This window comes from Paenibacillus arenosi (assembly GCF_014841135.1).
GTDB lineage: Bacteria > Bacillota > Bacilli > Paenibacillales > Paenibacillaceae > Paenibacillus_B > Paenibacillus_B arenosi.
The window spans coordinates 1-57671 of sequence record NZ_JACYTN010000007.1; the positions used below are offsets into that span (position 1 = coordinate 1).

General features: G+C 44.2%; 48 protein-coding genes (1 of these 48 running past the window's edge). 44 read left to right on the top strand and 4 right to left on the bottom strand.

Annotated elements, in window-relative coordinates:
- Positions 1 to 204: 204 nt before the first annotated feature.
- The 9 genes from IFO66_RS11415 to IFO66_RS11455 all read left to right on the top strand — a co-directional run bounded on the left by IFO66_RS11415 (position 205) and on the right by IFO66_RS11455 (position 11124).
- Positions 205 to 1785: a coproporphyrinogen III oxidase gene (locus IFO66_RS11415; RefSeq protein WP_192025277.1), complete on the top strand. Its 1581-nt coding sequence runs from the start codon at positions 205 to 207 to the stop codon at positions 1783 to 1785.
- Positions 1786 to 2386: 601 nt separating this feature from the next.
- Positions 2387 to 3640, top strand: coding sequence for a histidine--tRNA ligase (gene hisS, locus IFO66_RS11420; protein WP_192025278.1), 1254 nt, complete (start codon positions 2387 to 2389; stop codon positions 3638 to 3640).
- 116 nt (positions 3641 to 3756) lie between these two features.
- Positions 3757 to 5571, top strand: a complete 1815-nt coding sequence (aspS, locus tag IFO66_RS11425) for an aspartate--tRNA ligase (RefSeq protein ID WP_192025279.1) — start codon at positions 3757 to 3759, stop codon at positions 5569 to 5571.
- A 208-nt stretch (positions 5572 to 5779) separates the two neighbouring features.
- Positions 5780 to 6535: a tRNA threonylcarbamoyladenosine dehydratase gene (locus tag IFO66_RS11430; protein WP_028596055.1), complete on the top strand. Its 756-nt coding sequence runs from the start codon at positions 5780 to 5782 to the stop codon at positions 6533 to 6535.
- A gap of 176 nt (positions 6536 to 6711) precedes the next feature.
- Positions 6712 to 8019, top strand: coding sequence for a replication-associated recombination protein A (locus tag IFO66_RS11435; RefSeq protein WP_337912920.1), 1308 nt, complete (start codon positions 6712 to 6714; stop codon positions 8017 to 8019).
- Between the two features lie 130 nt (positions 8020 to 8149).
- Complete coding sequence (gene crcB / locus IFO66_RS11440) at positions 8150 to 8551, top strand: fluoride efflux transporter CrcB (protein WP_192025280.1); 402 nt, start codon at positions 8150 to 8152, stop codon at positions 8549 to 8551.
- Positions 8548 to 8913, top strand: a complete 366-nt coding sequence (locus tag IFO66_RS11445) for a fluoride efflux transporter FluC (RefSeq protein WP_192025281.1) — start codon at positions 8548 to 8550, stop codon at positions 8911 to 8913. Before crcB ends, IFO66_RS11445 begins: the two co-directional genes overlap by 4 nt.
- Positions 8914 to 9245: 332 nt before the next feature.
- The gene (locus tag IFO66_RS11450) at positions 9246 to 9554 is read left to right on the top strand and encodes an ArsR/SmtB family transcription factor (protein WP_028596051.1); all 309 of its coding nucleotides are present in this window, start codon (positions 9246 to 9248) and stop codon (positions 9552 to 9554) included.
- Positions 9555 to 9834: 280 nt separating this feature from the next.
- Positions 9835 to 11124 (top strand): hemolysin family protein, encoded by a 1290-nt coding sequence (locus IFO66_RS11455; RefSeq protein ID WP_192025282.1) that lies wholly within the window; start codon positions 9835 to 9837, stop codon positions 11122 to 11124.
- 223 nt (positions 11125 to 11347) lie between these two features.
- Here the strand turns inward: IFO66_RS11455 and mnmA are convergent, their stop codons facing one another.
- The gene (mnmA, locus tag IFO66_RS11460) at positions 11348 to 12463 is read right to left on the bottom strand and encodes a tRNA 2-thiouridine(34) synthase MnmA (protein ID WP_192025283.1); all 1116 of its coding nucleotides are present in this window, start codon (positions 12461 to 12463) and stop codon (positions 11348 to 11350) included.
- 305 nt (positions 12464 to 12768) lie between these two features.
- Between mnmA and cymR the strand changes: the two genes are divergently transcribed.
- The 18 genes from cymR (at position 12769) to IFO66_RS11550 (ending at position 34215) form a co-directional block, all read left to right on the top strand.
- On the top strand, positions 12769 to 13188 hold the full coding sequence (gene cymR / locus IFO66_RS11465) for a cysteine metabolism transcriptional regulator CymR (RefSeq protein WP_192025284.1): 420 nt from the start codon (positions 12769 to 12771) through the stop codon (positions 13186 to 13188).
- 12 nt (positions 13189 to 13200) lie between these two features.
- Positions 13201 to 14388: a cysteine desulfurase family protein gene (locus IFO66_RS11470; protein ID WP_337912921.1), complete on the top strand. Its 1188-nt coding sequence runs from the start codon at positions 13201 to 13203 to the stop codon at positions 14386 to 14388.
- A gap of 78 nt (positions 14389 to 14466) precedes the next feature.
- Positions 14467 to 14967: a PRC-barrel domain-containing protein gene (locus IFO66_RS11475; protein WP_192025285.1), complete on the top strand. Its 501-nt coding sequence runs from the start codon at positions 14467 to 14469 to the stop codon at positions 14965 to 14967.
- A gap of 51 nt (positions 14968 to 15018) precedes the next feature.
- Positions 15019 to 15234: a hypothetical protein gene (locus IFO66_RS11480; RefSeq protein ID WP_028596045.1), complete on the top strand. Its 216-nt coding sequence runs from the start codon at positions 15019 to 15021 to the stop codon at positions 15232 to 15234.
- Between the two features lie 273 nt (positions 15235 to 15507).
- Positions 15508 to 17331 (top strand): anaerobic ribonucleoside triphosphate reductase, encoded by a 1824-nt coding sequence (locus IFO66_RS11485; RefSeq protein ID WP_237684616.1) that lies wholly within the window; start codon positions 15508 to 15510, stop codon positions 17329 to 17331.
- Positions 17332 to 17333: 2 nt separating this feature from the next.
- Positions 17334 to 17813 (top strand): anaerobic ribonucleoside-triphosphate reductase activating protein, encoded by a 480-nt coding sequence (gene nrdG, locus IFO66_RS11490; RefSeq protein ID WP_192025411.1) that lies wholly within the window; start codon positions 17334 to 17336, stop codon positions 17811 to 17813.
- A 50-nt stretch (positions 17814 to 17863) separates the two neighbouring features.
- Positions 17864 to 18934, top strand: a complete 1071-nt coding sequence (locus IFO66_RS11495) for an AI-2E family transporter (RefSeq protein WP_192025286.1) — start codon at positions 17864 to 17866, stop codon at positions 18932 to 18934.
- Positions 18935 to 19198: 264 nt separating this feature from the next.
- The gene (locus IFO66_RS11500; protein WP_192025287.1) at positions 19199 to 21592 is read left to right on the top strand and encodes an S-layer homology domain-containing protein; all 2394 of its coding nucleotides are present in this window, start codon (positions 19199 to 19201) and stop codon (positions 21590 to 21592) included.
- A gap of 431 nt (positions 21593 to 22023) precedes the next feature.
- Complete coding sequence (gene alaS, locus IFO66_RS11505; protein ID WP_192025288.1) at positions 22024 to 24654, top strand: alanine--tRNA ligase; 2631 nt, start codon at positions 22024 to 22026, stop codon at positions 24652 to 24654.
- A gap of 84 nt (positions 24655 to 24738) precedes the next feature.
- On the top strand, positions 24739 to 24999 hold the full coding sequence (locus tag IFO66_RS11510; RefSeq protein ID WP_192025289.1) for an IreB family regulatory phosphoprotein: 261 nt from the start codon (positions 24739 to 24741) through the stop codon (positions 24997 to 24999).
- Positions 25000 to 25059: 60 nt separating this feature from the next.
- Positions 25060 to 25476 (top strand): Holliday junction resolvase RuvX, encoded by a 417-nt coding sequence (gene ruvX, locus IFO66_RS11515; protein WP_192025290.1) that lies wholly within the window; start codon positions 25060 to 25062, stop codon positions 25474 to 25476.
- 11 nt (positions 25477 to 25487) lie between these two features.
- Positions 25488 to 25781 carry a DUF1292 domain-containing protein gene (locus IFO66_RS11520; protein WP_144991563.1) on the top strand — a complete coding sequence of 98 codons (294 nt, stop codon included), beginning with the start codon at positions 25488 to 25490 and terminating at the stop codon, positions 25779 to 25781.
- A 3-nt stretch (positions 25782 to 25784) separates the two neighbouring features.
- Positions 25785 to 26087 carry a DUF1292 domain-containing protein gene (locus IFO66_RS11525; protein WP_192025291.1) on the top strand — a complete coding sequence of 101 codons (303 nt, stop codon included), beginning with the start codon at positions 25785 to 25787 and terminating at the stop codon, positions 26085 to 26087.
- 88 nt (positions 26088 to 26175) lie between these two features.
- Positions 26176 to 27228 carry an endolytic transglycosylase MltG gene (gene mltG / locus IFO66_RS11530; protein WP_192025292.1) on the top strand — a complete coding sequence of 351 codons (1053 nt, stop codon included), beginning with the start codon at positions 26176 to 26178 and terminating at the stop codon, positions 27226 to 27228.
- A 157-nt stretch (positions 27229 to 27385) separates the two neighbouring features.
- Positions 27386 to 28321, top strand: coding sequence for a peptidase U32 family protein (locus IFO66_RS11535; RefSeq protein WP_192025293.1), 936 nt, complete (start codon positions 27386 to 27388; stop codon positions 28319 to 28321).
- 20 nt (positions 28322 to 28341) lie between these two features.
- Positions 28342 to 29664: a peptidase U32 family protein gene (locus tag IFO66_RS11540; protein ID WP_192025294.1), complete on the top strand. Its 1323-nt coding sequence runs from the start codon at positions 28342 to 28344 to the stop codon at positions 29662 to 29664.
- Between the two features lie 296 nt (positions 29665 to 29960).
- Complete coding sequence (locus tag IFO66_RS11545; RefSeq protein ID WP_192025295.1) at positions 29961 to 32075, top strand: methyl-accepting chemotaxis protein; 2115 nt, start codon at positions 29961 to 29963, stop codon at positions 32073 to 32075.
- A 277-nt stretch (positions 32076 to 32352) separates the two neighbouring features.
- Positions 32353 to 34215: a peptidoglycan D,D-transpeptidase FtsI family protein gene (locus tag IFO66_RS11550; protein WP_225445688.1), complete on the top strand. Its 1863-nt coding sequence runs from the start codon at positions 32353 to 32355 to the stop codon at positions 34213 to 34215.
- Between the two features lie 360 nt (positions 34216 to 34575).
- Here IFO66_RS11550 and IFO66_RS11555 read toward each other — a convergent pair whose 3' ends face one another.
- Complete coding sequence (locus IFO66_RS11555) at positions 34576 to 35751, bottom strand: AI-2E family transporter (protein WP_192025296.1); 1176 nt, start codon at positions 35749 to 35751, stop codon at positions 34576 to 34578.
- 190 nt (positions 35752 to 35941) lie between these two features.
- Here IFO66_RS11555 and IFO66_RS11560 point away from each other — a divergent pair, with 190 nt between their 5' ends.
- The 7 genes from IFO66_RS11560 to IFO66_RS11590 all read left to right on the top strand — a co-directional run bounded on the left by IFO66_RS11560 (position 35942) and on the right by IFO66_RS11590 (position 44598).
- The gene (locus IFO66_RS11560) at positions 35942 to 37312 is read left to right on the top strand and encodes a polysaccharide deacetylase family protein (protein ID WP_192025414.1); all 1371 of its coding nucleotides are present in this window, start codon (positions 35942 to 35944) and stop codon (positions 37310 to 37312) included.
- Between the two features lie 491 nt (positions 37313 to 37803).
- Positions 37804 to 39558 (top strand): ABC transporter substrate-binding protein, encoded by a 1755-nt coding sequence (locus IFO66_RS11565; protein ID WP_192025297.1) that lies wholly within the window; start codon positions 37804 to 37806, stop codon positions 39556 to 39558.
- 83 nt (positions 39559 to 39641) lie between these two features.
- Positions 39642 to 40598 carry an ABC transporter permease gene (locus tag IFO66_RS11570; RefSeq protein ID WP_192025298.1) on the top strand — a complete coding sequence of 319 codons (957 nt, stop codon included), beginning with the start codon at positions 39642 to 39644 and terminating at the stop codon, positions 40596 to 40598.
- Between the two features lie 15 nt (positions 40599 to 40613).
- Complete coding sequence (gene opp4C, locus IFO66_RS11575) at positions 40614 to 41543, top strand: oligopeptide ABC transporter permease (RefSeq protein ID WP_028596027.1); 930 nt, start codon at positions 40614 to 40616, stop codon at positions 41541 to 41543.
- Positions 41544 to 41552: 9 nt separating this feature from the next.
- A complete protein-coding gene (locus tag IFO66_RS11580) occupies positions 41553 to 42536 on the top strand; it encodes an ABC transporter ATP-binding protein (RefSeq protein WP_192025299.1) in 984 nt (327 codons plus the stop codon).
- The gene (locus IFO66_RS11585) at positions 42533 to 43504 is read left to right on the top strand and encodes an ABC transporter ATP-binding protein (RefSeq protein WP_192025300.1); all 972 of its coding nucleotides are present in this window, start codon (positions 42533 to 42535) and stop codon (positions 43502 to 43504) included. The genes IFO66_RS11580 and IFO66_RS11585 overlap by 4 nt, the downstream gene beginning before the upstream one ends.
- Before the next feature lie 116 nt (positions 43505 to 43620).
- Entirely contained in the window at positions 43621 to 44598 is a 978-nt protein-coding gene (locus IFO66_RS11590; RefSeq protein ID WP_192025301.1) for a Gfo/Idh/MocA family protein, read from the top strand.
- 513 nt (positions 44599 to 45111) lie between these two features.
- On the opposite strand, the gene ilvD is transcribed toward IFO66_RS11590, so the two are convergent.
- Positions 45112 to 46797 (bottom strand): dihydroxy-acid dehydratase, encoded by a 1686-nt coding sequence (ilvD, locus tag IFO66_RS11595; RefSeq protein WP_192025302.1) that lies wholly within the window; start codon positions 46795 to 46797, stop codon positions 45112 to 45114.
- Positions 46798 to 47088: 291 nt separating this feature from the next.
- On the opposite strand from ilvD, the gene lepB reads away from it, so the two are divergent.
- Positions 47089 to 47649: a signal peptidase I gene (gene lepB, locus IFO66_RS11600; protein ID WP_192025303.1), complete on the top strand. Its 561-nt coding sequence runs from the start codon at positions 47089 to 47091 to the stop codon at positions 47647 to 47649.
- Positions 47650 to 47800: 151 nt separating this feature from the next.
- Here lepB and IFO66_RS11605 read toward each other — a convergent pair whose 3' ends face one another.
- Positions 47801 to 48889: an acyltransferase family protein gene (locus IFO66_RS11605; RefSeq protein ID WP_192025304.1), complete on the bottom strand. Its 1089-nt coding sequence runs from the start codon at positions 48887 to 48889 to the stop codon at positions 47801 to 47803.
- A gap of 314 nt (positions 48890 to 49203) precedes the next feature.
- Between IFO66_RS11605 and IFO66_RS11610 the strand changes: the two genes are divergently transcribed.
- From IFO66_RS11610 to IFO66_RS11650, 9 genes are all read left to right on the top strand, one after another.
- A complete protein-coding gene (locus tag IFO66_RS11610) occupies positions 49204 to 50187 on the top strand; it encodes a sugar kinase (protein WP_192025305.1) in 984 nt (327 codons plus the stop codon).
- A gap of 25 nt (positions 50188 to 50212) precedes the next feature.
- On the top strand, positions 50213 to 50911 hold the full coding sequence (locus IFO66_RS11615; RefSeq protein ID WP_192025306.1) for a bifunctional 2-keto-4-hydroxyglutarate aldolase/2-keto-3-deoxy-6-phosphogluconate aldolase: 699 nt from the start codon (positions 50213 to 50215) through the stop codon (positions 50909 to 50911).
- Positions 50912 to 51067: 156 nt separating this feature from the next.
- Positions 51068 to 51829: an NAD-dependent protein deacylase gene (locus IFO66_RS11620; RefSeq protein ID WP_192025307.1), complete on the top strand. Its 762-nt coding sequence runs from the start codon at positions 51068 to 51070 to the stop codon at positions 51827 to 51829.
- Between the two features lie 67 nt (positions 51830 to 51896).
- On the top strand, positions 51897 to 53393 hold the full coding sequence (locus tag IFO66_RS11625) for an FGGY-family carbohydrate kinase (RefSeq protein ID WP_192025308.1): 1497 nt from the start codon (positions 51897 to 51899) through the stop codon (positions 53391 to 53393).
- Positions 53394 to 53523: 130 nt separating this feature from the next.
- Positions 53524 to 54354, top strand: coding sequence for a MerR family transcriptional regulator (locus IFO66_RS11630; protein ID WP_192025309.1), 831 nt, complete (start codon positions 53524 to 53526; stop codon positions 54352 to 54354).
- Between the two features lie 88 nt (positions 54355 to 54442).
- A complete protein-coding gene (locus IFO66_RS11635) occupies positions 54443 to 55798 on the top strand; it encodes an MATE family efflux transporter (RefSeq protein WP_192025310.1) in 1356 nt (451 codons plus the stop codon).
- A gap of 36 nt (positions 55799 to 55834) precedes the next feature.
- Positions 55835 to 56428, top strand: coding sequence for a pentapeptide repeat-containing protein (locus IFO66_RS11640; protein ID WP_192025311.1), 594 nt, complete (start codon positions 55835 to 55837; stop codon positions 56426 to 56428).
- Positions 56429 to 56464: 36 nt separating this feature from the next.
- Positions 56465 to 57007, top strand: a complete 543-nt coding sequence (locus IFO66_RS11645) for a class I SAM-dependent methyltransferase (RefSeq protein WP_192025312.1) — start codon at positions 56465 to 56467, stop codon at positions 57005 to 57007.
- A 226-nt stretch (positions 57008 to 57233) separates the two neighbouring features.
- A protein-coding gene (locus IFO66_RS11650) for a copper amine oxidase N-terminal domain-containing protein (protein ID WP_192025313.1) crosses the window boundary here: on the top strand, positions 57234 to 57671 show its start. The gene runs 1095 nt beyond the window's last position; only the first 438 of its 1533 coding nucleotides appear in the window; its start codon is at positions 57234 to 57236; its stop codon lies off the right edge, out of view.

Here is a 57671-nt window from a genome sequence, read left to right on the forward strand (position 1 = left end):
CAAAAAGTAGAAATGACGGTGCAGGGATAACCTCCTAGCACCGTCATTTTTTTTATTTTTGCCGATTTACTTATTAAGTGAGTGGTCTCGTTAAGGTGAACGACCTACTTTTGGGACAGCCCCATTTTATTGTGCGTTACTGTTATAAATAGTAGTCTGTTGAGCTTTTTCTCTGCAGACTGTAACAACAATCAGGAGGAATACATGCGCGTATGGTTAAGTGCGAACGAGTCTGCTTTTGAGCGCTCGCTCGTCCATCTAATACAGTTATATGTGGAACAGCCGCAGGTTGAATATTCAATATCAGTGGATGAAGAACAGCTTGTCAGCAATGTAGATAAGGAAGGCTATGAAATGGGCATTGTGTTGTCCATTCATGATGATGCTGGGGAATTGGCAGCTGGCGAGTCAATTAAAGAACTTCGCTCTTTGCACTTGAAGGGAAAAATGTTGACGCGAAATACCGAAGGGCAGCTTCTAACGTATACGACGATTCATGAACGATCTGTCGAAGCAGGCTCAAGCTATGAGCAGTACCGCAAGCAAGTGAAAAACGGACTCTGTCATGCCATGCTTGCATTGATGACAGAGTGGAGCGGGTTGGAGCAGCCATGGGGAATACTGACTGGCGTTCGTCCAACTAAGCTAAGACACGATGCTCGTCGCCGTGGGCTTTCCAGTGAGGAAGCACGTCAGATGCTTAAGGAAGATTATTTGATTACAGCTGAAAAAATCGCATTGATGGAGCGAATCGTTGATCGTCAACTAACCGCATTACCTGATCTAGATCAACTACAAAAAGAATTGAGTATTTACATTGGCATTCCTTTCTGCCCAACGAAATGTGCTTACTGTACATTCCCTGCGTATGATATTAATGGACGCCAAGGCTCTGTTGATTCATTTCTTGGTGGTTTGCACTATGAGATTCGAGAGGTTGGCCGTTTCCTAAAAGAGCGAGGCGTTCGCATTACAACGATCTACTTTGGCGGGGGTACACCTACGAGTATTACTGCTGAAGAAATGGATATGCTCTACGAAGAGGTATATGAATCGTTCCCTAATGTGGAGCAAGTTCGTGAAATTACGGTGGAGGCAGGCCGTCCAGATACGATTACACCAGAGAAACTTGCTGTACTGGATAAATGGGGCATTGATCGAATCAGCATCAATCCACAGTCCTACACACAGGAAACGCTCGATATTATCGGTCGCCATCACAGTGTAGAAGAGACGATTGATAAGTATCAGCTAGCTAGAGAAATGGGCATGAACAACATTAACATGGATCTCATCATCGGATTGCCTGGTGAAGGGCTACCTGAATTCCAGCATACTTTGAATGAAACGCAAAAGTTGATGCCAGAATCACTTACTGTTCATACGCTGTCGTTCAAGCGTGCGTCTGAGATGACCAAACATCGCGGTGAGGAGAAATTCAAAGTAGCTGGACGTGAAGAAATCGGTGCTATGATGCAGGCGGCAAGTGATTGGACAGATGATCACGGATATGAGCCTTATTATTTGTATCGACAAAAAAACATTTTAGGAAATCTCGAAAACGTGGGATATGCTTTACCTGGAATGGAGAGTTTGTATAACATTTTGATTATTGAAGAAATACAATCCATTGTAGGACTAGGCTGCGGCGCAACGACGAAGTGGGTACACCCTGTTACTGGGGAGATTACACGTTATGCGAACCCCAAAGAGCCGAAAGTGTACAATGATAATTATAAAGAAGTTACACAAAAGAAGATCGACATGATGAAAGATATGTTCTAAAAGCGCTTTCTAAATTGTAATATGTTTGTAATCATTGCTTCATGTTCCTTTAATGTAGCAGGCCTATACTAAACACATGACCCCCTTTTAAGAATATATCTTATTGATAACCTGCACAGTGGTGCAGGTTTTTTTCTTGTTCGCTTATTTCCACGCTCATAAGCTTGACTTTCGTCGTATCGGTTATTACAATGTTCTTTATATATCGAAGTGTAGTGCATCTGTGCAACACACTTATAGTTGAGATTCAATGACGGGAACAAGTAATTCGATACCCTCGTTATCAGAGAGAGACCTCTAGGCTGGAAGGGTCTTGGCGTAGGACGAATGAATGACACCCCCGAGAACCGACGGCGAAACGCATTGCTGCATGAGTGATAACTTTTGTAGGTGATGTCAGCGGTAGCCGTTAGGCGTGGAGCGGACGTTATACGCGAATGAAGCGGAATTGCTGATAGGATCAGGATGAAATACACGATCCAGCTTTCCGGAATGTGGGTGGCACCACGGGTGAATGGACACAACCAATCTCTCGTCCCTATGCGTTGTTTGATGCAGCGCGGGACGGGAGTTTTTTTATGCATATAGGAGGGTGAGCGTTATGGCATTCCAGAAGCCAACAGGTACGCAAGATTTGCTTCCTGGTACAGTAGAAATTTGGCAGAGTGTCGAAGAGACGGCTCGTGACTTGTGCCGTCGATTCAATTACAAAGAAATTCGTACACCGATTTTTGAGCAGACAGAATTGTTCCAACGCGGTGTGGGCGACACAACGGACATCGTGGAGAAAGAGATGTACACATTTGTAGACAAAGGCAAGCGTAGCATGACGCTTCGCCCTGAAAATACAGCAGGTGTTGTCCGTGCTTATGTTGAGAACAAATTGTATGGTGAGCCTGATCTAACGAAGCTGTATTATATTGCACCGATGTTCCGTTATGAGCGTCCGCAAGCAGGTCGTTACCGTCAATTCCATCAGTTTGGTGTGGAGGCGTTCGGTGCTGTAGATCCAAGTTTAGATGCAGAGATTATTGCACTTGGCTACCAGTTCATGAAAGAAGTCGGTTTGAGCGGTGTAAAAGTAGAAATCAACTCCGTTGGTAATGCAGCAAGCCGTGCTGCTTATCGCCAAAGCTTGCTTGATTTCTTATCCCCAATGAAAGAAACATTGTGCAAAGACTGCCAATCCCGTATGGAGCGCAATCCGCTGCGTGTGTTGGATTGTAAAGTGGATCAAGAGAAGTTTACAGCTGCTCCATCTATTCTTGAAAGTTTGGATGAAGAGTGCGCGACACACTTTACAAAAGTGAAAGGCCACTTGGATGCAATGGGTGTCGAGTATGAAGTAAACCATCGTATGGTGCGCGGACTCGACTACTATACACATACTGCATTTGAATATAAGGCACAAGGAATTGGAGCGATTGATACGGTTGGTGGCGGTGGGCGCTATAACGGTCTAGTTTCCGATATTGGCGGTCCTGAACAGCCTGGAATTGGCTTCGGTATCGGTATGGAGCGTATTGTGCTGCTGCTGGAAAAGCAAGAAGTAGCAATTAAGCAAGCTCCTCCGCTAGATGTATACTTGGTTGCTCTAGGTGAGAAAGCAGAGCAGGAGACGACGAAGATTCTTCATCATTTGCGTGTAAATGGATTGTCTGGTGAAAAAGACTATCAAGGCCGTAAAATGAAGGCGATGATGAAGTCTGCTGACCGAATGAAAGCACGGTATGCAGCTATCTTGGGTGATGACGAGCTTGAGCGCGGTGAGATTGCTTTGAAAGATTTACAAGCTGGCGAGCAGCAGTTCGTGAAGATTGAACAGCTCGTAGAAGCGCTGAAATCATCAAAGTAATAGAAAAGGGCGAGAAATAGACGGAAGTGAAGCGCACTTTCGTACACAAAGTGCCAGAGTGCTTGAAAATAAAGGTTTTTCAACAGCTTTACATTTTATAAATTGAGGTGGCTATTATGTTAGTTAAAACACATCAATGCGGTGCGTTAACGACTGCAAACATTGGTGAAACAGTTACATTGAACGGCTGGGTTCAACGTCGTCGTGACTTGGGTGGAGTATTGTTCGTAGATTTGCGTGACCGCAGCGGTCTTGTACAAATCGTATTTAACCCAGATTTCTCGAAGGAAGCACTTGAGATCGGTGATAAAGTTCGTAACGAGTATGTACTTGCTGTTCGCGGTGAAGTGGTTCAACGTGATGCAGAAACGGTAAACGCAAACTTGCCTACAGGACAAGTTGAAGTTCGTGTTACTGAGATTGAAGTATTAAATGCAGCGAAAAATCCTCCGTTCTTCATTGAAGACGGAATTGAAATTGATGAGTCTTTGCGTTTGAAATATCGTTATTTGGATCTTCGTCGTCCGGAAATGCAGAAGACGCTTATAATGCGTTCTAAAGCAGCTAAAATTTTCCGTGACTTCCTTGATGAGCAAGAGTTCATCGAAGTAGAGACACCAATCTTGACGAAGAGCACACCAGAAGGTGCACGTGACTACTTGGTACCAAGCCGTGTGCATCCAGGTGAGTTCTATGCATTGCCGCAATCTCCACAAATTTTTAAGCAGCTTCTAATGGTATCTGGCCTTGAGCGCTACTATCAAATTGCTCGTTGCTTCCGTGACGAAGACTTGCGTGCTGACCGTCAGCCAGAGTTTACACAAGTCGATATCGAGACTTCTTTCTTGACGCAAGATCAGCTTCTTGAAATGATGGAGAACCTTATGGTTCGCTTGTTCAAAGAAACAGTTGGCGCGGATATCCCAACACCATTCCAGCGTATCACGTACAAGGATGCTATGGACAAATACGGTTCTGACAAGCCAGACCTTCGTTTTGGTCTAGAGCTAGTTGATGTAGCGGATATCGTTGCTGAATCTGGTGTTAAAGTGTTTGCTTCTGTCATCGAAAAAGGTGGCGCAGTGAAATGTTTGAACGCGAAAGGCTGTGGCACATGGAGCCGTAAAGAGATCGATGATCTTGGACCATTTGCAGCACGCTACGGAGCGAAAGGATTGGCTTGGATTCAAGTAAAAGACGGCGAATTCAAAGGTCCAATCGTGAAATTCTTCAACGAGCAGGAGATCGAAGCGCTTCGTGAGCGTCTTGGCGCAGAAGAAGGCGACTTGTTGCTCTTCTCCGCAGATACGAAGAAAGTGGTAGCTGACGTGCTTGGCAACTTGCGTCTGCATATCGGTCGTCGTCTTGGTCTTATCGACGACAGCAAATATAAGTTTGCTTGGGTTGTGGACTTCCCATTGCTTGGCTATGATGAAGAAGCTAAACGTTATGTAGCAGAGCATCATCCATTCACACGTCCAATCGAAGAAGACGTTCCATTCTTCGATACAGACCCAGGTCAAATTCGTGCACAAGCATATGACCTTGTATTGAACGGTTACGAAGTGGGTGGCGGTTCCATGCGTATTTACAAGCGCGAAGTACAAGAGAAGATGTTCCAAGCGCTTGGTTTCTCTCCAGAAGAGGCACAAGAGCAATTCGGTTTCTTGTTGAATGCATTCGAATACGGTACACCTCCACACGGCGGTGTTGCATTCGGCTTTGACCGTCTTGTGATGCTATTGGCTGGCGCAACAAACTTGCGTGAGACGATCGCATTCCCTAAAACGGCAAGTGCAACAGACTTAATGGTGAATGCGCCGAGCGAGGTAGATTTCGCACAGCTGCACCAGCTCAGCATCAAGACAACAGTGAAGAAGAAGGAAAAGGCAGCAGAAGAGCAAGCTGCAGCTGCTTCTGAAACAGAGTAATCGTAAGAGCATTATGCTACTGCAATGAATTGCATCGGCGCGAACTAGTGAGAAGCTAGGAAACTAACACATGCTTGCGCGATGTATACAGATATATCTCAATCTCCCTCTATGCGGCCTCATGTTCTGGCTGCTTGAGGGAGATTGTTATGTGTTTAAAGCGAATGAAAACATGTGAATGATGAGTAAATAGAGGAGGTATTTTTTTATGCTGAATGCTTTTTCACGTACGGAGTTGGCTATTGGCCCTGAAGGGATCGAAAAGATGAAGAACAGCACAGTAGCTGTTCTAGGTATTGGTGGCGTAGGCTCTATTGCTGCGGAAGCGCTAGCGCGTACAGGTGTAGGCCGCATTATTATGATCGATAAAGATGTTGTAGATATTACGAATTTGAATCGTCAAATTCATGCTTTGACGACAACAGTAGGTCAGAAAAAAGCAGAACTTATGCGTGATCGCATTAAATTGATTAACCCGGATTGTGATGCTATTGCCTTGAATATGTTTTATACGGAAGAAACGTATGAGGAATTGTTTAAATACGAGTTGGATTATGTGGTTGACGCATCGGATACGATTGTATACAAAATTCACTTGATTAAAGAATGCTTGCAGCGTAAAATTCCGCTTATTTCAAGCATGGGTGCTGCGAATAAGATGGATCCGTCACGCTTCCAAGTTACGGACATTTCGAAGACGACAGTTGACCCAATTGCACGTGTTATCCGTCAAAAACTTCGCAAAGAAGGAATCAAAAAAGGGGTGAAGGTTGTCTTCTCTACGGAAGAACCAATGAAACCTCGTGTTGATGTTACAGAGAAGATTGTTCCTGAAAATGCACCTGACCGTCGCAAAGTAAAACAGCCGCCGGCAAGTAATGCATTTGTTCCACCTGTAGCAGGACTAATTATGGTAAGTGAAGTTGTTAAGGATATGTTGAAGACAGTAGAGTACCCTTCATAAAGGTAAGTATGTTATAAAGTTCGTAGACTCCCTTTCTGGTAATCGGTGTTGCCCATTGTGGCCGATGCTGATCAGAAAGGGTTTTTATTTGAGAACACGCGTTCTTATTGTGTGGAGTGCATGGTGTATCTATGATAAAATCAAATTAAGAAATTGAAACGGAGAAGAGGGACAACGTGGATTTATTCAGCATGCAAGAAGAACAACAACCGACTATGCGCCTGTTAGCGGATAGGATGCGGCCGCGGACGCTGGATGAATACGTAGGGCAAGAGCATATCATTGGCCCTAATCGCTTGCTGCGGCGTGCGATTGAAGCGGATCGAGTGTCGTCCATCCTATTGTATGGGCCGCCAGGATGTGGTAAGACGACGCTTGCCAACATTATAGCAGAGAGAACGCAAGGTGAATTTGTGCGTTTGAATGCGGTAGATGCCTCAGTTAAAGATGTCCGCGCAGTGATTGAGAAGGCAGAGAGTAACAAAACGCTATATGGAACAAAGACGACCTTATTCTTAGATGAAGTGCACCGCTTTAATCGCTCACAGCAGGATGCATTGCTACCTGCCGTGGAGAAGGGGACGATTATTTTTATCGGGGCGACCACAGAAAATCCGTTCCATCATGTGAACGGAGCTTTAATTAGCAGATCTACTCTGTTTCAGCTACAACCGCTTCAAGCGGAGCACTGTATCATCGCTATGAAGCATGCGATGCAGGATCGTGAACGAGGCCTAGGCTTTATGCCCTTGAAAGTTGATCCAGATGCGCTTCAGCATATTGCTTCCATGGCAAATGGTGATATACGCCGAGCATTGAATGCTTTGGAATTGGCAGCGATGACGACAACGCCTCAGTCAGATGGGACTGTTCATGTTGATTTACAAGTAGCAGAGGAATCAGTGCGCCAACCTATCGTTCAAGCAGATGAATCCACGCAATATGATGTGTTGTCCGCTTTTCATAAAAGTATACGTGGTTCAAGTGATGCTGCGTTGTTTTGGTTCATGTACGCGGTAGACAAGCTTGGCATGGACCCAATGACATTCATAAGAAGATTAACAGTGGCGTGTAGTGAGGATATTGGCTTGGCCAATCCGCAAGCGATGGTTCAGGCCGTAAGTGCGTTGGAAGCTTATCATCGTATCGGTTGGCCGGAATCTAAGTATATTATTGCCCAGGCAATATTATTTGCTGTCGAAAGTCCGAAGTCGAACTCGATACCTGTTGCTTTACAGCGAATTAGCATGGCTATGGATGAGGTTAAATCAGCAGACGTGCCTCTTCATTTGCGGGATACTCATTACAAAGGTGCAGATAAATTAGGACATAAAGGATATATGTATCCGCATGATTACCCCGGACATTATGTAGAACAGCAGTATTTGCCGGATTCTATTCGTAAACGTATCTTTTTCAGCGCGACTGATCAAGGGACAGAAGCGAAAATGAAAATAAACCAGCAGCTGCGCAGAAATAAGTAATGGGATAATAAGTTTATCGGGATCATCAAAAGTAGAGGCTTGTGTCCTTAAATTGATTGATGATTTATCTAGCGAGGCTACAAAAGATGAATCAATCTGCTGTAGTATTAAACCAAGGGGCGTTGCTCGGATGATGAAGATAGTAGGGATAGCAGTTGCTGTAGGAGGCATGATCGGTGCGTTACTGCGATATGGCATAAGTTTAATCCATCCGTTTGATAGTACGATGAGTTTTCCTTATACCACGTTGTTTATTAATGTCATCGGGGCAGCTTTCCTTGGTTGGTTCACTGCTAGGATAGGCTGCAAGCAAAGCCTATCTCCATATTGGAGGGCTTTTATTGGTACTGGAATTACCGGGGCGTTTACAACATACTCTACATTTGCGCTAGAAACGGTCCAACTTATACAAATGAATCTGCTGCTTACCGCTGTTGTTTATCAAGTATTGACGATTGTGCTAGGAATTGGAGCTGCAGCAGCAGGATATCGTTGTGGAATGCAGAATAGATCATGGGAGGAACAAACATGAGTTGGCTGTGGGTTGCTATTGGCGGGGCAGCAGGCGCATGGATGCGGCATACGTTGGGTGTTATGCTTGTGCAACGCTTCCCCCAAGCAATACCTTGGCCTACATGGCTTATTAATGTGATAGGCTCATTTTTGTTAGGATTCGTGATTGGCTGCGCATCAATGTTACCTGAGTTTCTAGTCCATCTATTGGCGATAGGGTTTTGTGGTGCATTCACTACTTTTTCTACTTTTGGAGTAGAAGCGCTTAAACTATGGCAAACTCGAAATGCCTTTTATTTCGGGGCTTATATACTTAGTACGGCAATAGCAACAACAGTCGTGGCTGCATTGGGGCTTGTTGCTGGGAAAGCCGTATTGTAATGTACTGCATTACAGTATTTCTGTATTTCTGCATGTACACGGAACGTTGTTTTCTTAATTCGCTTATGGAAGCGTTCTAACGTTCTAATCGTTTTATGAACTTGAAAGACGAAGTTGAAACTTTCTCTACTATATTTGAATAAATGAACAAATGAGTGTTTAACTTATATTTATACATGTATAAATTTTCGTTGTCCAAGTATGCGGATATGTTCAGACAACATCGGACACCCTATAAATAACTTGCTGTATCTATAAATCTTTGTCGTAGTTTGCGGTCAGGGATCATTTGATGCACAATACATATATGCTCAGAATAGGAGTCGTGAACGATGGAACTATTGCAGGAGAAGGCCTGGGGGCCAGAAGTGTTGGAACGTGTGTCACAAACGTTTAAGGCGTTGGGTGATCCAACTAGAATTCGTATTCTTACGTTGCTTGCTAACGAAGAATGTGCGGTCAATCAAATTGCAGATGCTCTGCAATTATCTCAATCAGCGGTGTCTCACCAACTTAAAACGCTGCGTGCTTACCGTTTCGTAAGATATCGGAGAGAAGGACAAAACATGCTTTATTCTTGTGATGATGAGCATATTATCGGGTTATTGCAGGAGGCAATTCGTTACGCTTCAGAGGAATAGTAATATCTAAGTACGAGTCATCGCATTTTATTGGGATAGGACGCGACTTACAGTGAATATAAATGTGTTAATTCACTTGTAGGAGGTGCTGCTAGCTTATTCTTTAAGTTATAAAGCTTGTGTTCGATTTGACGCTTGTGCCAGATGATTTATAATGTTAGGTACAATGCAGTATTCATTTCATTTAAGAGGAGGTGCACCTGTCCACGTCATGGGAGGTGGATAGGAAAGTCTATTGAGTAGTGACCCGTTACCCATAATATGGGGATTGTTGTTAGTCATGTTGCTAGTATTGTTGAACGGCTTCTTCGTTGCTGCGGAATTTGCAATGGTCAAAGTACGGGGAAGTCGGATCGATGCGCTCGCGCAGGAAGGTAATGCAAGGGCTAAGTTTGCCCAGCATTTGACTGACAACCTGAATGCGTATTTGTCGGCTTGTCAGTTAGGCATTACGATTGCTTCGCTTGGTCTAGGTTGGATTGGGGAGCATACGGTGGCAAGATTGCTGTATGAACCGCTAAGTTCAATCGGAGCAACTCCATTTGTCATTCACACGATTGCAACGGCAGTTGCCTTTATGCTTATTACGATTGTTCATATCGTATTGGGTGAGTTGGCGCCGAAATCTCTCGCTGTTCGCAATGCGGAAAAAGTGACATTATGGGCCGCGATGCCGCTAACAGTATTTTACAAGTTGATGTATCCTTTCATATGGGTGTTACATGGAATCTCGAGCCGTCTGCTTCGCCTTTTTGGAGTAGAGCATGTAACCGAGCATAATTCTGCCCATACGGAGGAGGAAATACGCATTTTAGTCAAAGAGAGCCATAGAAGCGGTCTTATTGATAATACTGAGCTTGCTTTAATGGACAATATCTTTGAATTCTCCGAGACGCACGCACGGGAAATTATGATTCCGAGAACGGATATGGTCTGTTTGTATACGGCAGATTCGTTCGAGCAGAACAAAGACACAGCCTTCGAAGAAATGCATACCCGTTATCCGGTATGTGATCCAGATAAGGATAACATTATTGGCTTTGTTCATCTGAAGGACTTAGTCAAAGTTTCGGATGAAGTTGATGACATCCGTCAAGTGATTCGCCCGATATTAAGTGTTCCTGAGTCGATGTCAATTAGTGCGCTTATGAAGATGATGCAGAAGAACCGCATGCAAATTGCTGTCTTAATTGATGAGTATGGCGGTACAGCGGGACTAGTTACGCTTGAAGACATTATGGAGGAGATTGTAGGCGAAATTCAAGATGAGTTCGACGAAGAATTACCTCAAATTGTGAAGCGTGATGAGCATGTATTTTCGGTTGACGGAATGATGTTGATTGAAGCCGTGAAAGCTTATTTCAATGTCGACATTGCCTCAGATGATTTCGATACAATCGGAGGCTGGGCTTATGCCCAAGTAGATGCTCCGAAAAAAGGTCAAGTTATTATGTCAGATGGGGGATGGGAGTTTGTTATTGAGGAAACGTACCATCTCCGTATTACGAGGCTTCTCATAAGGAGGGTGATGGCACCCGAACAATCCTTGGAGTCGGTTTCAACGGCATGATGATAGGTTTGTCTGTGTTGAAATGATGATTGTCTACTAATGAAGATGATGAATACTGAACTTATAAAAATTATTAGGATGCGTTTCTACAAAAGAAAAGCCGCTTGCTCCTCTGCGCTAGGTCGTACCACTGTGCAGAAGAGATGCGGCTTTTTTATATTGTTTCTAGTTATGTTGTTGTACAAGGCATGAACGATATAACTATCGCTACAAACTATTATGCTTATACTTGAGTTGCTTCCAGCTTGTGAATACGGTCGATTGTACCGCCGCCTAGGCAAGTCTCGCCGTCATAGAAGACAACGGCTTGACCAGGTGTAATAGCGCGCTGGTGTGCGGCAAACTCAACAAGGACATTGCCGTCTGCTTGCTTTGTCAAAGTAACCTCTTGATCAGGCTGACGGTAGCGGAATTTAGCTGTACATCGTATAGGTTGTTCAGGCATGTCGCCAGCAATCCAATTCACCCCAGCAGCAACTAATCCAGTAGAGTACAAGCTAGGATGGTTGTCCCCTTGAATGACATAAAGAATATTGTTCTCAAGATCCTTATCTGCTACAAACCAAGGCTCTCCATTTCCAGAACCTCCGATACCTAGTCCTTGACGTTGGCCGAATGTGTAGTACATCAGACCGTCATGGCGTCCTTTCACTTCACCGCTGCGAATATCGACCATGTTTCCAGGCTGTGCCGGCAAAAACTGGCTTAGGAACTGTTTGAAGTTGCGCTCGCCGATGAAGCATACGCCAGTACTATCTTTTTTCTTGGCAGTAGCAAGGCCGTGTTCTTCAGCAATGCGACGAACCTCAGGCTTAGGCAGATGTCCGATAGGGAACATAGCACGTGCCAATTGTGACTGGTTCAGTGCATTTAAGAAATACGTTTGATCTTTGTTGTTGTCTACGCCGCGCAGTAGTTTGTACTGTCCGTCTTCTTGTACAACACGTGCATAGTGACCTGTCGCAACATAATCAGCACCAAGATCAAGCGCTTTTTGGAGAAACTCTCCGAATTTAATTTCACGGTTACACATGACATCTGGATTTGGCGTGCGACCGCGGCGGTACTCATCTAAGAAATAGGAGAATACTTTATCGTAGTATTCTTTCTCAAAGTTCACCGTGTAGTAGGGAATACCAATATGGTCACAGACACGACGAACGTCCTCTGCATCATCTTCTGCTGTACAATTTCCGAACTCGTCTGTGTCGTCCCAGTTTTTCATAAATATACCGATGACATCATAACCTTGCTGTTTCAAGAGCAAGGCGGTCACCGATGAATCAACGCCGCCGGACATTCCGACAACGACACGTGTAGAAGCATTCGCTGTATTCATCGAACAATCACCGTCTTTGCTTTCAATTTGTAAGTAATAAATATATACACGTATTGTAACACATTGTCCTTTTATCGCGAAATGGTGCTGATTTGCGGCATTTCTAAAAAAATAGTCGTTTCATACACATTTTCTGTATATGTAAAATTTTTTCATAAACGCTTGTATATATTTGACCACAGTGTACCCAGTTGTGTTACCATATACAGTGTGACGTTATAGGAATACAATGATTTAATCGTCACGAAATGGTCAATGAATATAAAGGATATGAATAGTTACAAATCCAGTGATGGGGTGCTACGATGAAAATTTCTACCAAAGGCCGCTATGGCTTAACAATTATGATGGAATTGGCTAAAAGCTATGGCGAAGGGCCAACATCCTTGAAAAGTATAGCTGACAAAAATCAACTGTCTGAACATTATTTAGAGCAATTAATTGCTCCACTGCGCAACGCAGGCCTGGTCAAAAGTATTCGTGGTGCGTATGGAGGTTACATACTTGCACGGGAGCCTGAAACGTTGAGTGCAGGCGAGATCATTCGTGTGTTGGAAGGTCCGATTTCACCTGTGGACTTTACGGAAGAGGATGATCCAGCGAAGCGTGATCTATGGATGCGAATTCGAGATAGTATTGCACAAGTGATGGATACGACGATGTTGGCTGACTTGATCAACTTCAAAGGTGAAGGTGGTCAAGACAACTATATGTTCTATATTTAAGGGACATTTGGAGTGAACGAACAAATGGAGCGAATTTATTTAGATCATGCAGCTACGACACCGCTGCATCCTGATGCAAGTGATGTGGTGATACGTTTGGCGCATATTTATGGAAACCCTTCCAGCGTACATGCATCAGGGAGAGAAGCAAGAGCCATTATTAATCAAGCTCGGGATCGATTTGCGGCTATGCTTGGCTGCTCGGCTCAAGAGCTTATTTTTACGAGTGGCGGTAGCGAGAGCAACAATACAGCTCTTTTTGGCGCTGCTTGGGCAGCATGGTTCAAAGCAAAGCGCGAAGGCAGCTCTGTTATGCCGCACATTATTACGACAACGATTGAGCATCATGCTGTGCTGCATCCAATCGAGCAGTTGGAGCGTATAGGTTTTACTGTTACAAGAGTAGAGCCCGATCATGAAGGCCGTATTCATGCAGATGCGGTTGCGGCTGCAATTGAACCGCATACTTGCTTAATAAGCGTCATGCTGGGAAATAACGAAGTAGGCACGCTTCAGCCTATCGCAGCCATTGGTCAGCTTGCACGTGAGCGTGGCATTGTGATGCATACAGATGCAGTTCAGGCGCTTGGTGCTATGGAGCTTAACTTGCATGAGCTGCCGATAGACTTCGCAAGTTTTTCTGCACATAAAGTGAACGGTCCGAAAGGGATTGGGTTGTTATACGCTCGTCAAGGCGTCCAGTGGGAGCCGTTGATACATGGAGGAAGTCAGGAACGCAAACGTCGGGCGGGGACGGAAAATGTAGCTGCCATTGCAGGTTTCGCTGAAGCTGTTCAGCGTTCATACAGTCAGTTGTCGGACAAGCGTGAAGAGCTTAGCGAGATCCGGGAGCTGTTCTGGGAAGAACTTAGAGAGTACTTCCAAGATCGAATCGTGTTAAATGGTCATCCTACAGAACGATTGCCTCATGTTCTAAATGTAAGCTTATTGGATATTCCGACGGAAACGATGTTAATGAACTTGGATATGGCAGGCATAATGGCTGCCAGCGGTTCGGCTTGTACGTCTGGCTCCTTGGAAGTTTCTCATGTGCTGAAGGCGATGAAGCTTGAGCCTGAGCGAATGAAGACGGCTGTGCGATTTAGCTTTGGATTGGGCAATACTAAAGAGCAAGCACACGAAGCCATTGAGCGAATAAAGGGAATTGCGGAACGTCTGCGCAGCAGAACGAACCGATAGGCTGTTCCTCAAGCGGATGCGTGCTTCAAGTTCACATGCGAGTTGTCAATCTCGGCGTCTCGCTGGAGGAGGAGCATTGTGAAATTGCTGGAGCTCATTGGCTTGCCGATCTATGATACTACGACAGGACAAAGAGTATCTAAAGTTAAAGATATATGGATATCGGCACAATGGATGCTAACTCATCTGGAATTGGAGGAGGGCGGTATGTTTCATCGTCAAGCTGCAGTTATTCAATGGGAGCAGCTTGCGGCTTGTGGTGAAGATGCCGTATTTATTCCGAGTACATCTGTCATTGAACGAGGGGTAGAGATAGTAGGGCGACAAGAGTGGTCATTTTTATATGGTTCGAAGCGATTGAAAGACATTCCATTGCTAACGCTAGAGGGAACCCAGTTAGGCTGGGTTGCTGATGTTTATTTTCAGCCAGATATGGGCAATACGATAGTAGGACTGGAAATTACAGACGGATTAATATCCGACCTTCTGGAAGGAAGGCAGCGCATTGATGGAACAAGCCGGATGCAGATAGGAGAACATGCGATTCTGCTTCATGACCTCAAGCCAGAGCACCAATAGATTGGCTGCAATCCCTAATGCGCAATATTATAGGGACGGAATGGTGAACAAATGCTGCAATGCCCGAACTGCAACTCGAAAGACATCGGCAAAATAGGTGCTCACCAATTTTACTGTTGGGGATGCTTTATTGAACTAACAGTGAATGGTGAGAAAATGTCGGTCTATCAAGTAGAGGAAGATGGAACACTCAGCTCGCTAGATGATCTATTTTTCGGTGATGAATGGACAGATACTGCGTATACAGGGGCACCAGCCTCTACATAAGTTTACAAGCAGGCCTGATTGCTTTTATGCAATCAGGTTTTTTGTTGTTTAATTTTGTAATTTTGAGTGTGACATAATACATATTGTGATCTGTTTTATAAATGCATACTATATATAGTGTTTAAAAGAAGGGGCTGGAAATGGATGACCACTTTACTTACTTCTAAAAAAGATTCGATGTCAGCGGGAGATACATGCCAATCTAGGTCGACTCATCGCTTTCAATCTATTCATAAACATACAAACCAGCAACAGCTCGATCAGGAAAAATTAATGAAGTCCTTAGATGATATCGTTGATGGTTCAGATCAAGATTTGATGCAGGAAAATGCGAACGTGGACGGTCGCTCACCAATGGGCATTATGGGGAAAATGGCTAGCGAAAGCGCCCGCTGGTATGCGATGCATCATTTGCTTACGGCTGAGGCTAGAGAGGCAATGGCAAGCAATCTGCTGTATCCGCATGATCTAGACTATTATGCAACAGGAACGACAACCTGCTGTCAAATTCCACTTGGACAAATGCTGCGCGGTGGATTCAATACAGGTCATGGACATATGCGTGAACCTAAAGACATAAAGAGTGCGATGGCTTTGGCATCGATCATTTTGCAGGCGAATCAAAATCAGCAACATGGCGGACAAGCGTATCCGATGTTTGATTATGATTTGGCTCCTTATGTAGAAAAAACCTATATACGTCATTGTGGCGTATTGGAACAGTTGCCGCTTTCTGAGCCAAATCAAGTTGAATCCCTTGCGTGGCAGTGGACAGAGCGTGATGTCTATCAAGCTTGTGAAGCTTTCATTCACAACTCGAACTCCATGCACTCGCGCGGTGGTGGACAAGTTCCTTTTATTTCAATTAATTATGGGACAGACACTTCTCGCTTTGGCAAACTATTAGTGAAGCAGCTGTTGTTGGCCACCCAAGCTGGTCTTGGTAACGGAGAGACACCTATTTTCCCGATTCAAATATTCAAGCTTAAGTCTGGAGTCAATTTTGACGAAGGTGACCCGAATCGAGATTTGTATGAGCTCGCACTAGAGACAACCGCTAAGCGTCTATTTCCAAATTTTGCGTTTTTAGATTCGCCGTTTAACGCGCAGTATGATGATGGAACGCCTGAGTCTGAAGCCTGCTATATGGGATGTCGTACTAGAGTGATGGGAAATGTGAATGGGAAAGAAACGGCTTTGGGACGAGGCAATTTATCCTTTACATCGTTGAATCTAGTTAGGCTTAGTTTACTGGCAGGCGACGTGGAACATTTTTTCTCGATGTTAGATTCGCTAATGGACGTTGCAGAGCGTCAACTGCTTGAACGATTGCAATTCCAAAGCAAGAAGCGGGCTAAAGATTTCAGCTTCCTTATGCGTCAGGGCGTTTGGCGTGGAAGTGAGCATTTGGCGCCAGATGAAGCGTTAGTAGATGTGTTGAAACAAGGAACGCTCGGCGTTGGCTTTATTGGTCTTGCTGAGGCATTAACTCAGCTAGTAGGTAGCCACCATGGCCAATCTGAATCATCTCATGAGCTGGGGCTACGTATTATTCGTCATATGCGTAAACGAATGGACGAGACAGCAGAGCGGACAGGGTTGAATTTTTCTCTGATTGCCACTCCAGCTGAGGGGCTCTCAGGAAAGTTCGTAAAAAAAGACCGCATTGACTTTGGGAATATAGCTGGAGTGACAGATAGACAGTATTACACCAATTCATATCATGTACCCGTGTATTACAGCTTAAAAGCATTTGATAAAATTCGCATAGAGGGACCCTTCCATGAACTGTGCAATGGCGGACATATTACCTATGTCGAGCTGGATGGCGCGGTAGTTGGCAATATAAAAGCGCTGGATCGACTTGTGCGTGCGATGGCAGAGCATCAAATCGGCTACGGTTCCATTAATCATCCTGTTGATCGCTGCCGCACTTGTGGATATCAAGCGATCATTCATAGTAATTGTCCAGTTTGTGAGGCTCCAGAGACGAATATCGAACGCATACGGCGAATTACGGGCTATTTGGTAGGGGATATGAGCAAATGGAATCGGGCGAAGCAAGCAGAGGAGCAGGAGCGGGTGAAGCATAGATGAGCTTGCATGTGTTGTCTTTTGTACATGATAGTGTTGTAGACGGTGAAGGATTACGCTCGGTTATTTTTTTGAGTGGATGTCCCCATCGATGTGAAGGCTGTCATAATCCGCAGTCATGGAATATGAGGGCTGGCGAAGTGCTCAGCGTGGAGGAAGCGGCTGCTGAGCTATTGTCCAATCCGCTTACGGATGTTACCTTATCTGGCGGAGAACCGTTTCTGCAAGCGCGTGAAGTGAAAAGGTTAGCGTGCATTCTCCGTGAGGCAGGACGTCACATTTGGGCGTATACGGGATATACGTTGGAATATATTCAGCAAAATGGAACTGCAGATATGAATGAGCTACTCACCTATATAGATGTACTTGTAGACGGACCGTTCTTGCAAGAACGAAGACGACCGGAATTGCGTTATCGTGGCAGCGACAATCAGCGAATTTGGAAGTTATCCCATGGAAATCCTGACGGTTTATTTTTGATGTAGATGACATATACTCTACTGTGAATGCATGTCCCGATGGAGTGTGAGAAGCAGTGGAGCGTTTGTTAAAAAATAAATTGTTCGTATACGGCATTTATATGCTTCTCGGATTGCTTATTTTATATATGCTGTATTTATTGCGTCCCGTTATTGGACATTTGTATACGTTTTTTAAAGCAATATTCGCCCCGTTTTTCTTGGCCATGATTATTGCTTATGTGCTTAATCCAATTGTATCGTTGTTAAATGACAGAAAAGTGCCGCGTACGATCGCGGTGCTACTCATCTATGCAGTATTTATTTTTTCAGTCGCTGTCATTCTTATGAATGCCATTCCTATGCTGTTGACTCAGCTTGAAGAATTGAATCAACAGATGCCGCAATTGAATGCGAAGGCGGAGCGATTCATGAATGGGCTTAGTCAGTCTTCCTTAATGCCACCAACGCTTCGGACCGGAATGAATGAATGGATGTTTATGCTGGAACAACGGATGAGCAAAGGAATTACCCACTTTATAGACAATATTGGTGCGACGATCAATATGTTGTTTGTTGCACTAATCGTTCCGTTTCTTATTTTTTACATTTTAAAAGACTTCGATGTGTTTGAAAGAACGGTAGTTGCCTATGTGCCAAGAAGCCACCGCAAGCATTTTGTTATGATGTTCAAAGACATTGATGCTGCGCTCGGCAGTTATATTCGTGGACAGTTTCTCGTTTGTGTCATTATTGGGGTGCTGGCTTATATCGGTTATTGGTTGATTGGTATGCCTTATGCATTGCTGTTGGCTTTGATGGTGGCGATATTTAATATTATTCCGTATTTAGGTCCTTACTTTGGGGCGGCTCCTGCATTAATTGTTGCCTCAACCATTTCATTCAAGATGATGCTGATGGTTATTCTCGTAAATACGGCTTGTCAAATATTAGAGGGGAATGTGATCTCCCCACAAGTGGTAGGCAGAACGCTGCATATGCATCCGTTGTCGATCATTTTCGCTTTGCTTGTAGGTGGCGAAATAGCTGGGGTGGTCGGTTTAATATTGGCAGTACCTGTCTTCGCAGCGCTGAAGGTAGTGCTCCAGCATGTATTTACGTACTTCGTAAGGCGTAGAACGTTGTAGTGATGAACTTAGCTTAGCTGTACCGATTAAAGGTGTTAAGTATAAGGGGAGAAAGCTGTTCGTGTAGTCGAACAGCTTTTTTTGCTGTAAGTTGTGATGTTTTCTGTTTGCAGTCGAGAAGAAAAAGAGGGAGAGAAATGGTTGGGATTGCGATGTGACAAATTGTCACTAATTATTTACTGGAAAAGCACAACAAAATGTAATTTAGTTCGTCTATATAAGTTACAAGAAATATTTGTAAATGTGCGAGGAGTGAAATAAGTAGTGAAATTATTAAGATCATGCTTCGTGTTTGCCGTATCTGCTTGGATGGTATTGCACCCGCTGGCAGCTTCTGCTGCACCAGATGTCCCGACTATCGCGAAAGCGGAACAGTTGTCGCCGAATAATTCCTCTACGAATACATCCCCAGAAATGGCTTCAGTAGGATCAGTGGCAAATAGTTGGAAAGCGGTACGATTAGTCAATATGGCTCCAGCGAGAGCTGCACAACAAGTAAGCACGCGGCCAGTGCTTCAGCTTACTTTCGATCAGGCGATTGTAAAGGGAAATGGCGAGCTAGCGATTCGAACTTTGATGGGAGACGATGTAGAACGAATTCCGGTCGGTGATGCTCGCGTTAAAATAACGAACAACAATCGAACAGTCGAATGGCATGTGGGGACAACATTAAATCCAGATACAGAATATACGGTATGGATCGACTATGGTACATTCCGCAGCAACGTGGGTGACTTTGTAGGGATTTATGATCGAGATTGGGTGTTTAGGACACAAGCAGGCAACGATACTTCTCCGCCTGTACTTAGCCAAGCTGCGATGAGAGACAATGTCGTAACGCTTGTTTTTTCAGAAAGACTCAAGCCTGTCACTTTAACTGCCTTACAGCAATTCCATGTATATCGTAATAATCAGCCTCTAGGTTTAAGCAGCCTCACTTCCAATGCTAACATCGTGACTATCCAACTTAAGCAGCAAGCACATCATAATGATACCATTACGTTAAGTTATAATCCCGGCCAAGCGCCATTAGAAGATACAGTAGGTAACCGTCTCGCGGCATTAGTAAATGTTCCTGTTATTTATGGTGCGCATTCACCTGGCCAACCGGGCAAGCCTGATGCCCCAGCCCCAGGCAAACCAGGAGTACCAGGCACACCAGAGCAGCCAGGCAAGCCAGGGAATCCAGGTCAACCCGGTAATCCTGGTGTACCAGGCAAGCCACCGGGTAATCCAGGAAATCCCGGAAGCCCAGGAGGACCAGGTGGAGTACCGGGTACGCCAAGTAACCCAGGTAACCCAAGTAATCCGGGTACACCAGGTCAGCCAAACACGCCAGGGGCAGGTAATCGTCCGGCGCATATGACGGATACACCCTATGAGTGGTTGCTTGAACATGGTATATATACGCTGAATCAGAATTCAGCTGTCAAACAATCAGCGCAATCCCCTTCTCACATCAGTGCAATGCCAAGCAATCGTTATGTTCTCAATAAGGATCATTTCGCTTCTGCACTTGAGTATGCGGCAAAGAGCAGCGCTGCTAAACATGTTATCTATGAAGTTCCAGTCACAGAGAACAGTGGAATTCTCGTTATTCCGCTGCAAGTTCTAGAAACAGCAGCGAAGCAAGCTAGTGGAGCTAAGTTTTCGCTAAAATACAAAGATACGGTGTATACGTTGCCGTTAAATAATCTCAATTACACCGGCATCCGTACTGAGTGGGCAAATGACTCTTCGATATGGGTAGCTATTCATGTAGAAGAGGACCCTACCTTAAATAAGCTGACTCAGAAGCTTAGTCAGCTCAGTGCACGCCAGCTTATCAGTCCTCATAAGTTTACCTTGTATTCCTTTGTGGATGGCAAGGCACCACGGACTATCACAGCAGATGTCCAGCATGCATACCGCTTAACGTCAGTCTATCATCCAAGGCATTTATCTGCGATTCAATACGATCCTAACGTAGATCGGATCTTATACACGGCCAATACAATCAAAGTAGAGCGCGGAATTACATTAGTGAAGTTTGCAGGTAAGTCCAATATTAGCGTCGCACTAGCAGAGCGCAACAAGTCCTTCCATGACACGAGCTCGCATTGGGCGCGTGCGTCCATTGAGACGCTTGCCTCGAAGTTTATCATTGAGGGAACATCCAATGACCGTTTCTCGCCAGAACAAAAGCTGACACGGGCGCAATTTGCCGTACTGCTCGCTCGTGCATTTGGTTTGAAGCCAGATCAGACTGGTGCAGCGCAATTCCGTGATATTAGTGATTCACATCCAATGGCAGGAATGATTGGTGCAGCTTCTAAAGCAGGCATTATTAGCGGATACAGTAATGGTACGTTTCGTCCAAATCAGACGGTTACTCGTGAACAAATGGCGATGATGCTCGTTCGTGTCATGAATGCCGCTGGTCAACCGTTACCGGAAGGCGGTTCTGCTGCTGAGAAGTTCTCGGATCGGAATAAAATAAGCTCTTACGCCAAGCGAGATGTGGCCAAAGCGGTAGAAGCGGGACTTATTTCAGGTCTTACCGCTAAAACGTTTGCTCCACAAGGAGATGCTACTCGTGCGCAAGGAGCGGTTATGCTGCAACGTGTGCTTCAAGAGGTGGGTTATTTAACGAGTGGTTCTAATGGAGGAAGCCGATAATAACGGGGTTTGACAACGTTCCATTAGCTAATTATACTAAATAATTAACAATACTTTTATTGCTTATATTGCTTAAAACGCAGATGAAACCGAGTAAGCTGCAGCCCTTGGTCCAGAGAGAAGATTCCTTATATGGCGCAATACGCTATATATAGGCTGTAAGAATCTTCACCATGAAGTGCCGCTGAACGCTAGTTACGGAGTGTGAATGAACTTCACCGGGTCGAACCCGTTATCAACGTCGAGGAGATCGCTTTATGTTTAGTCTTGCATCATGCCTATTCTATGCAGCTGTAGCTGCATATCGAGCATGCAAGCCAAGCGATAACCAGGGTGGTACCGCGATATTTAATCGTCCCTGCATTTGTCAGGGGCGATTTTTATTTTTTTACGCAACTATATAGAACATAACGTCATAGGAGGAATCCTTCATGAAAGCAAGTGACATTCGTGCTAAATGGCTTCAATTTTTCGAGAGTAAAGGACATCATATCGAACCGAGCGCATCGCTCGTACCGCATAACGATCCATCCTTGTTGTGGATTAACGCGGGTATGGCACCGCTTAAGCCGTATTTTGACGGACGTGTTATGCCTGATAATCCGCGTATTACGAACTCGCAGAAATGTATTCGTACAAACGACATTGAGAACGTAGGTAAAACTCGTCGTCACCATACGTTCTTCGAAATGCTCGGAAACTTCTCTATCGGAGATTATTTTAAAGAAGAAGCGATCGAGTGGGCATGGGAATTCTTGACGGACAAAAAATGGATTGGCTTCGATGCTAATCGTCTATATGTCACGGTATTCCCTGAAGATGAGGAAGCTTACAAGCTATGGAATGAGAAGATTGGCGTTCCAGCTGATCATATCATTAAGACAGAAGACAACTTCTGGGATATCGGTGAGGGACCTTGCGGACCATGTACGGAAATTTTCTATGACCGTGGCGAGAAGTATGGAGATCCTAACGATCCAGAGAACTACCCAAGTGGTGAAAATGAGCGCTATCTAGAAGTATGGAACTTGGTATTTTCCCAGTTCAACCATAACAAAGACGGCAGCTATACACCGCTTCCGAATAAAAACATCGATACAGGCGCAGGTTTGGAGCGTTTCGCTTCCATTTTGCAGGATGTGGATTCGAACTTCGATACGGATTTGTTCATGCCGATCATTGAAGAGACGAGCCGTATTGCAGGCGTAAAATATAAAGAAAATCCAGAATTGGATGTTGCGTTCAAAGTAATTGCTGACCACATTCGTACGGTTGTATTTACAGCTGGCGATGGCGTGTTGCCGTCTAATGAAGGCCGCGGTTATGTTGTTCGTCGCTTGCTTCGCCGTGCGGTACGCTACGGAAAAATGCTTGGCATGGATCGTCCGTTCATGGTCGAACTTGTTAAGACCGTTGGCGATGTGATGGGCTCTCACTACCCAGAAGTAGTTGAGAAGCGCGAGTTCATTGAGAAGGTAATTAAGAACGAAGAGGAGCGTTTCCATGAGACGCTTGCTGACGGTCTTGCGATTCTTTCTGAAATGGCAGCAGCTGCGAAGAAGGAAGGCCATACACAAATTAGCGGACCTGATGCGTTCAAATTGTATGACACATACGGATTCCCGTTTGATTTGACGGAAGAATATGCGGCAGAGCATGGTTTGACGGTTGATCGCGCAGGTTTCGATGCGTCGATGGAAGAGCAGCGCGAACGGGCGCGTTCCACACGTCAAGTTACAGAGAGCATGAACGTACAAGGTGGGCCACTTGCTGACCTTACGACTAAAAGCGAATTCGTTGGTTATGATGAGTATGTAACATCTTCCACGGTGTTGGCGATTATCGCGGACAACGAGCTAGTTAAGGAAGCAACTGCAGGTCAAACGTGCCAAGTTATTCTTGATCGTACTCCGTTCTATGCAGAGAGCGGAGGACAAGTAAGCGATACGGGTGTGCTGACAGGCTCTGGTCTTGTTGCACGAGTTGAAAATATGAAAAAAGCACCGCATGGTCAACATGTTCATATCGTAACAGTAGAAGCAGGCGAACTGCGTGAAGGAATGACGATCGAGGCGGCTGTAGCTCGTACAGAGCGTGAAGACATCATTAAGAACCATACCGCTACACACTTGCTTCATCAAGCATTGAAAGACGTTCTTGGTGAGCATGTTAACCAAGCAGGTTCTTTGGTGCAAACTGAGCGTCTTCGTTTCGACTTCACGAACTTGGGCAGTGTTAAGCCAGAAGAATTGGCAGATATCGAGCGTCGTGTGAACGAACAGATTTGGAAGGGCACTGCACTTAAGATTGAGCTAAAATCGATCGATGAAGCGAAAGCAATGGGCGCAATGGCACTGTTCGGTGAGAAATATGGTGATGTTGTTCGCGTCGTACAAGTTGGTCAGTACAGCATTGAGCTGTGTGGTGGTTGTCACGTAAACAATACGTCTGAGATTGGCCTGTTCAAAATCGTAAGCGAGAGCGGAATTGGATCTGGCGTGCGAAGAATTGAAGCCGTTACAGGTCGTAATGCGTATCAATATATGGAGGCACAATTGGAAGTGTTGAAGCAAGCTGCGAGCCTGCTCAAGTCCAATGTTTCGGATGTGCCTAAACGTGTCGAGGCGATGTTCGCACGTGAAAAAGAACTAGCACGTGAAAATGAATCGTTATTAGCGAAGCTTTCCAGTATGGAAGCGGGGCAATTGACGGATCAAGTACGTACGATTGCAGGTGTGCAAGTGTTGACGGCGCAAGTGAACGCTGGAAGCATGGATGCTCTGCGTACGACAGCGGATGAGCTGAAGACGAAGTTGGAGCAAGCGATTATCGTCCTTGGTGCTGCAAGTGAAGGCAAAGTTAACTTTGTCGTATCGGTCGCTCCAGAATTAGTTAAACAGGGCTTCCATGCGGGTAAAATGATTAAAGAGATTGCTGCTGCAGCTGGCGGCGGCGGCGGCGGTCGTCCAGATATGGCGCAGGCCGGAGGCAAGAATGCCGAGAAGCTGAGCGAAGCGCTTGCGCTCGTTGAGCAGTTGGTAAGTCAGCAGGCAGGTGCGTAAGCACCTGTCTGAAATGATGAAAAAGGTATAATTTCTTGTTTTGCTGGGTATGTGTTATGATAAGAATAAAGCGAGGTGTCGACGATGAATTCTATGGATAAGACAATGAAGTTCAATGTGAAGCCAGAAGAGCAAGAGGCATCTAGTCAAGAGATTTTGTTGTCGGTGTATGATGCATTGATGGAGAAAGAATACAATCCAATCAATCAAATCGTCGGTTACCTGCTCTCGGGAGACCCCGCTTACATTCCGCGTCATAACAACGCTCGAAGCATGGTGGGTAAGAAAGAACGCGATGAACTTATCGAAGAGTTGGTTCGTTTCTACCTGAAACACCATCGCTAACTTATCGTGTGTTGGTTATAAGGCGCACGAACTTGCCATAAGCGGCGGTAGGAGAAGACGATGAAACTGATTGGATTGGATTATGGGGACCGCAAGATCGGTGTCGCAGTAAGCGATGCAATGGGTTGGACGGCACAAGGTCTAGAGGTCATTGTGCGTCGCAGCCCAGATGATGATTTGCGTCGCTTGGAAGCTCTTGTGCGTGAGCACGGGGTTGAAGAAATTGTTCTCGGTCTTCCGAAGAACATGAACGGCACGATCGGCCCACGCGGCGAAATCAGCATTGCTTTCGCCGAGACATTGAAAGAATCGTTGGGACTGCCCGTTCACCTGTGGGATGAGCGCTTGAGCACCGTTTCTGCTGAGCGGACATTGCTTGAGGCTGACGTTAGTCGCAAGAAACGAAGACAGGTCGTTGACAAAATAGCGGCCACTATAATTTTGCAGAATTATCTCGACTATCAATCTAGAAGGTGAGGGGTTTGAACATGACGAACGATAAACAGCAACATGAAGAGCCAGAAATTATCTACATTCCTGATGATGAGGGTAATGAAGAAGAGTTCGAAGTCATCATGAAGTTTGAAGTAGATGGGTCCGACAATAAGTACATGATGGTCGTTCCTGTTGAACCTAGTGATGAAGAGGATTCTGAAGAAGTATACGCATTCCGCTATGAAGAAGACGGAGACGACTTGAAGCTGTTCGTAATCGAAGATGAAGAAGAGTGGAATATCGTTGAAGAGACATTCAATACGCTAGTGGATTCAGAGGAGATTTAAGACGTGAGTGAACAGAAACTTCAATTTATCGATCGTATTTCATCGACGTTTGGTACGTCGTTGGAAATGACAGATGAACAAGGTACAAGTCGCATATTCGACTTGCTTGCGGAATTTCAAATAGAAGCTAAGGCTTATGCTGTCGTTGTTCAAGAAGAAAACGGCGAAATAGATGTACTTCGCATCACGGATAACGCTCAAGGTGAACCTCAGCTTGAGACGATTGAAGAAGATGAAGAGTGGGAGAATGTAATGGAGCTTTATGATGAAGTTGCATTCTCCGATGAGCTTGAAGAAGATCAGTAAATGTTGATTGTAGAAAGTAATTGCACATTGTAATAATATTGAAAAGGGCGGGCATACCGCTCTTTTTTCCATGTGGGAGAGTGATATCATGAAGTCAGGATTAAAGATCGTCTCCATTCTTTTTCTAGCTGTATTGCTTCTTGCAGCTGGTGGAGGTTGGTATGTATGGAGCAGTCTACAGCCAGTCGCAGCGAAAAACGAAGAAGTACGCGTGGTGATTGAGAGTGGTACGGGTCCATCTACAATTGCACAGCAATTAGAAGAACAAGGTCTTATTAAAAATGCTACCTTTTTTAAAACGTATTTGAAATGGAACGGAGAAGGTAGCAAATTTAAGGCAGGGCAATATTCCTTTAAACCTGGAATGACTTACGAAGAGATTATCGCGAAACTGAATGGAGGAGAAGTCGTTAAGCAGGATGGCATACGCTTTACGATTCCTGAAGGGTTCACGATTGAACAAATGGCGGACAAGCTGGCGAAAGAAGGAATTGTTAAAAAGGATGAATTTTTAACAGCTGCAGCAGAGACAGCGAAGTTGCTCCAAAAAGAAAATTCCACGCCATTCCTTATCCCGCAGGATACGAACCTTAAACATCCGTTGGAAGGGTATTTATTCCCTGAGACCTATGAGTTGAAAATTGGCAGTACAGCTCAAGATATCGTCAACCGTATGTTGTTGGAGACGGAGAATCGCTTCACACAAATTCCGAACTGGGAGCAGCAGCTAAAAGATCGTGGTTTAACGGTTCATGAACTGTTCACAGTAGCCTCATTAGTAGAGCGTGAAGTTGTTGTTGATGAGGAGCGCGCATTAGTGGCTGGTGTTATCTATAACCGAATTGAAGATAAAATGCGTCTTCAAATTGATGCTACCGTCCAATATGCGTTGGATAAGCAAAAAGAACGTTTGCTCTATAAAGACTTAGAAATTGATAGTCCTTATAATACGTACAAAGTGGACAAGCTTCCACCAGGACCAATTGCAAGCCCGAGCCTTTCATCGCTGACTGCGGCATTGTCGCCGGAAGCTTCGGAATATTTGTTCTATGTGACGAAGAAAGATGGGACTTCGACTCATTTGTTTGCCAAAACGTATGAGGAACATCAGAGAAATATTGAAAAAAGTAAAAAGCAATAGCCTTTAGAAAGCTACCAACAGCTGCAATCAACGAGACCTTGAGTATGTAATCGGCCTCACATTGTGAAAAAGCAATGCTATTATTCATGGAATAAGGGGCCGTATTACGGTTATATAGAGAGACATGCTTATGTAATGAGAGGAAAGTGGTGTGAGGATGAGTAAGAAGCCGGAGCTGCTTGTAACAGCAGGCAGTATTACTGAAGTACAACGTCTGCTCCAAGCAGGTGCTACTGCTGTTCTCGTAGGAGAACCCAAATATGGCCTGCGATTACCAGGGACGATGACGATAGAGCTTATTGAGGAAGCAATGCCAATCGTGCGCGAGTATCATGCGAAGCTCTATGTGGCAGTTAACCAGCTGTTTCACAATGATACGATGAAGGAACTGCCTGACTACTTGGCACAACTGGAACGTGTCGGTGTAGATGCTATTGTCTATGGAGATCCTGCTATATTGATGATCGCAAAGGATTCTGCGCCGAATACAAAGCTGTTCTGGAACGCGGAGATGACGTCGACGAACTATGCAACAGCTCGTTACTGGCAGAAGCGCGGCGCAAGCCGCATGGTATTGGCGCGCGAGTTGAACATGGAACAGGTGCAAGAGATGAAGCGTGAGCTTCCAGATATGGAAGTGGAAGTACAGGTGCATGGAATGACGAATATTTATCATTCCAAGCGTCATTTGCTTCAGCACTATATGCGCCATCTTGGCAAAGAGGCTCGTCTTGAAGAAGTTGGAATTGAACGTAAGTTATTTTTAATCGAACAGGAACGTCAGGATGAGAAGTACCCTGTTTATGAGGATGAGCATGGTACTTATGTAATGAGCTCAGATGACGTATGTATGATAGAGGATTTGAAGCTGCTGCTTGAAGCAGGGCTCGATTCATTCAAGATTGAAACGTTATTGAAGCCGCTGCATTACAATGAGACAGTCGTTCGTGTATATCGTGAAGCGATTGATCGATATGCAGAAGATCCCCAAAGTTATCAATTCAATGAACAGTGGCTGGAGCGTATCCGAGAAGTACAAGACCCTGAACGTGAACTGTCATTCGGATTTTTCTATAAAGAGCAAATGTATTAAGGAAGGGAGAGCTAAAGCGTATGACAACAACATTGAAGCATGAGCGGAAATACTTTGGCAAGCGTAACCGGCTGGATAAGCCGGAACTGCTAGCTCCCGCAGGCAACCTTGAGAAGCTTAAGTTTGCGATTCATTATGGAGCGGATGCTGTTTACATCGGAGGTCAAAAATATGGTTTGCGTTCAAACGCAGACAATTTTAGCTTCGAGGAAATGCGCGAAGGGGTAGAATTTGCTAACAAATATGGTGCTAAAGTATTCGTTGCGACGAATATTTACGCGCATAATGAGGATATTGATGGATTGGAGGACTATCTTCGAAAGTTGGAGGAAGTCGGCATTAGCGCGATTATCGTAGCTGACCCAGTCATCATCGAGACAGCTCAACGTGTAGCGCCTGGACTTGAAGTGCATGTGTCTACTCAGCAATCCGTATCCAACTGGCAAACCGTGCAGTTTTGGAAAAATGAAGGGGCGCCTCGCGTGGTACTTGCTCGTGAGACGAGCATGCAAGAAATTGCGGAAATTAAGCAGCAAGTGGACGTGGAGATTGAAGCATTTATTCACGGAGCAATGTGTTCCTCTTATTCAGGGCGCTGTGTCTTATCCAATCACTTTACTGACCGTGATTCCAACCGAGGCGGTTGCTGTCAATCTTGTCGTTGGAGATATGACCTATTCGAGGATGATCGTGCTGATGCTGTGGACATGGAACAGAAGCCTGCATTGGAGCCATTCAAGGTAGGAATTACCCAGCTACCATTGTTCCAAGAGGAGCAAAATCCATTTGCGATGAGCTCCAAAGATTTGTGCATGATCGATCATTTGCCTGATCTTGTAGACTCTGGCGTTGATAGCTTCAAGGTAGAAGGACGAATGAAGTCCATTCACTATGTGGCAACAGTTATTAATGTGTACCGTCAAGCGATCGATTCTTATATGGCGGACCCTGAAAATTATCAGTTGAAGCCAGAATGGGTTGAAGAGATGAACAAGGCGGCGAATCGTCCAGTCAATACAGGCTTCTTCTATGAAGAGCCTGATCATGAGGATCACATTTATGAGCCGGAAGAGAAGGCTGTGCCATATGATTTTGCAGGTCTTGTCATTGACTATGACCCAGAGACGAAGCTGGCAACTGTTCAGCAGCGCAATCACTTTAAGCCTGGTACAGAAGTAGAATTCTTTGGTCCTAAAGGGTTCTTCTTTAAGCAGACGATTGAGGCAATTTATGATGAAAAAGGCAATCCGTTGGATGCGGCTCGTCATCCGCTGCAATATGTCAAAGTGAAGGTTGATCAGCCGGTGAAGTACTTTGATATGATGCGCAAAAAGAATCGTTAACAACAAATAACTGACAGCTCTGTACAATAGACTGTTGAACGGAACTGTTGGGTTATCAGTAACCATATATTTTTCACCCTTAATCACAGAAATAGGCCCTTGCTTACGAGCAAGGGTTTATTTATTTTATAGGTAAGAACCGACTGTTTGCTGTTAATTCGGAATAAATGGACATCATTTTTTAAAAAGCTCGACGAATCATGAAGGATTTACCAAGCTGGACAACGAACTACATACGACATGTGACTTAATACCTAGATTTACCTATCTGCTTAGGAAGAGGAAGGGGTATAGCGATGCGCTTGAAACGAGAAAAAGATACGAGTCCGTCGTTAATCATGCAGAATAAGGGGGATATTCTGAAATTGAAAGCGCTTAGCTCTGTTGGGGTAAAGTTGTTCATCATCTTTTTAGTAAGTGTAACGCTGCTCGTGGTGAGTATTGGCTTATTTTCTTACGATCGTTCGAGAACGATTGTAGAAGAACAGTTGTCGCTGTCGCAACAGCAAACGTTGATTCAAGCAGGGGAAAAGCTTGATTTATTGTTTAACAACAGCGTAAAGCTGTCTAATCAGGTACTCTTTGATAAGCAATTGCATACGAACTTGTCGAATGTGTACCGTGGGGATAAAAGCAATTCGTTTGAGTTATTTGAACAAACGCAGCAAATTGAATCTGAGCTGAAAGGTTATGTATTTGGGAATAATACGTTGTTTTCGATGTTCTTTATTCCATTGGAGAATAACGGCACTCCTATATTTACATCAGGAACACCTTCGGATGCTTTATCTACGGCTAGGGAGAAGGAATGGTTCAAAGAAACCGTCAATAAGAAGGGCCAGCCGGTGTGGATTGCGTCAAGTGCCAAAGGAGTTGCTGATCAAAGTCCCAAGCCCATATTCTCGATGGCTCGACTTGTTAAAGATCTAAAAACGAATGAACCTCAGTTCGTTATGGTAATGGAAATATACGTGCAATCGCTGGCTGATCATTTGAAGTGGGATCAAAGTCAAGGTGGATTTATCCAAATTGTAGATACAAAGGGAAAGCTTATTCTCGATAATGACCTAAGCAAGTTGGGTCAGGCTCCTTCCATTGAGCTAACGCCGCAAGCTCAGGCGACTTCAGGTAAGCAGATTGTTGACAGTGCCGAGCATGGGGAATTGTTAGGCTCTTACTTTGTTTCACGTGAGACAGGGTGGATATTGAACGGATTTACACCCGTGCAATCGATTGTGAAAGAGACGAATTCGATTCGCAATGTTACGTGGATCTCGGTTGGGCTCGGAATCATAGTAGCGGCTTTATTGGGATATTACGTGATGAGAATGGTTGGTAAGCCGCTCAAGCGCTTGCGTGATCTTATGATGGAAGGTGCTGAGGGTAAGCTCGGTCTTCATATGGAGCATCGCTCCAATGATGAGATCGGACAGCTAAGCACAAGCTTCAACACGATGATGGAGCGAATAAAGGATCTTGTACAACGGACCGATGAGTCTGCTCAAGCTGTTCTGTTTACTGCCGGACAGTTAGGAGAAGCCTCGCGTAGTACTGCATCTTCTGCCAAGGAAATTGCGCTGGCTACTGAGGAAATTGCAAAAGGAGCGGCTAGTCTAGCTGTGGAAGCTGAACGCAGCAATGATTGCAGTGAACAAACGACGAATAAAATGCAGCAAGTCGTTGAAATGAACGTAGATATGTTCCATGCAGCGACCGAAGTGCAGCAACAGAGCCAGCGGGGTACTAGCTATATGAATGAACTGAGTACAAAAACCGCTGCAACTGAGCATATTGTTCGTTCCTTGGTGGCGAAGGTTGATGCACTGAAAGATAGTACGCAATCGGTTCGTCAAATTCTTGATTTGCTCAATCAGATGACGAAACAGACGAATATTTTATCGCTTAATGCAGCGATTGAGGCTGCGCGAGCTGGTGCAGCAGGAAAGGGCTTTATGGTCGTAGCGGACGAGATTCGGGGTCTAGCGGATCAATCCAAGCAATCCATTGAGGTCGTAGGTCAAATTACAGCAAGTATTCAGCGTGAAGTGGATGAGACGGTAACGATGTTAGGAGAAGCTTACCCGATATTCCGTGAGCAGCTTGGGGCAGTGAAGGAAGCCGATATGATATTCCATGGGGTAGAATCGCAAATGGTTGCCCTATTTGAAAAGCTTGATTCAGCAACTTCAGCAGTCAATGAATTGGATCAATCTCAGCGGATTATGACGGAGGCGATGTCTAATGTCAGTGCGGTTGCAGAACAGTCTTCAGCCACGTCTGAGGAAGTAGCTTCGCTCAGCAATGAACAGATGCTGGTATCCAATCGATTGGTGGAGCTTTCAAATGAGCTGGAGCAAGTATCTAATGATTTACAAGATAGACTGAAGCAGTTCAGTATCGTTGAGCAGTAAATTGCTACATTTTGTACCAGTTGCAAATATCGAACGTATAGAGACTGTCCAAAGCCATGGAGAAATGGCAGTTGGGCGGTCTCTTTCTTTATTGGAGTGCTTTGCAGCAGTGATAATAGTAATAAGTATGGGGTACTATCGTTTGAGATGTATTTTTCTAAGAAATAATAATGACTAATGAACAAAATAGCGAGAAGTTGCTTCCATGTGGATAGCGGGGATTGGCGGTACTAGGTAACTTGCGAAAAAGCATGGACAGAATGGAACGGATGGTTGTATGAATAAACGTACAGAAATGGAGTCGTATAAAGAAAGATGGAGCCGTATTCAAATAGCGGGACTCATACTTAGTTGTATTTTGCTACTGTATGGTGTTCGATTAGCTTATCTTCAGCTATTTGGAGGAAAGATGGATAGTCGTGAACGCTCTGTTGTGAGTCGTTCCATTGTTCAACGGGAAAAAGGTATCGTACTTGATGATGGCCGTGGTCGAATTGTAGACAGCAAAGGACGAGTGTTGACGGGGAAACATGCAGATGTACTTGTACTCTTTCCTGTTAATCATCAATCACTTGATCGTAACGCAATCCGGATGATATCTGTGTGGCTGAATATGAAGGAAGAGAAGCTTGTTGAACAATGGACACAGGCAAAAGAGCCGTTTGTGGCAAGTATCAGGAACTCGAACAAAGTAGGTAGTGAATTAAAGAAGATAGAAACACCATTATTGTTGAGTGCGTCACAAATAAAAGATGTACAGCTGCAAAAATGGAATGGTGTTCGAATTCTCCCTTATGCGCAGCCTTATCCGTATCGAACAGAGACTCCGCATTGGATCGGCTATACGAGCCTGCTGTCTTCGGAAGAGCATGTAAATTCAGTAGAAAATGATTCAGCTATGAGAACAGGAGCCGCCGGCTTGGAGCAGTCATTCCAACCGTTATTGAAAAGCATTGGTTCCCACACCTATTTACACTATACAGATGCTTTGCAAACCCCTTTGAAAGGGCTTGATGTTCGAGTGAGCCGTCCGCATAATCCATATTATCCGCTAATGCTGCATACGACGGCTGATATGAAACTTCATATGGCGATCGATGGGGTTATGCGTGAAAAAGGAATCCATCGTGGCGCGGTAGTTGTATTGGATGTACAGACACGCGATATTGTAGCGATGGTCTCTTTGCCGCGGTACGATCCACAGCATATTGAACCGAAGCACACGGACTGGAATAATCAAGCGGTAACTGCGCTTCCTCCAGGTTCTGTATTTAAGCTTGTTACCGCCGCCGCTGCTATAGAAACGGGAAAGGTATCCCCGAAAGAGAAGTTTCTATGTACAGGACAATATGGGCGGTATGGTTTATCTTGTTGGCATAAAGAGGGACATGGTGAATTAACACTGGAGCAGGCTTTTGAACAATCATGTAATGTCGTATTTGCTCAGTTAGGGGAACGACTCAGCGCAGTGCAGATTCAGCAGTATGCTGACAAGCTTGGTTTTACAGGAAAGGCTGGATTAATATCTTCCGATGGGCTAGGTCATAAGGCGCTTGCGCATGCTCCGCAGGAGCAGGAGGGGCGTGTGTTCAGTTATACAAATGGTGATGAACAGCGTACTGGAGCTGGAACTATAGATGGTGGTGTACGGGCGCAAAGTGCTATCGGGCAGCGTGATGTGAGAGTTACTCCGCTTGCAGCAGCGAACGCAATCGTTACCCTGCTTCATCATGGTCGAACAGGCCATCCCCGTCTTGTGGCCAAAGCAACGGATGCCAGAGGACACACGATAATGGAATTTAAGACGGAAGTGAAAGGTGAGCAGCAATTGCTACCTAGAACGACGAGGTTATTGCAGCAATGGATGAGGGGAACTATTGAAGAAGGGACTGGCCAACAATTGCGCCACCGATTGTGGAAACTAGCGGGGAAGAGCGGCACCGCTCAAAGCGAAGCCTACGGTACGAATAAGCTGCATAGCTGGTTTGTTGGATATGGTCCGACACAGAAGCCTCGTTATGCGGTTGCGGTTGTGTCGGAAAATGAAATCAGTAAAGCCTCACAACCTCATATTGCAACATCGGTATTTGGCGAAGTGATGGATTTGCTTGCTGCTTATGAGAAAGCAGAACAACAGTGAAGGCGTCTCCTATAAGGGGCGTCTTTTTTTGAGATGACATAAAGGAGGGATATTATAACTAAGATAAGGGCTGGTGAACGAGTAGCAATGTTAAAGGCAGGGAGCTTGTTGCCGGTTTATATTTGGAGACAAGCCAAGCATAGTTTTATGAAAAATAATGAATTAATCGATACGGCAGGAACACTTACAGAAGTTATGGTAGCTGCCAAGTCAATAAATAAGGAACCCCTGTATTTTCTATAATACAGGGGTTCTCGATACTTTGAACTGCACATCTGTGTGGTTCTTTTTAGTTATACGATGGTACAAGCGAAGCCATACAAACTTGCTGTTATTCAACCTGCAGCAGTAATCTATTCCTTATGCTTTATAATGCTCATCTGCTGCTGCATTTGTATGACTTGGAGTGCTCGATTCGGCATCAGGCTCCGTGCTCGGTACGAGAGGATTCGAATCGAATTCATCGACAGGCATACGAATCCACCGTTGGAAATACCCTTGATCGTATAGGGCTTTGAGCAAGATGAGTAGAATCGGTGCTAGAATCAATCCCGCAATACCAAACAGGGACAACGAAATGATCATGAACGATAGCATGGTGAACGCAGATACACCCAATGTATTGCCTGTAATCTTAGGTTCAAGGAATTGGCGAGTAGCCATGGTGACTGCCAGAACTACCGTTAGCCATATTGCCATTGTCGTATTGCCGACAATAAACATATAAATAATCCATGGAATAAAGATAACAGGTACGCCTAGCAATGGCAAAATATCAAATAATGCGGATAACAAGGCGATTGTAAATGCGTGTCCAACGTCCAATATTGTTAATGAAATGAAAATGAGTGAAAATGTAATCGATATTAGTTTGAGCTGTGCTTTGAGATAAGCTCCGATACCGCGGAATACATTTTCTTTTAGGAACACGAATACATTTTTGAATGTTCTAGGCGTTTTTTCTTGCGTAATTTTTCTCCAAGATTCGATTTCGGTGCTCAGGAAGTAAGCAAGCACGACGGCGATTCCAAAATTCATCACAAAGGTAGAGAAGGAAGCGACGTTGGTTACAAGCCAATTCAGGAAGCTTGTCATCCAATGTGCTGCTTTGGAAGCGAAGTCTTGGAAATACGTATTCATTTTAGCTGCTACGTCTCCGGGCAGATCTTGATATTTGTCTTGCAAAAATGATGAAATCTGGCCAATTTGTTTGACAATTGCTTCTTGATGAGCAGGGATTGAACTGACGATATCCCCAACTTGCTGCGTGAAGATGATTCCTGCTGCAATGAGCGAACCAAGAATGACAAGCACGAACAGCATGACAGATAGTGCGGAGGCGATAGATTTCGGTATTCCTCTGCGTGATAATTTACGAGCAAGCGGCTCAATGATCCAGAAAATAATAAGCGCTAAAAATATTGGTGCCGCAATCGCGTATAATCGACTGAATGCAAACATAATTAAATAGACAGTTAGAACAACTAGGGCAATATCAAAAACGGTCTTCCAATATTTACGGTAAAATGCCAACATGGCTGGATATGTCTCCTCCTTAAATATTTACTTGTAATATTGCTTACAGTCCCATCTAAGAACAGGTCTTGCTACTGTTGATTCTATGTACTCATTCTACACGAAAATGAAATCATCTGCCTATTTTTTTACTGATATGATACAATGAATGGAAGCCATAATGACATGTAGAAACGGGGAAACACGAATGATAGAATTCATATTATTGTGGTCTTTTTATATCTTAACGTTTTACGCATTTATTCCAGGTGTTATCAGTCGTCTTTTTGGATTTAGAGTGTTCAAGAAAGGGAAATCAGAGAGGGACCTTGCTCTAACGTTCGATGATGGGCCTCACCCTGAATATACCGCTCAACTTCTTGATTTATTGAAAACATATAATGCTAAAGCTACTTTTTTCGTTCTAGGCATTCAAGCTGAGAAATGCCCAGAGCTGTTAAAGCGCATGCATGATGAAGGTCACCTCATAGGCATTCATAATTATGTTCATAAGACTAACTGGTTTATGCGTCCCAAAACAGTAAGGCAGCATATAGAAAAGACATCTAACATTATCGAGTCGATAACAGGCAAACGCCCCATTTATTATCGACCTCCTTGGGGGATTGTAAATTTATTTGATTTCAACCGATTAGGCCATATCCAAATTATACTTTGGTCAGCCATGTTCAACGATTGGCGCAAGAAGGTTGGAGCGGATCGCTTATACAAGCGCATGTCCAAATGCTGTCGCGGCGGAGAAGTACTGCTGCTGCATGACTGTGGGTTAACACTTGGAGCAGATGCAGATGCGCCAGCAAATATGATCATTGCGTTGGAGCGATTCCTTCAGGATGCGAAGCAAAAAGATTTGCGTTGTGTGCGTGTAGATGAATTAATTCGCGCTACAGATGCTAATAAAGTTCGCAATCCATCCTGGTTAAAGCGCATCGTCGTGAACGCATGGCTTGGTTATGAGCGAGTATTTCATATGTTGTTCGGCATGAAAACAACGAATCCGGAGCAGCCGATCTTCCACTTTAGAATGCGTCCATATCATGGAGAGCCAGTAACGATGGATGATGGAACTATTCTGAAGCAGGACGATAAAGTGTTGGAGATTCATTTTGACAATCGCAGATTGTATGAGATCGGAACACGATCTCGCAATATGATGCAAATCGCCATTCACATGATACGAGATGTAGAGCGCACATTGCCAGAGCTGGCAGACTACGTTCAATCCCATCCAGAGGTGAATGCAGAGTTCAAAGCACTCTACGGTGTCAGCATGATTAATAGAGGCCCAGAGCAGTTTGGGTTTATGGTTAAGGATTTACCTAAAAGCTTATTCGCATGGGCAAGTAAGCATTATTTGAGACTTATTATGCGTATTATTCATCCTTCTGGCAGTAACCGAGTCCGCAACCATACCGAACAGCTTGTTCCAAAGCTTATCATTATGTCACGTCATACACTTCTTTCAAAGTATGGAAAATCATTTGTATATGAAGCGAATATGCAGGAGCAAACGCTTCTTAGTTCAGAGCATACGGTTAAGAAAGCACCTAGTGCTACTTAGTAAAATAGGATATTTTTTCTATCGTCAAACCTTGGGTTTCTAGCATTTAGAACCCAAGGTTTTTTTATGTAAATACAATATGCAAAAAGTATGCAAACTTTATGTAAATAGAAAAATGCACTTTCAAAGAGGACAGGGGAATAATGATGTCTCTCCATAATGGACAAATGTCCATTTGATTTACTTTCATTAATAACATTACATATTTTTAACATTGAATGGCTGTGAGATCGATAAAAAAATGTTATCAAAAAGTGGTGCTAGAATTGCAAAATAAAGCTTACATGGGGATTTACAAAAGCCTAATTATCAAGTAGTATTATGAAAAATATTCGTTTCCTGCTTATGGAACTAGGGTTCCGATACGATTTGACCGATGTTCGAAACCGTAGTGGGAGAGGCAGAAAACGGCAGATTCTATAATTCTATTAGGTTATAGATATGCAATTCGATGATTATTTATTATTTATATCGATTAGGGGGATAAGGTCATGAAAAAGAAACTATTAATCTTGCTTAGCGCAGTAATGGCATTTTCTTTAATCCTTTCTGCTTGCGGTGGCGGAGATACTGCAAAACCAGCTGACCCAGGTACAAAAGTAGAGACACCTGCAGAAGGTGAAAATGCAGGAGGAACACCTGCAGAGGGTGAGCTAGTAACAGAAGGTACAATCAAAGCTACTGATCCTAGCAAATCCCCTGCGAATGCAACAGCTCGTAAGGATACTGTCATTGTTGGTATGCCTGCACCTTCTGGTGTATTCCACCCGCAATATGCTGAAATTGCATATGATGCATATGTTGCTGAAACACTATTTGCTAGCATTTTGCAAGTTCAAAAGGACGGTACGTATGCTCCAAGTCTAGGAAATTACAAAGTATCTGAAGACAAAAAGACACTTACATTTACATTGGAAGATGCAAAATTCAGTGATGGGAAGCCTGTTACGGCAGAAGACGTAGCATTTACATTTACATTGTACTATGACAAATCTTATGATGGTCCGACTGATGCGTATGCCTACGCTCCGATCGTAGGGGCAAAGGATTATAAAGAAGGCAAAGCCCAATCGATTTCAGGTATTAAAGTAATTGATCCTAAGACGCTTGAAGTTACATTGGAGACGCCATCTGTACTATCTTTGGACGTATTTGGTACGGCGGGTATTATACCTAAGCATGTTTATGGAGCTGCTTATAAGCCAGGCGACTTGAGCAAGATGAAAGATACATTCACAACGCCAGTCGGCGCTGGTCCATATAAATTGGAAAAATGGGTAGCAGGACAAGAAGTTGTGTTCAAAGCGAATGAACACTACTTCAAAGGGGCACCTAAAGTTCCTAACTTGATCTACAAAGTAACAACAGAAGAAACAAATATGCAGCTCGTGCAAACGGGAGACACAGATGGTGAAGTTAACATCTCTGCATCTTTAGATAATGTGGAAGCAATTAAAGCACTTGAATTCGCTGACCTTACGTTGAACCCAACGAATGGTTATGGCTATATCGGTTTGAATCATAAAGACGAGCGCTTCAAAGACAAGAAAGTACGTCAAGCATTGGTGTACGGCTTGCAGCGTCAAGAAATCGTTGATGGTGTTTACCAAGGTCTAGCAGACGTTGTTAACGTTCCTCAGTCCAAAGTATCTTGGGCTTACACAGATGAAGTGAACAAGTACGATTACGATCTTGAGAAAGCGAAAGCGTTGCTTGACGAAGCAGGCTGGAAAGAAGGCGCTGACGGAATCCGTGAGAAGGACGGCAAGAAGTTCAAGATTACATTTACAGCTTCCACACCGAACGCAGTAAATGAAGTGTTGATCCCAATCGCTAAAGAAAATTATGCGAAGCTTGGAATCGAGTTCGTTCCAGATCAAATGGACTTCAACGCATTGCAGGATAAAGTGAAAAAAGGCGACTTCGAGATGGTATTCTTGGCAGTTGGTCTAACACCTAACCCGCAAACAGCACAAGGTACGTTCCGTACTGGTGGTAACCAAAACGATTACTTCTTCTCAAATGCACGTGTAGATGAATTGTTCAAGCTTGCAAATGAAGAATACGATCTTGATAAGCGTAAAGCTTACTACAAAGAAATTTATCAAATTGCGAACGAAGAAGTTGCACACATCTACTTGTATCAACGTCGTGATACATTGACTGCAAACGCTCGCGTAAAAGGTTTCGATGTATCACCATACAAACGCTTCACGTTTGATACGCCAGTTATTGAAATTCAATAATAGTAGCACAGTGCAGTATGCCCGATGCTCAGCCGATTTTTTGGCTGAGCATTTAGGTTTATTAGAGCTAGGAGGAAAATTTTATGACAACTCAAGTCATTCGTCGCCTCTTGCAGACGATCCCGACACTAATCGGGGTGTCAATCGTATTGGTTCTAATCTTCCACCTGATTCCAGGTAACTTCGTAGATTCGAACCCAACTATTTCGAAAGAGCGCGCAGCAGAATTAAAAGAAATGTACGGGTTGACAGACCCTGTTCATATTAAATATTTAAAGTGGGTAAAAGGTGTTTCAACGGGTGACTTAGGATATTCTATTCAACATAAACAGCCTGTTACCACGATTATTGATCGTTATGTATGGAACTCTGTATTGATTGCTGGAGTGGTATTGATCTTCAGTTGGACGATAGCGATATTTGTAGGGGTATTTTCAGCAGTACGTCAACACTCTTTCTATGATGGACTAATTACATTTTTAGTATTTGCAGTTATGTCATTGCCATCATTCTTTATCGGGTTGCTCGCGATTAAGTTCTTCGCTGTTGATAATCGAATATTCCCAGTTGGCGGAATGATTACGACAGGGGCCAATTACGAAGGATGGGCTCACATATGGGATGTCATTGAGCATATGTTCTTACCTGTAATCGTCCTCACAGCGTTGAACGTTGGTGGATTAACTCGTTATTTCCGTACAAGCATGCTTGATGTAATCAAGCAGGACTTTATACGTACAGCACGTGCGAAAGGATTAAAAGAACGTACTGTTATATTCAAGCACGCCTTGCGTAATGCATTAATTCCAGCGATCACATTGCTAGGGTTTGAGATTCCAGGACTATTTGCAGGGGCGATGATAACAGAGAAAATCTTTAACTGGCCAGGTATCGGAAGTATTTTCTTGAATGCAATTAATGCTCGTGACTACTTCCTCATGCTTGGATATACGTTCTTTATCGCTTTCTTGACTATAATTGGAAACGTTATCGCGGACTTATTGTATCGTGTTGCGGATCCACGTGTTCGTATGAAATAGAAAGGGGTATTGCTAGTGTCTGAAGCAGTTGTTCGTTCCAATGCGGTGGAAGTAAAGCCGCCTACTAAGAAGCCAGCTTCTCCATGGAGATTGGCTCTACGTGAAATGAGAAAAAATAAACTTGCGATGGCAGGTTTTGTAGTACTCATATTAATGTTTCTTTTCTGTTTCGTCGGTCCATTGCTATCACCTTATTCGATAAATGACGCGATGAATGTTCGCAACGGAAACAAGCCACCTAGTGCTCAGCATTGGCTAGGAACCGATAAAGTAGGACGAGATGTCTTATTACGAGTTATGTTGGCAGGTAGAACATCGTTATTAGTTGGTATCGTTGCGATGATGGTATCGGTCGCGATCGGCAGTACACTCGGGGCAATTGCAGGCTATTATCGCGGATGGGTCGATACGATCATTATGAGATTGGCAGATATTATTATGTCAATTCCAAGTTTACCAATCCTTATTATTCTTGGAGCGGCATTGTCAGAGTTGAAGATGGACCCGGCAAATCGAATTTATCTAGTTATGTTTATTATCGGATTTTTAAGTTGGCCAGGCTTGGCACGTCTAGTCCGTGGTCAAATCTTAATGCTTCGTGAACAAGAATTTATGCAAGCAGCGGAAGTACTAGGTCTACGTGACCGTCGCAAAATATTCCGTCACTTGCTCCCGAATACGGTTCCTATCATTATCGTTGTTGCTACATTATCGGTAGCAAACGGGATTTTGACAGAGTCAGTACTAAGTTTCTTGGGCTTGGGTGTTGTTCCACCGACACCATCATGGGGTAATATGATTTCTGCAGCGAACTCGATGATTGAGTTCCAGAAGCGTCCATGGTTGTGGATTCCACCAGGCGTATGTATTTTTATCACTGTTGTCGCTATTAACGTAATGGGCGATGGCTTACGTGATGCACTTGATCCGAAATCGAAGAGGTAGGGGAACGTTATGGCAAATAATCTAATTGAATTCCGTAATTTGCGGACTAACTTCTACACAAGTTCAGGTGTAGTAAAGGCAGTTAATGACGTAAGCTTCTCCATTAGAGAAGGCGAAACGCTTTGTGTTGTAGGTGAATCGGGCTGCGGTAAGAGTGTTACAGCAATGTCATTAATGCGTCTCGTTTCTCCACCGGGGAAAACAGAAGGCGGTCAAATTTTATATAAAGGTCAAGACTTGTTAACTTTGAAAGAGCGTGATATGCGTCATATTCGTGGTAACGAAATCGCAATGATTTTCCAAGAGCCAATGACGTCGTTGAACCCAGTATTAACAATTGGAGATCAAATTACAGAGCCACTCTTAATTCATAAAGGCATGACTCGCAAAGATGCAAAGAAGCGTGCGATTGAATTGATTGAGCTGGTAGGCATCCCACGCGCGGCGAAAATTTTCGATTCTTATCCACATGAGTTATCTGGTGGTATGCGTCAGCGTATTATGATAGCGATTGCGTTAAGTTGTGATCCGAAGCTGCTTATTGCTGATGAGCCGACAACGGCATTGGATGTTACGATTCAAGCTCAAATTCTTGACTTGATGCGTAACATTAAGAGTGAGTTTAATACTGCTATCATGATGATTACGCATGACTTGGGTGTTGTAGCTGAAATGGCAGACCACGTTGTTGTTATGTATGCGGGGAAAGTTATCGAGGAAGCGCCTGTTCGTGAATTGTTTGCGAACCCGAAGCATCCATATACGCAGGGATTGATGCGTGCGAAGCCGATTCTTAATCAACGTCAAGATCGATTGTATACGATCCCAGGACAAGTACCAAACCCTGTGGAGTTAGGAAATAACTGTTACTTTAACGATCGTTGTGAGCATTGCATGTCCGTTTGTGTGGATAAGCAGCCTGTCTTGACAACATATGAGAATAAGCACAAAGCAGCTTGCTGGTTGTATGAAAAAGGAGGGGAAGTTTCATGACAACACCATTGTTGGAAGTCAAGAATCTAAAGAAATACTTCCCTATCCAAGGTGGTATTTTCGGAAAAACAGTTGGAAATGTACGAGCAGTAGACGATGTATCCTTTACGTTAAATAAAGGGGAAGCGCTTGGACTAGTAGGAGAGTCTGGTTGTGGTAAATCTACGACAGGACGTACCATTCTTCGTTTGTTGGAGAAGACGGAAGGCCAAGTGTTGTTCAATGGTACAGACATTCATGCATTGAAGAAAGCTGAGCTGCGTAAGCTTCGCCCAGAGATGCAGCTTGTATTCCAAGATCCGTACAGCTCTTTGAACCCGCGTATTAAGGTTGGCGAAGCGATCGGTGAAGCACTTGTTGACCACGCGATTATGTCAAAGAAAGATGTTCGTGATTACGTGAAGGAAATTTTGACCCTTTGCGGCTTGGCACCGTATCATATTGATCGTTATCCGCATGAGTTCTCAGGTGGTCAGCGTCAACGTATCGGCATCGCTCGTGCGTTAGCGTTGAACCCTCAATTTATCGTAGCGGATGAGCCGGTATCAGCTTTGGACGTGTCGATCCAAGCACAAATCATTAACTTGCTTAGTGATTTGCAGGAACAAAAGAACTTGACGTACTTGTTCATTTCCCATGACTTGTCCGTTGTAGAGCACTTGTGTAACCGTGTAGGTGTAATGTACTTGGGTTCTTTGGTAGAGTTAGCACCGCGTGAGGAATTGTTCAGTCGTCCACTGCATCCGTATACACAAGCGTTGATGTCTGCGATTCCAGTACCAGACCCAACGCGCAAATCAGAGCGTATCGTGCTACAGGGTGACATTCCGAGCCCGGCGAACCCGCCAAGCGGCTGCAAATTCCATACGCGTTGTCCGTATGCGGTGGAAAAATGTAAGTCCGAAGTTCCACAGTTCAAAGATGTAGGCAGCGGTCATTTTGTAGCTTGTCACCTTGTAGCTAACTAGATCTCTCTTTGGTCTAAATGATCGCTATGATGATAGTTGTTGTGTAAAGGCTTTCCTATTAAGTAGACTATTACTTGTAGGAAAGCTTTTTATTTTTACTTAAGGAGGAACAATTGATGATCAGAGTTGCAGTACTAAGTTATTGGCATGTCCATGCTGAGGAATATACAGAGGCATTTCGCAATCATGCTGAGACAGAAGTGGTAGCGATATGGGATGACAATACGGAACGCGGTGCCGCGTATGGCGAGCGATATGGTGTACCTTTTATTCCTTCTCTTGATGAACTGCTCGCTCGTCATGATATAGATGCTGTAGTCGTTACAACTCCTACTGTTATGCATGATGATATTATTAAACGTGCTATTCAAGCGAGTAAGCATGTATTTACAGAGAAGGTGCTTTCCATAACTGGTACAGGTGCTGCTGAGTTGGCCGATCAAGCGCGGCTCCATAATGTTATTTTAACAGTTGCGCTCAAACGCCGGTATGAGCATGAAGGGATTACATTGGAACATTTTGTGAAGTCTGGCGTAATCGGAAAACTTACCTCCATTCGTGTTCGCCTCGCTCATAATGGAGCGATAGCGGGGTGGCTGCCTGAGCACTTTTACAGCATGAAGGAATGCGGGGGTGGAGCGATGATTGATCTTGGCTGCCATCCGATGTATCTTATCCGACTTCTAGCAGGTTTACCGCAGGGCATTTCTGCTGCTTATGGATACGTCACTGATCGTGAAGTAGAAGATCATGCAGCAGCGCTGCTGCACTATGATAACGGTGTTATCGGAATAGCAGAGACGGGTTTCGTAACAGGCGGTTCACCGTATACGATCGAGCTTCATGGTACACAGGCAAGCTTACTTTATACCATGGAAAATAACGTAGGCCAGCTCATCCTTCGCCGTGCAGATGGTACATCTAAGCAACTAGAGTTACTTCAACCGAACGGTTCTATGTACGATGAATGGATTAACCGTATTCTAGGTGCGAAGCAAGAGGGAGATAATATAGCGTTGGCGATTGATCTAAGCCGAATGATGGAAGCAGCGAATGAATCGGCAAGGACAGGAAATATGATTCGTATTCGGTGATACTTTTTTAAAGTGATAGCTTCCTGGATAATTGTAAGCGTTATTATTTATTCGCAGCTGAGCTTGTTATGCCGTGGGAAAGCTTACGAAGAACTAAGATAAGCCAATGATAAAACATGATATGCCACTATTGTGTTGTGAGCTTGCCCTAACGAACGCTAATGCGGCTATTATTACAAAATCGTGGATATTTGATCTCTAACGTTCGTAAAAGAGCCTATTTTAGTAATTTTGGAGATAGAACTGTTTAATCTGGGAAATAAGCTCTCCGGCAATCATTAGAATTCAGAATAACTAAATATAAGCAGAAAAGCCTCTGTGGCAACCGTTAACGCAATGAATGCTATCGAAAGTGGCATTGCCTATTGGTTGAACTAAGAGGGAGAAGTGAAATAAGGTTGGAGATAGATAGAGAAAAGAGAGATAGAAAGAAAGAGGGACTTGCCTGACAAGTAGAACATCTCTACAAGTCAGCAGGTCCCTCTTCTCTATATATAAGTGCTGTGCGATTCGTTAAATCTTAAGTACGCCGCCTTGGCTTGCATTCGTAACGAGCTTGGAGTAGCGTGCTAGATAGCCGGTTTTAACTTTTGGCTCAAAGTCTTTCCAATTAGCACGACGTGCCTCTAATTCTTCATCCGATATTTGCAGCTCTATTTTGCGGTTGTGTAGGTCAAGGTCGATAATATCTCCGTCATGAACGAAAGCAATCGGTCCGCCCTCTGCTGCTTCTGGAGAGATGTGGCCAATACTGATACCGCGAGATGCCCCTGAGAAGCGTCCATCTGTGATTAGACCGACTTTGGCCCCTAGACCCATACCTACGATTTGTGAGGTAGGTGCAAGCATTTCTGGCATACCAGGGCCGCCTTTAGGACCTTCATAGCGAATGACAACAACATGTCCTTCTTTAACGAGGCCGTTTGCGATACCAGCGAGCGCTTCATCTTGAGAATCAAAGCAGATAGCTGGGCCGACATGGCGCCCACCAACAGATGCGTCAACAGCTCCAACCTTGATAATAGCACCTTCAGGAGCCAAGTTACCGAACAGAACAGCCAATCCGCCGCGCTCTGAATGCGGATTATCTAATGTATGGATAACATCTGTATCTTGAATTGGTGAATCTTGTACGTTCTCACGTAATGTTTTGCCTGTTACGGTTATACAATCGCCGTGCAGAGCCCCTTCTTTCTTGAGCAGCTCATGAAGTACAGCGCTGACACCACCAGCCAAATGAACATCTTCAATATGATAGTCAGAAGCTGGAGCAATCTTTGCCAAATGAGGTACGCGCTGCGCCACTTCATTAATGCGAGCAATTGGATAGTCAATACCTGCTTCAATCGCGATAGCGAGCGTATGCAGCACCGTATTTGTAGATCCACCCATTGCCATATCGACTGCGAATGCATTATCGATAGCTTCCTTCGTCACGATGTCACGTGGTTTTAAGTCAGTTTTGATTAGTTCCATAAGTTGCTTCGCGGATTTCTTAACGAACTCGCGGCGCTCTGGAGATACGGCTAGTATCGTACCATTACCTGGTAGAGCGATACCCATTGCTTCGGCTAGACAGTTCATAGAGTTGGCTGTGAACATACCAGAGCAGGAGCCGCAAGTAGGGCAACCGTATTGTTCAAGTTCCGTTAGACTTGCTTCATCTATTTTACCAGCTTGGAACGCTCCTACGCCTTCAAATACACTTGACAAGGAAATCGAACGACCGTTGGAATCTTTACCTGCTTTCATTGGTCCACCGCTTACAAATACAGTAGGGATATTGACACGCAATGCCCCCATAATCATGCCTGGTGTAATCTTGTCGCAGTTAGGAATGCACACCATACCGTCAAACCAGTGTGCGGATACTACAGTTTCTAGCGAGTCTGCAATAATTTCTCGGCTAGGGAGGGAATAACGCATACCGATATGGCCCATCGCAATTCCGTCATCAACACCAATCGTGTTAAATTCGAACGGAACACCGCCAGCTTCACGAATTGCTTCTTTTACGATCTTACCGAATTCCTGCAAATGAACATGGCCAGGAACGATGTCTATGTACGAGTTACATACAGCAATAAACGGCTTGTCAAAGTCTTCTTCCTTCACGCCGGCAGCGCGCAGCAAGCTGCGGTGAGGGGCGCGATCGAAACCTTTCTTGATCATGTCTGAACGCATCTTAGGGGCTTTCATATCCAATATCCTCCACTTCTTCGCGTTATTGCATTGGTGTGTGTATATTTCTATTGAGTCTATCACAACTAATGAGTAATTTCTACCAAGAAACGGTTGGTCTTGCTAAATGCTCAGTAGAGGACACAAACAATTATGAAAACTGAAATATGCTGTGATATTATGGATACATTTGACACCAATGATGCTAATTGATACCATAATTATGTAATAAAATTAAATAGATTACTTTCTTTTATTAGTTATAGGCCCAAGTCTATTAAATCCGAATGGAGAGGATCGTGAATAGCAATGGATAAGCAAGCTGCGCAAACTAACAATCAGGTATGGGAGTGGGCCAAAGCCATTTTATTGGCTGTTATCATTTTCTTTATACTCCGGTCGTTCATAGCTTCACCTTCTGTCGTAAGTGGGTATTCCATGGAACCTAGGCTGTATACAGGTGAAAGAGTTATTGTTAATAAACTACTTTATCAGTTTGCTGAACCTAAAAGAGGAGAAATTATTGTCTTTCAATCCAAAAAAGGGCCTGATCATATAAAGCGAGTGATTGCACTACCTGGTGAGAAAGTACGTGTAGAAGGAGATCGAGTTTATATAAATGGCAAGCTGTTTGATGAGCCGTACTTAAAAGAAGCCGTCGAACAAGCTAAAAAGGCAGGAACTTCGTACAATTTCATAGATTTTGCTGAGCAAACTGTCCCAGAAAATACGTTGTTCGTTATGGGAGATAATCGATCCAAAAGCAGAGACAGCCGTGATCCTTCTGAAGGATTTGTCGATTTTGATGATATAGTAGGGCGGGCAGAGGTAGTCTTTTGGCCGCTGAATAATATTGAACTTATAAAATAGCTATAGACTAGATGAGCGGGTTAAGATGCAATCAAAGAAGACACGGAGCAATCCGTGTCTTCTTTGCAGGAGTGAAGCGTGTGAATTATATATGAAGCATCTGACTGGGATAACTTGCAGCGCATTGAGGGAAAGCGTTAGCGGGGGGAGGCTAACTATGCTTCATACGCCGTCGCCTTGGTTGAAGGCGAATCCAGCCAAATACAGCTTCTCCATTTGGTTCGATGAATGGGTGACAAACCGTTTTTACGAACCGATGAGTGAGAATAATAGTACAACCTACAGATAGCAGTATGAGACAACTTGCCAATATACTCGAATCGATGTACGTATAGAGCCCAAAGTATTCAGCGAATCGAATGAGCAGCCCATGTATCAGAAATACATACAAAGTTCGTCGTCCGCAATCGGTAATTGCACATATGCGCGTAGGAACCCATGCTAGAAATGCTGCAGATGCGAGCAGTTCCAATGCATAGATAGATAGTCGCATCATGATGGCTAGTGAATTCATTTGCCAGCCTAATTGTTCATACGTAAAGCTATTCATAAGCCACGCAGGATCGATATAAGGATGCAGTTGAAATAGTGCGATAAGCAAAATTCCAGATATGCTTGCAGCTATAAAACGTATAGGTGTAGCGAACCATCGAGCTAACGTGTCAAAAGGAAAATAGTATCCGATAATAAAAAAGGGCAAGTACACGAATGTACGGGAAAGTCCCAGCCAATCTCCTTCAATAGGAATGAATCCTATACACACACCTAACGCTACGGCTACCCAAATGGGATAGCGTACATTCCATCGAATGAAGCTTCGCAGCACAAGTCTCCATATCGCATGACCGACAAGAAACCATAGCAATAAATAAGGAACAAAGAAGGAATGCGTAATACCAGGAACCTGAAACAGCGTCATATCTAGTACAGAGTAAATCGATTGAAACAGTACATACTGCAAGGCAATTTGCTTTAAGATTCGGTTGCCATTCGGTCCAAATAAATTCGTTCTTGCAAAATAGCCTGTAACACCTACAAAGAGCGGCATATGGAATGTAAATATCCACAAAAATAAAGCTTTCATCCCAGGCATGGTGTTAATTAGCGGCTCAATTGCATTTGCAATAAAGACGGTGACGATAAGCATAAATCGTAAGTTGAGTCCGAATGTCTCTCCACTCCCATGTGAGATTGTCGGCACTTTACTTCGCGTGCGATGAGGCACAAAGCGAAGCCACATGGTTAAGTCCTCCTCTAGGATGCGGCCTATTTCACTCGCGATGCTGCATTCATTTATCTATATCCACAAGATATCATACGATGACACAATAGATTGTGATCGATGTCACAAACATTTGGATAGATCGTTTTACCTTATGACATTTCTTTGAACGAGGAATGTAGGTAGTACGATGTAGAACGATGAAATCTATTATCCTTTTGAACAATAGCTGCGAGATTCCGAAGTCGCAGGTGAGGATAAAGATTGACGGTAACTTTTGGTAGAGATACACTTAAGTTATATCCAAGACGTGGAAGGAGCGGTTGTCTCTCATGAATGAAACGTTGTCTCATCGTGATCAGCTAGAGTTAGTCACGTTAGGTGAATCGATGGCACTGCTACATGCGGCTGATTCACGGGGACTTGAATATGCTTCTACCGTTCAGAAGTCTTTTGGCGGTGCTGAAAGCAATGTAGCTATCGGACTGTCTAGATTAGGACATCGTGCTGCATGGATGAGTTTACTTGGTGACGATCCATATGGACATTATGTGGCGAAAGCCATTCGTGGCGAAGGCGTTGACATTTCACGTGTGAATCATATTGCGGGTTCACCAACCGGTATTATGCTGCGAGAGTCTGTAGGCGGCCGTTCATCTGTCTACTACTATCGGAAGCATTCTGCTGCAAGCACGATGCGACCTGACATGCTGGATACATCATTTATTCAGTCAGCACGTATGCTCCACGTGACAGGGATTACATGTGCCTTGAATGATAATTGTGCCACTACGGTTGAGGCTGCTGTTCGTATAGCTAAGGATGCGGGGCGCAAAGTCAGCTTTGATCCGAATTTGCGCTTAAAACTCTGGTCGATTGAAGAAGCAAGAGCACGATTGCTGCCCTTGGCTCATGAATGCGATTATTTTTTGCCTGGGCTCGATGAATTAAAGCTGCTCTACAACTCGGACGATGAGCGTCATATTTTCAAACAGCTGGCTACGATGCCTGCAGTGTGCATTGTTAAAGGTGGTATTGAGCAGGGGCGCGGTGTGAACTATGTCGTTCGTGGTTCTCAAGTGGATGAGGTTCCGTATCAGCCTGTCGAGCATGTGTTGGATACCGTAGGTGCTGGAGATGCTTTCTGCGCAGGTGTATTGTCTGGATTATTGCGTGGCTATGAGCCTGTTGAGGCGGTACAGCTAGGCAACGTATCAGGGGCTATGGTCGTTCAAGCAGTAGGGGATTGGGAAGCGCTTCCTACTTGGAAGCAAGTACAGGCTAGTTTGGCGAATTCGATACATATTGAGAGATAAATGGATAAGGGAGAGTGCTTAACTGATGAACAAGATTAGACTTCTACAGGCCATTCATGTTGAAGGTGTTGTTGCTGTCCTTCGTGCAGATAGTTACGAGCAAGTTGTTGAAATGGCAGAGCAAGCGATAGCAGGCGGCATTCGCGTCATCGAGATTACATTGACCGTTCCACATGCGTTGCGAGCAATTGAACAGCTTAGTATGAAGTATTCATCTGATCCACAGTCCGATCGTCCTTATGCGATTATAGGAGCGGGTACCGTATTAGATTCTGCTACTGCCCGTGCTGCCATGTTGGCAGGTTCCGAATTCATCGTGAGTCCATCTCTAGATCCCGAAACAGTGAAAATGTGTAATTTGTATCAAGTACCGATGATGCCGGGCACGATGACGATCAAGGATGTGCAGCATGCGTTAGAGCTAGGCGTTGACATTGTAAAGCTGTTCCCAGGAAATATGTTTGCACCATCTATCATTCAAACGTTAAAAGGTCCGCTTCCGCAAGCGAACTTTATGCCGACAGGTGGAGTGAATGTTAGCAATATTGGCGAATGGCTGCGCTCGGGAGCTATCGCCGTTGGTATCGGTTCTGATCTTACGAAGGAAGCCGTTGCTACGGGTGATATGAGCCATGTGCGCAAGCAAGCAGAACGCTATAGACAAGCTTATGATCAGGCAAAGGCTGAATTATCAGCCAAAGCTGAGCTCGCGGTACGTTCTTAAATCAGTCATTTCTATATACAGACATAATGGTGCCGTTTGAGGTCTTTTACAGCAATTTGACCTTGACCGGCATCTTTTTTGTAGTTTTTTGTTTTGTGCGAGTTCGATGTATAATTGTACGAGTAAAATGAAGTGATAAAGGAGATGCGTGTAGGAATGCCAAGCCGAACCTACTCATTTGATGAAGCTGCTGATAAGCTTGCCCAATATATAAGCGAACACAGTCGAATCGTATTTTTTGGAGGGGCGGGTACTTCTACCGAAAGTGGTATCCCTGACTTCCGTTCACAAGATGGGGTTTTTGCCGAACAACAAGTTTATCCGCATGCTCCAGAAATTATGGTCAGCCGACCTTTTTATGATCGAGATCCAGAAATGTTTTACACGTTCTATCGTGATAAATTGATTCATCCTGAGGCGAAGCCGAATGTAGGACATTATGTATTAGCTCAATTGGAGCAGCAAGGGAAGCTTCAGGCTATCATTACTCAAAATATTGATGGACTGCATCAGGCGGCGGGAAGTAAAGAGGTTATTGAGCTTCATGGTTCCGTACATCGCAATAATTGTCGGTCGTGTAGAAAGCGTTATCCACTAGCAACCGTACTGGAAAGTGAAAGTGTCATTCCACATTGCCCGGCATGTGGAGGAGTGTTGAAGCCTGATGTCGTGCTGTATGGAGAAACGTTGGATGAACAAGTGATTGCGAATGCGGTTCGTTATGTTCAGCATACGGATCTGCTTATTATTGCAGGGACATCTTTATCCGTGCAGCCAGCTGCAAGCTTTGCTCAAATGGGGAGTCAAGCAGCTACTGTTATTATTAATCGAACAAGTACACCGTTTGACCATGAAGCAGATGCTGTATTCCATCATTCATCGGGACATTTGCTGGAAGCAGCGTTTAAGCGAATATAGATAGTTTGGAATCAAAATACGCAAATCAATTCGTAGAGAAGCAACAACTTAGGGAGTGGACAAAATAATGAGAATGCTAGGTATTGATCTTGGAACGACGAATCGCAAAGTTGGTTTGTTTGAGGAGAACGGAGAGGTTGTAGGTATTGTTAGCCGTCCGACTCTGACTCAGGATACTGGGGAAGGATACGTCGTTTATGATGCCGAGCAACTGTGGAACGATGTTGTTGAAATGATTAGAGAGTTGACGGAGCAGCATGGGGGAGCAAACATTGCTGCGATTGGTATCGCTAGTATGGCGGAAAGTGGGCTCCTTCTACATAAGGACAGCGGTGTTATACAATCGCCTTTGCTGCCATGGTTTGATACAAGTTCAACGCCGCAAGCAGAGCGAGTGAGAGCAGCAGATGATCGTTTGAAGCTATTTCAGCGCAGCGGGCTGCACTTATCCTTCAAGCACGGCTTGCCAAAGCTGTTATGGCTGCATGACCGAGATCCAGACATGTTCCGAGATGCAAGATGGGTGTCTGTGTCAGGGTTTATTGCTTATCGTCTTAGCGGTGTCATGGCCTTTGATCCTTCTCTAGCTACGAGGACATTTGTTTATGACATGCGCACGAATGACTGGGATCGCGAATGGATTAAGAACTTCGGCCTATCTCCAGAATTATTCCCGGATGTATATCCGAGCGGGGCACCGCTTGGTCCAGTGAAGCCGGAGCTTGTACAAGCGCTTGGACTAAGTTCTGCACCTGCTGTTGCGGTTAGTGGGCATGATCATGTATGTGCTTCCTTAGCGGTTGGAGCAGTTGCTCCAGGCGATGTATTTGCCTCGATGGGGACAGCCGAAACGTTGGTTGGATTAATGCATCCAACTCAGCTAGGAGAAGAAGATTTCCAAACGGGATTGTCGTATGGTTATCACGTGATTCCGGGATTGCGTTTCTGGATGGGAGGAAATCCTTCATCGGGTGGATCCTTGGAATGGATCAGACGCCAGTTGGGGGATGATGCACTTTCTTATGATGAGGTCAGAGCTTTATTAACACAGCAGGATCAATATCCTTCTGATGTTATGTTCTTCCCTTACTTAAGCGGAAGTGGGGCACCACACCCAAACTCTAATACCCGTGGAGCATTTATCGGCTTGAGCAATAAGCACGGCAAGGCAGAGCTACTTCAAGCGGTATGTGAAGGGACATCGTATCAGTTAGAGATGATCCGCCGCAGTGGGGAACGCGTATGTGGTCAATCGATTACCGAAATGCGCGCTGTAGGTGGTGGTACACGAGCAGAGCCATGGCTTCAAATGAAGGCGGATGTAACGGGCGCAACGATGATCGTTCCGACAGTAGATGAAGCTACGCTGCTTGGAGCTGCGTATACAGCTATGCTGGGTACGGGACATTTTGCTGATGGAGCAGCGATTCAGCGTCTTATCGAACAGCGAGGCACGAAGCGTGTTGAAGCGAGAGCTGGTTTCCATGAGTGCTATCAGCGTGCTTATGAACAACGGTATGAGCCAACGGCTGCGTTTTTGAGACAACTGCCAGCTATAAAGTAATCGTATCGTAAATAACAGTGAAAGGGTGTCTCTTTGGAGATGCCCTTTTGTTTACATGAATGAACATTATCATTGATAAGAACGATAAGAATAATAGTGAGTGTGTACGCTATACAACCGGAGGAGTGGCATGTTTACAACGACCAAGTTTACAATTGGTGAAATGGCTAGAATGCACCGTATACCTGAATCGACTTTGCGTTACTATGATGAAAAAGGGATATTTCATCCTTCCATTGTTGATCCGAAAACACAGTATCGATACTATACGGTAGATCAGTTTTTTATGTTGGATACGATTAAGTTTCTGCGTCATTTGGGCATATCACTAAAGCAGATTAAACAATTTATGGATGAGCGAAGTCCAGCAAAAACATTGGATATTTTAACGCAGCAAAAACAGCTCATGGAACAAAAGCAGCAAGAAATAGCGCTTATGATTGCGAAAATGGACCATAACATACAAGTAATGAGTCAAGCCATGACAGGTATGAAAAATACGGTAGAGTTCAAACGAATCCCAAAAAGAATGATCACATCGGTTCCGATAGCAGCGAATGCAACGGAAGAAATGATGGAATATTACATACACTCGCTGCAAAAAAATGCCCATTTGCATGATATGAGCTTATTTGTTGGGGCCATTGGGGTTACCGTTTCCAAAGAAGATTTTTTACAGGGGAATTACAGTAACTACAAGTGTTTGTTCATTAATGTGAATTCCATGTCTTCTTTAATCGAGAATCATCAGATCATTGAAGAGGGATTGTACGCCTGCGCCTATCATCATGGGCCTTATGAACATACGAAAGAAACGTATGAAATTTTACTGCATGAGATCGAAGCACACAATTATGAAGTAATCGGGGATTCAATTGAGGCAGGAATCGTTGATCTTTCGATGACCAGCAATCCAGAAGCATACATATCCGAGATCCAAATACCTGTTAGGGAACGGTAGAAAAAAATGATTCCTATCCGCTTGACCTTCAAGTAACTTGAAGGTTTACACTGTCATAGTCAACAAGAAGTAAAGGAGATTTAGCGTAATGGCAGGAGCAGAATCAATTGTACATGAAGATTTAAGAACGAAAAGCATCAATAAATTGTTCGTTAGTTATTTAGTACCGACGGTGCTTGGTATGTTGTTGATGTCCATCAATATTGTTATTGACGGTATCATGGTTAGCCGCGGTGTAGGTGCGAACGCACTAGCAGGTGTCAATATCGCGTTGCCGGCGTTCTCGATCATTTTCTCGATCTCGTTATGGATTGGTATGGGGGGAGCTACCTTGTATTCAATCGCGATGGGGGAAAATCAAATTGAACGTGCACGATCTATATTTTCGCAATCGATAACGTTAGCTATTGTCATTGTGGGTATTCTCATGGCGCTATGCCTATGGCAAATCACAGATTTGGCTCGTTTATTTGGTGCTAATGATATTATTTTGCCGTATACGGTTGAGTATTTAGAGGTGTTGCTGACGTTTGGCGTCATTTACGTATTAGAAAATGTGCTGAGCATCTTTATTCGTAATGATGGCAATCCGCGATTAGCAACGATGGGGCTCGTAACAACAGCTGTACTGAATATCGGATTTAATTATATTTTTATTTTCATTAATGGTTGGGGTGTAAAAGGTTCCGCATTAGCGACGATATTATCAGCAGCAATTGGTTTTGGCGTGTTGTTAACACACTTTTTGCGTAAGAAAAGTGTTCTCAAGTGGACAAAGCTTCATTTTGAATGGAAAGTGGTCAAAGATATTCTTATGATTGGATTCCCGAGCTTTGTGACAGAAATGTCCGTCGCGGTCATTACAATCGGTTTTAATGTTGCTTTTATTGCATTTGCAGGAGAAACGGGAGTAGCAGCGTTTGCTGTTGTCAACAGTATCCATTCGATGACCTTATTATTGTTCTTTGGTGTCGGAGCGGCGTTGCAGCCGTTAGTCAGCTTCCATTATGGGGCACAACTGTACGATCGATTAAAAGCGGCCTTGCGTATTGCTGTAAAAACAGCTTTGCTATTCGGAGTGATCGCTATTATCGTCGGATTGCTATTTGGCAAATATATCGTCATGTTGTTTGATATTCAGTCTGAGCAACTGCTTACGCTTACGATTACGGGAATTAGCCTCTTCTTTTTGCAGTACTTGTTCTTAGGCTTCAATATCGTGTACGCTGAATACTATCAATCGATCCGGCAGACGGGTAAAGCAACATTGATCATTTTAAGTCGCGGGTTGATACTTGTCATCCCTTTATTGTGGATCATGCCTAATTTGTTAGGGGTTAACGGGATTTGGCTTGTTCCCGTAGCAGCTGAAGCACTCACGATGATAGCGGTTATTATTATGAACCGTCGAGTCGGAGCGGGATTGAGCATGCAAAAATCATAACCAAGGCACGTGTATATAAGAAAGGTGGAAATATTGTTGTTTACTGAAACGGTGTATGAAGACGAACAATTTATAGAGCTTGAATATCAACAGCAGGAGCTGCGTTCTGTCAAGTTCTACGACTGCACCTTTACGAAATGTGATTTTAGCGAAACGGTGTTTACCGATTGTAAGTTTTCAGGTTGTGTGTTTGAGAACTGTAATATGAATATGATCAGGATGACGGATTGTGAGTTTACGGATGCTCAGTTCACGAATTCCAAGCTCGTCGGCTTAAATTGGACGGAAGCGTCTTGGCCGAAGCTGGCTAGGAAAGGCATGCTCCGATTTGAGCAATGTGTACTGAGTCACTCTACCTTTATAGGGCTTTCTTTGCAAAATGGCTTGATAAAAAATTGCTTAGCTAAAGATGTGGATTTCCGCGAAGCTGATCTAAGTAAAGCAGATATGAGCTACACGGATTTCTCTGAAAGCTTATTCGGCAATACGAATCTAATGGGGGCTGATTTCAGGCATGCTGTTAATTATTCGATTGACCCAGGCTCCAATCGGATCAGCAAAGCTAAGTTTATGATGCCGGAAGCAACTTCGCTGCTCTACAGCATGGATATTCAGATCGTTGAAGAATAGTTATGGGGAGGCGCTTCAACAATAGATGTTAACATCATGATATCATTCCTCTTCGTTGTGTTCTGCTTGCTCTCCCTGCTGTCAATTGTATGGACAAGCTGGAGAAATGGCATTTCGCCTATGCCCTCGTCAGCACCTGTCCGTCTCGCTGTTGCGAATGAAGTGAATCGGCTTCGTGGCAGTGGACTTATCGTAGAAGCAGGATCTGGCTGGGGGACGCTGGGGATACATTTGGCGAAGCATTGTAAAGAGTGGCGAGTTGTCGGAATTGAGAATTCTCCTCTTCCTTTGCGTGTATCGCAGCTGCTGGCATGGATTAGCTTAGGGAGGACCTCGAAGAGTAGAGCTTCTTTTCAAAAAGGGAATATCTATACGTGGTCGTATGCTGATTCGGATCTAGTTGTCTGTTACTTGTATCCAGGCGCGATGCAGCAGCTAGCTTCCGTTCTCCATCGTGAATTAAGATCTGGTACACGTGTAATTAGTGTGTGCTTTGCCATACCAGATTGGTCGCCAGAGAAAGTTGTTACTTGTAGGGATCTTTATCGTACGAAGGTTTATGTATATAAAGTAGAATAGAAAGCTAGCCCCTTTCAAGTGAAGGGAGCTAGCTTTTTTGTGTTTAGAGTGAAAGGGAATGAAGCAGTCAGATGCAGCGCTGCTGTAAATTCGAGAATCGGGAGAAGAATACTAGAATTATTTTTTGCGTTGACAATAAAAGTCTTTCTTTCTCTTTATTGTTCATGCCATAATGTTCGGTGTAAGGTTATTTTTAATAAACCTACATCGGGGGAGGAGAAAGTTTATGCGTATGCGCAAAGGATTACTGCTAGTACTGGCAACACTTCTTATCGTATTGACAGGATGTCAAGCAGTTGGGGGAGTGGAAGTTGGAACGGCACTCAAACAACTTGCAACGGTGAAGTCACTAGAGAGCAAGGGTTCATTCGCTATTAAAATTAACGTAGCGCCGAATGCGAAGTTGGATAAGGAACAACGCGAAGTTATTGATTTGATTAACAGCACTCGCATCGAAACGTTAACAAAAGTTCAGGACACCAATAATGTTTCGGTTAAAGGAACAGCATACATAAAGGATAAGAAGCTTGGGTTCCACATGGTAGTTGACAGCAAGCAAATGGCAGTTCATGTTGATGGGGCGAAAGCTCCTATCGTCGTGTCATTTATGCCTGAGGGAATGGAAGGATTCAATTTGGAGGACTTCCCTATTTTGAGTCCGGCA

What these genes read in the sequence shown, in the direction of transcription:
- IFO66_RS11415 (WP_192025277.1), top strand. Translation starts at nt 205, where the DNA reads ATGCGCGTATGGTTAAGTGCGAACGAGTCTGCTTTTGAGCGCTCGCTC.
- hisS (WP_192025278.1), top strand. Translation starts at nt 2,387, where the DNA reads ATGGCATTCCAGAAGCCAACAGGTACGCAAGATTTGCTTCCTGGTACA.
- aspS (WP_192025279.1), top strand. Translation starts at nt 3,757, where the DNA reads ATGTTAGTTAAAACACATCAATGCGGTGCGTTAACGACTGCAAACATT.
- IFO66_RS11430 (WP_028596055.1), top strand. Translation starts at nt 5,780, where the DNA reads ATGCTGAATGCTTTTTCACGTACGGAGTTGGCTATTGGCCCTGAAGGG.
- crcB (WP_192025280.1), top strand. Translation starts at nt 8,150, where the DNA reads ATGATGAAGATAGTAGGGATAGCAGTTGCTGTAGGAGGCATGATCGGT.
- IFO66_RS11445 (WP_192025281.1), top strand. Translation starts at nt 8,548, where the DNA reads ATGAGTTGGCTGTGGGTTGCTATTGGCGGGGCAGCAGGCGCATGGATG.
- IFO66_RS11450 (WP_028596051.1), top strand. Translation starts at nt 9,246, where the DNA reads ATGGAACTATTGCAGGAGAAGGCCTGGGGGCCAGAAGTGTTGGAACGT.
- IFO66_RS11455 (WP_192025282.1), top strand. Translation starts at nt 9,835, where the DNA reads ATGTTGCTAGTATTGTTGAACGGCTTCTTCGTTGCTGCGGAATTTGCA.
- mnmA (WP_192025283.1), bottom strand. Translation starts at nt 12,463, where the DNA reads ATGAATACAGCGAATGCTTCTACACGTGTCGTTGTCGGAATGTCCGGC.
- cymR (WP_192025284.1), top strand. Translation starts at nt 12,769, where the DNA reads ATGAAAATTTCTACCAAAGGCCGCTATGGCTTAACAATTATGATGGAA.
- IFO66_RS11480 (WP_028596045.1), top strand. Translation starts at nt 15,019, where the DNA reads ATGCTGCAATGCCCGAACTGCAACTCGAAAGACATCGGCAAAATAGGT.
- IFO66_RS11485 (WP_237684616.1), top strand. Translation starts at nt 15,508, where the DNA reads ATGAAGTCCTTAGATGATATCGTTGATGGTTCAGATCAAGATTTGATG.
- alaS (WP_192025288.1), top strand. Translation starts at nt 22,024, where the DNA reads ATGAAAGCAAGTGACATTCGTGCTAAATGGCTTCAATTTTTCGAGAGT.
- IFO66_RS11510 (WP_192025289.1), top strand. Translation starts at nt 24,739, where the DNA reads ATGAATTCTATGGATAAGACAATGAAGTTCAATGTGAAGCCAGAAGAG.
- ruvX (WP_192025290.1), top strand. Translation starts at nt 25,060, where the DNA reads ATGAAACTGATTGGATTGGATTATGGGGACCGCAAGATCGGTGTCGCA.
- IFO66_RS11520 (WP_144991563.1), top strand. Translation starts at nt 25,488, where the DNA reads ATGACGAACGATAAACAGCAACATGAAGAGCCAGAAATTATCTACATT.
- mltG (WP_192025292.1), top strand. Translation starts at nt 26,176, where the DNA reads ATGAAGTCAGGATTAAAGATCGTCTCCATTCTTTTTCTAGCTGTATTG.
- IFO66_RS11535 (WP_192025293.1), top strand. Translation starts at nt 27,386, where the DNA reads ATGAGTAAGAAGCCGGAGCTGCTTGTAACAGCAGGCAGTATTACTGAA.
- IFO66_RS11540 (WP_192025294.1), top strand. Translation starts at nt 28,342, where the DNA reads ATGACAACAACATTGAAGCATGAGCGGAAATACTTTGGCAAGCGTAAC.
- IFO66_RS11545 (WP_192025295.1), top strand. Translation starts at nt 29,961, where the DNA reads ATGCGCTTGAAACGAGAAAAAGATACGAGTCCGTCGTTAATCATGCAG.
- IFO66_RS11550 (WP_225445688.1), top strand. Translation starts at nt 32,353, where the DNA reads ATGAATAAACGTACAGAAATGGAGTCGTATAAAGAAAGATGGAGCCGT.
- IFO66_RS11555 (WP_192025296.1), bottom strand. Translation starts at nt 35,751, where the DNA reads ATGTTGGCATTTTACCGTAAATATTGGAAGACCGTTTTTGATATTGCC.
- IFO66_RS11565 (WP_192025297.1), top strand. Translation starts at nt 37,804, where the DNA reads ATGAAAAAGAAACTATTAATCTTGCTTAGCGCAGTAATGGCATTTTCT.
- IFO66_RS11570 (WP_192025298.1), top strand. Translation starts at nt 39,642, where the DNA reads ATGACAACTCAAGTCATTCGTCGCCTCTTGCAGACGATCCCGACACTA.
- IFO66_RS11580 (WP_192025299.1), top strand. Translation starts at nt 41,553, where the DNA reads ATGGCAAATAATCTAATTGAATTCCGTAATTTGCGGACTAACTTCTAC.
- IFO66_RS11585 (WP_192025300.1), top strand. Translation starts at nt 42,533, where the DNA reads ATGACAACACCATTGTTGGAAGTCAAGAATCTAAAGAAATACTTCCCT.
- IFO66_RS11590 (WP_192025301.1), top strand. Translation starts at nt 43,621, where the DNA reads ATGATCAGAGTTGCAGTACTAAGTTATTGGCATGTCCATGCTGAGGAA.
- ilvD (WP_192025302.1), bottom strand. Translation starts at nt 46,797, where the DNA reads ATGAAAGCCCCTAAGATGCGTTCAGACATGATCAAGAAAGGTTTCGAT.
- lepB (WP_192025303.1), top strand. Translation starts at nt 47,089, where the DNA reads ATGGATAAGCAAGCTGCGCAAACTAACAATCAGGTATGGGAGTGGGCC.
- IFO66_RS11605 (WP_192025304.1), bottom strand. Translation starts at nt 48,889, where the DNA reads ATGTGGCTTCGCTTTGTGCCTCATCGCACGCGAAGTAAAGTGCCGACA.
- IFO66_RS11610 (WP_192025305.1), top strand. Translation starts at nt 49,204, where the DNA reads ATGAATGAAACGTTGTCTCATCGTGATCAGCTAGAGTTAGTCACGTTA.
- IFO66_RS11615 (WP_192025306.1), top strand. Translation starts at nt 50,213, where the DNA reads ATGAACAAGATTAGACTTCTACAGGCCATTCATGTTGAAGGTGTTGTT.
- IFO66_RS11620 (WP_192025307.1), top strand. Translation starts at nt 51,068, where the DNA reads ATGCCAAGCCGAACCTACTCATTTGATGAAGCTGCTGATAAGCTTGCC.
- IFO66_RS11625 (WP_192025308.1), top strand. Translation starts at nt 51,897, where the DNA reads ATGAGAATGCTAGGTATTGATCTTGGAACGACGAATCGCAAAGTTGGT.
- IFO66_RS11630 (WP_192025309.1), top strand. Translation starts at nt 53,524, where the DNA reads ATGTTTACAACGACCAAGTTTACAATTGGTGAAATGGCTAGAATGCAC.
- IFO66_RS11635 (WP_192025310.1), top strand. Translation starts at nt 54,443, where the DNA reads ATGGCAGGAGCAGAATCAATTGTACATGAAGATTTAAGAACGAAAAGC.
- IFO66_RS11645 (WP_192025312.1), top strand. Translation starts at nt 56,465, where the DNA reads ATGATATCATTCCTCTTCGTTGTGTTCTGCTTGCTCTCCCTGCTGTCA.